The 57,671-nt window shown below is 47.0% G+C and carries 47 protein-coding genes and 1 other annotated feature; of the genes, 25 read left to right on the top strand and 22 right to left on the bottom strand.

Features of this window, described 5'->3' with window-relative positions; all coding sequences use genetic code 11:
• The first annotated feature begins 36 nt into the window (after positions 1–36).
• Together EKG38_RS16330 and EKG38_RS16320 are read left to right on the top strand one after the other, a co-directional pair.
• Positions 37–468 carry a hypothetical protein gene (locus EKG38_RS16330; protein WP_126521294.1) on the top strand — a complete coding sequence of 144 codons (432 nt, stop codon included), beginning with the start codon at positions 37–39 and terminating at the stop codon, positions 466–468.
• A gap of 578 nt (positions 469–1,046) precedes the next feature.
• Positions 1,047–1,271 carry a hypothetical protein gene (locus EKG38_RS16320; RefSeq protein ID WP_126521293.1) on the top strand — a complete coding sequence of 75 codons (225 nt, stop codon included), beginning with the start codon at positions 1,047–1,049 and terminating at the stop codon, positions 1,269–1,271.
• A 108-nt stretch (positions 1,272–1,379) separates the two neighbouring features.
• On the opposite strand, the gene EKG38_RS16315 is transcribed toward EKG38_RS16320, so the two are convergent.
• Positions 1,380–2,288, bottom strand: a complete 909-nt coding sequence (locus EKG38_RS16315) for a class I SAM-dependent methyltransferase (RefSeq protein ID WP_126521292.1) — start codon at positions 2,286–2,288, stop codon at positions 1,380–1,382.
• Between the two features lie 44 nt (positions 2,289–2,332).
• Complete coding sequence (locus EKG38_RS16310) at positions 2,333–3,415, bottom strand: AI-2E family transporter (RefSeq protein WP_126521291.1); 1,083 nt, start codon at positions 3,413–3,415, stop codon at positions 2,333–2,335.
• 244 nt (positions 3,416–3,659) lie between these two features.
• Here EKG38_RS16310 and EKG38_RS16305 point away from each other — a divergent pair, with 244 nt between their 5' ends.
• Positions 3,660–4,583, top strand: coding sequence for a TIGR01777 family oxidoreductase (locus EKG38_RS16305; protein WP_126521290.1), 924 nt, complete (start codon positions 3,660–3,662; stop codon positions 4,581–4,583).
• 53 nt (positions 4,584–4,636) lie between these two features.
• On the opposite strand, the gene EKG38_RS16300 is transcribed toward EKG38_RS16305, so the two are convergent.
• Both EKG38_RS16300 and EKG38_RS16295 read right to left on the bottom strand, forming a co-directional pair.
• Positions 4,637–7,108 carry an ABC transporter permease gene (locus tag EKG38_RS16300; RefSeq protein ID WP_126521289.1) on the bottom strand — a complete coding sequence of 824 codons (2,472 nt, stop codon included), beginning with the start codon at positions 7,106–7,108 and terminating at the stop codon, positions 4,637–4,639.
• A complete protein-coding gene (locus EKG38_RS16295; protein WP_126521288.1) occupies positions 7,108–7,860 on the bottom strand; it encodes an ABC transporter ATP-binding protein in 753 nt (250 codons plus the stop codon). The genes EKG38_RS16300 and EKG38_RS16295 overlap by 1 nt, the downstream gene beginning before the upstream one ends.
• 16 nt (positions 7,861–7,876) lie before the next feature.
• On the opposite strand from EKG38_RS16295, the gene EKG38_RS16290 reads away from it, so the two are divergent.
• The 5 genes from EKG38_RS16290 to EKG38_RS16270 all read left to right on the top strand — a co-directional run bounded on the left by EKG38_RS16290 (position 7,877) and on the right by EKG38_RS16270 (position 14,275).
• Positions 7,877–8,473 (top strand): arylesterase, encoded by a 597-nt coding sequence (locus tag EKG38_RS16290; RefSeq protein WP_126521360.1) that lies wholly within the window; start codon positions 7,877–7,879, stop codon positions 8,471–8,473.
• Between the two features lie 104 nt (positions 8,474–8,577).
• The gene (locus EKG38_RS16285; RefSeq protein ID WP_246033192.1) at positions 8,578–8,850 is read left to right on the top strand and encodes a hypothetical protein; all 273 of its coding nucleotides are present in this window, start codon (positions 8,578–8,580) and stop codon (positions 8,848–8,850) included.
• Between the two features lie 273 nt (positions 8,851–9,123).
• The gene (locus EKG38_RS16280; protein ID WP_246033191.1) at positions 9,124–9,960 is read left to right on the top strand and encodes a DUF481 domain-containing protein; all 837 of its coding nucleotides are present in this window, start codon (positions 9,124–9,126) and stop codon (positions 9,958–9,960) included.
• 356 nt (positions 9,961–10,316) lie between these two features.
• A complete protein-coding gene (locus EKG38_RS16275) occupies positions 10,317–12,968 on the top strand; it encodes a parallel beta-helix domain-containing protein (protein ID WP_126521286.1) in 2,652 nt (883 codons plus the stop codon).
• A 113-nt stretch (positions 12,969–13,081) separates the two neighbouring features.
• Positions 13,082–14,275, top strand: a complete 1,194-nt coding sequence (locus EKG38_RS16270) for an SO2930 family diheme c-type cytochrome (RefSeq protein WP_126521285.1) — start codon at positions 13,082–13,084, stop codon at positions 14,273–14,275.
• Between the two features lie 119 nt (positions 14,276–14,394).
• Here EKG38_RS16270 and EKG38_RS16265 read toward each other — a convergent pair whose 3' ends face one another.
• The 3 genes from EKG38_RS16265 to EKG38_RS16255 all read right to left on the bottom strand — a co-directional run bounded on the left by EKG38_RS16265 (position 14,395) and on the right by EKG38_RS16255 (position 19,401).
• A complete protein-coding gene (locus EKG38_RS16265) occupies positions 14,395–15,423 on the bottom strand; it encodes an AraC family transcriptional regulator (protein WP_126521284.1) in 1,029 nt (342 codons plus the stop codon).
• A gap of 140 nt (positions 15,424–15,563) precedes the next feature.
• On the bottom strand, positions 15,564–16,595 hold the full coding sequence (gene sohB / locus EKG38_RS16260; protein ID WP_126521283.1) for a protease SohB: 1,032 nt from the start codon (positions 16,593–16,595) through the stop codon (positions 15,564–15,566).
• Between the two features lie 319 nt (positions 16,596–16,914).
• Positions 16,915–19,401 carry a VolA/Pla-1 family phospholipase gene (locus EKG38_RS16255; RefSeq protein WP_126521282.1) on the bottom strand — a complete coding sequence of 829 codons (2,487 nt, stop codon included), beginning with the start codon at positions 19,399–19,401 and terminating at the stop codon, positions 16,915–16,917.
• A 261-nt stretch (positions 19,402–19,662) separates the two neighbouring features.
• Between EKG38_RS16255 and EKG38_RS16250 the strand changes: the two genes are divergently transcribed.
• Entirely contained in the window at positions 19,663–20,400 is a 738-nt protein-coding gene (locus EKG38_RS16250) for a YciK family oxidoreductase (RefSeq protein WP_126521281.1), read from the top strand.
• A 233-nt stretch (positions 20,401–20,633) separates the two neighbouring features.
• Here the strand turns inward: EKG38_RS16250 and rluB are convergent, their stop codons facing one another.
• The 5 genes from rluB to rnm all read right to left on the bottom strand — a co-directional run bounded on the left by rluB (position 20,634) and on the right by rnm (position 24,717).
• On the bottom strand, positions 20,634–21,500 hold the full coding sequence (gene rluB / locus EKG38_RS16245; protein WP_012142038.1) for a 23S rRNA pseudouridine(2605) synthase RluB: 867 nt from the start codon (positions 21,498–21,500) through the stop codon (positions 20,634–20,636).
• The gene (gene scpB, locus EKG38_RS16240) at positions 21,493–22,119 is read right to left on the bottom strand and encodes an SMC-Scp complex subunit ScpB (protein ID WP_126521359.1); all 627 of its coding nucleotides are present in this window, start codon (positions 22,117–22,119) and stop codon (positions 21,493–21,495) included. The genes rluB and scpB overlap by 8 nt, the downstream gene beginning before the upstream one ends.
• Positions 22,120–22,137: 18 nt before the next feature.
• Entirely contained in the window at positions 22,138–22,926 is a 789-nt protein-coding gene (locus tag EKG38_RS16235) for a segregation and condensation protein A (protein ID WP_126521280.1), read from the bottom strand.
• A 111-nt stretch (positions 22,927–23,037) separates the two neighbouring features.
• Complete coding sequence (locus EKG38_RS16230) at positions 23,038–23,658, bottom strand: L-threonylcarbamoyladenylate synthase (RefSeq protein WP_012142035.1); 621 nt, start codon at positions 23,656–23,658, stop codon at positions 23,038–23,040.
• 201 nt (positions 23,659–23,859) lie between these two features.
• Positions 23,860–24,717: an RNase RNM gene (gene rnm / locus EKG38_RS16225; RefSeq protein ID WP_126521279.1), complete on the bottom strand. Its 858-nt coding sequence runs from the start codon at positions 24,715–24,717 to the stop codon at positions 23,860–23,862.
• A gap of 368 nt (positions 24,718–25,085) precedes the next feature.
• Positions 25,086–25,194 (top strand) — a sequence feature (Trp leader region).
• Positions 25,195–25,267: 73 nt separating this feature from the next.
• Between rnm and EKG38_RS16220 the strand changes: the two genes are divergently transcribed.
• The 6 genes from EKG38_RS16220 to trpA all read left to right on the top strand — a co-directional run bounded on the left by EKG38_RS16220 (position 25,268) and on the right by trpA (position 32,082).
• Complete coding sequence (locus EKG38_RS16220) at positions 25,268–26,827, top strand: anthranilate synthase component 1 (RefSeq protein WP_126521278.1); 1,560 nt, start codon at positions 25,268–25,270, stop codon at positions 26,825–26,827.
• Positions 26,824–27,429, top strand: coding sequence for an aminodeoxychorismate/anthranilate synthase component II (locus EKG38_RS16215; RefSeq protein WP_126521277.1), 606 nt, complete (start codon positions 26,824–26,826; stop codon positions 27,427–27,429). Before EKG38_RS16220 ends, EKG38_RS16215 begins: the two co-directional genes overlap by 4 nt.
• Positions 27,426–28,484: an anthranilate phosphoribosyltransferase gene (trpD, locus tag EKG38_RS16210; RefSeq protein WP_126521276.1), complete on the top strand. Its 1,059-nt coding sequence runs from the start codon at positions 27,426–27,428 to the stop codon at positions 28,482–28,484. The genes EKG38_RS16215 and trpD overlap by 4 nt, the downstream gene beginning before the upstream one ends.
• Positions 28,485–28,486: 2 nt before the next feature.
• The gene (trpCF, locus tag EKG38_RS16205) at positions 28,487–29,920 is read left to right on the top strand and encodes a bifunctional indole-3-glycerol-phosphate synthase TrpC/phosphoribosylanthranilate isomerase TrpF (RefSeq protein WP_126521275.1); all 1,434 of its coding nucleotides are present in this window, start codon (positions 28,487–28,489) and stop codon (positions 29,918–29,920) included.
• Between the two features lie 133 nt (positions 29,921–30,053).
• Entirely contained in the window at positions 30,054–31,277 is a 1,224-nt protein-coding gene (gene trpB, locus EKG38_RS16200) for a tryptophan synthase subunit beta (RefSeq protein WP_126521274.1), read from the top strand.
• Complete coding sequence (trpA, locus tag EKG38_RS16195) at positions 31,264–32,082, top strand: tryptophan synthase subunit alpha (RefSeq protein WP_126521273.1); 819 nt, start codon at positions 31,264–31,266, stop codon at positions 32,080–32,082. Before trpB ends, trpA begins: the two co-directional genes overlap by 14 nt.
• Before the next feature lie 76 nt (positions 32,083–32,158).
• Here the strand turns inward: trpA and EKG38_RS16190 are convergent, their stop codons facing one another.
• The 6 genes from EKG38_RS16190 to EKG38_RS16165 form a co-directional block, all read right to left on the bottom strand.
• Entirely contained in the window at positions 32,159–33,364 is a 1,206-nt protein-coding gene (locus tag EKG38_RS16190; RefSeq protein WP_126521272.1) for an HD-GYP domain-containing protein, read from the bottom strand.
• Between the two features lie 289 nt (positions 33,365–33,653).
• Positions 33,654–34,244, bottom strand: a complete 591-nt coding sequence (locus EKG38_RS16185; protein ID WP_126521271.1) for an ATP-binding cassette domain-containing protein — start codon at positions 34,242–34,244, stop codon at positions 33,654–33,656.
• Complete coding sequence (locus EKG38_RS16180; protein ID WP_246033190.1) at positions 34,228–34,935, bottom strand: ATP-binding cassette domain-containing protein; 708 nt, start codon at positions 34,933–34,935, stop codon at positions 34,228–34,230. The genes EKG38_RS16185 and EKG38_RS16180 overlap by 17 nt, the downstream gene beginning before the upstream one ends.
• The gene (locus EKG38_RS16175; protein WP_126521269.1) at positions 34,922–35,752 is read right to left on the bottom strand and encodes an ABC transporter permease; all 831 of its coding nucleotides are present in this window, start codon (positions 35,750–35,752) and stop codon (positions 34,922–34,924) included. Before EKG38_RS16175 ends, EKG38_RS16180 begins: the two co-directional genes overlap by 14 nt.
• The gene (locus tag EKG38_RS16170) at positions 35,749–36,741 is read right to left on the bottom strand and encodes an ABC transporter permease (protein ID WP_126521268.1); all 993 of its coding nucleotides are present in this window, start codon (positions 36,739–36,741) and stop codon (positions 35,749–35,751) included. Before EKG38_RS16170 ends, EKG38_RS16175 begins: the two co-directional genes overlap by 4 nt.
• Positions 36,732–38,270, bottom strand: coding sequence for an ABC transporter substrate-binding protein (locus tag EKG38_RS16165; protein WP_126521267.1), 1,539 nt, complete (start codon positions 38,268–38,270; stop codon positions 36,732–36,734). Before EKG38_RS16165 ends, EKG38_RS16170 begins: the two co-directional genes overlap by 10 nt.
• 195 nt (positions 38,271–38,465) lie before the next feature.
• Between EKG38_RS16165 and nikR the strand changes: the two genes are divergently transcribed.
• The 8 genes from nikR (at position 38,466) to EKG38_RS16125 (ending at position 49,213) form a co-directional block, all read left to right on the top strand.
• The gene (gene nikR, locus EKG38_RS16160) at positions 38,466–38,876 is read left to right on the top strand and encodes a nickel-responsive transcriptional regulator NikR (RefSeq protein ID WP_126503240.1); all 411 of its coding nucleotides are present in this window, start codon (positions 38,466–38,468) and stop codon (positions 38,874–38,876) included.
• Positions 38,877–39,130: 254 nt separating this feature from the next.
• Positions 39,131–41,050 carry a TonB-dependent receptor plug domain-containing protein gene (locus EKG38_RS16155; RefSeq protein WP_126521266.1) on the top strand — a complete coding sequence of 640 codons (1,920 nt, stop codon included), beginning with the start codon at positions 39,131–39,133 and terminating at the stop codon, positions 41,048–41,050.
• 238 nt (positions 41,051–41,288) lie between these two features.
• Complete coding sequence (locus tag EKG38_RS16150; protein ID WP_126521265.1) at positions 41,289–43,364, top strand: alpha/beta hydrolase family protein; 2,076 nt, start codon at positions 41,289–41,291, stop codon at positions 43,362–43,364.
• Positions 43,365–43,687: 323 nt separating this feature from the next.
• On the top strand, positions 43,688–45,205 hold the full coding sequence (locus EKG38_RS16145; RefSeq protein ID WP_126521264.1) for an ExeA family protein: 1,518 nt from the start codon (positions 43,688–43,690) through the stop codon (positions 45,203–45,205).
• Between the two features lie 145 nt (positions 45,206–45,350).
• A complete protein-coding gene (locus EKG38_RS16140) occupies positions 45,351–45,902 on the top strand; it encodes a septation protein A (protein ID WP_126521263.1) in 552 nt (183 codons plus the stop codon).
• Positions 45,903–45,963: 61 nt separating this feature from the next.
• Positions 45,964–46,263, top strand: a complete 300-nt coding sequence (locus EKG38_RS16135; protein WP_126521262.1) for a YciI family protein — start codon at positions 45,964–45,966, stop codon at positions 46,261–46,263.
• 36 nt (positions 46,264–46,299) lie between these two features.
• Complete coding sequence (gene xthA / locus EKG38_RS16130) at positions 46,300–47,106, top strand: exodeoxyribonuclease III (protein ID WP_126521261.1); 807 nt, start codon at positions 46,300–46,302, stop codon at positions 47,104–47,106.
• Positions 47,107–47,491: 385 nt separating this feature from the next.
• Entirely contained in the window at positions 47,492–49,213 is a 1,722-nt protein-coding gene (locus EKG38_RS16125; protein WP_126521260.1) for an AMP-binding protein, read from the top strand.
• Positions 49,214–49,261: 48 nt separating this feature from the next.
• Here EKG38_RS16125 and EKG38_RS16120 read toward each other — a convergent pair whose 3' ends face one another.
• Positions 49,262–50,344: an AraC family transcriptional regulator gene (locus EKG38_RS16120; protein WP_126521259.1), complete on the bottom strand. Its 1,083-nt coding sequence runs from the start codon at positions 50,342–50,344 to the stop codon at positions 49,262–49,264.
• A 108-nt stretch (positions 50,345–50,452) separates the two neighbouring features.
• Between EKG38_RS16120 and EKG38_RS16115 the strand changes: the two genes are divergently transcribed.
• The gene (locus EKG38_RS16115; RefSeq protein ID WP_126521258.1) at positions 50,453–52,471 is read left to right on the top strand and encodes an NADPH-dependent 2,4-dienoyl-CoA reductase; all 2,019 of its coding nucleotides are present in this window, start codon (positions 50,453–50,455) and stop codon (positions 52,469–52,471) included.
• Between the two features lie 111 nt (positions 52,472–52,582).
• Here EKG38_RS16115 and EKG38_RS16110 read toward each other — a convergent pair whose 3' ends face one another.
• From EKG38_RS16110 to EKG38_RS16100, 3 genes are all read right to left on the bottom strand, one after another.
• Positions 52,583–54,031, bottom strand: coding sequence for a methyl-accepting chemotaxis protein (locus EKG38_RS16110; RefSeq protein WP_126521257.1), 1,449 nt, complete (start codon positions 54,029–54,031; stop codon positions 52,583–52,585).
• A 314-nt stretch (positions 54,032–54,345) separates the two neighbouring features.
• Positions 54,346–54,858: a DUF1097 domain-containing protein gene (locus EKG38_RS16105; protein WP_126521256.1), complete on the bottom strand. Its 513-nt coding sequence runs from the start codon at positions 54,856–54,858 to the stop codon at positions 54,346–54,348.
• A 337-nt stretch (positions 54,859–55,195) separates the two neighbouring features.
• Positions 55,196–55,840, bottom strand: coding sequence for an MBL fold metallo-hydrolase (locus EKG38_RS16100; protein ID WP_041421602.1), 645 nt, complete (start codon positions 55,838–55,840; stop codon positions 55,196–55,198).
• 267 nt (positions 55,841–56,107) lie between these two features.
• On the opposite strand from EKG38_RS16100, the gene EKG38_RS16095 reads away from it, so the two are divergent.
• Complete coding sequence (locus EKG38_RS16095; RefSeq protein ID WP_126521255.1) at positions 56,108–57,397, top strand: alpha/beta fold hydrolase; 1,290 nt, start codon at positions 56,108–56,110, stop codon at positions 57,395–57,397.
• Positions 57,398–57,671 lie beyond the last annotated feature (274 nt).

The following is a 57,671-nucleotide window of genomic DNA, read 5'->3' as shown; positions in this document are numbered from 1 at the left end:
AGCGATACTGGCTCAAACACATCCCTTGATAGACATATGAGAATAATCGCCCTACTCTGCTTAACCATTCTTTTCGGCTGTAGCCCTGACTCTTCAAATAGCGAGTCTAAGCGAACACCGGAAGATGTCTCTCTCGGTTTTTTTAATGCTATCTACGTCGATCGTGATGTCAACAAAGCACTTCAGTTTGTCGATGACCCAATGAAGAAAGTGTTAGCACATTATCATATTGCTGCATCTGTTCAACGCCATGTCCTTAACCTGTCCATGACTCAAGTTCAGATGGAGATCGAAGAGATTGACATCGATTTTTTCAGAAAGTTTACCGATGACGTCACCGTTATCGTCAAAATGCAAGGTTTGAAGGGAGGAGAACCCTGGATAGACGATAGAACTATCAGACTCCACAAGAAAGGCACTAAGTGGGAGATTATCGAGATTTTGCCTGAAAAAGGTAACCTGCATTAAGCCCATCATCTCAATAGATGAGTCATAACCGATAGTTCAAAAAAATAGCAACCTGAGGTTGCTATTTTTATCTCAGCCGAGGCTGGGTTAACTCTTGAATTGATGGATTAATCCTTAATCCAAAAACGCATCTTCATCCATTTCCAGAGGTAAAGATTCGATCACTTCATCTTGTACTTGATAGTATGCGCCTTCGTACTCTTGAATTTCCATAACAACTCCGAATTACTTTTGTAGGGTCTGAGGCATGTCATTTCTTTGATGACACTTTCCTGAGTAGGAAGAGATAGACATTCCACCAACTTCTTGAAACAAATTATATCAGGCATTTCGCCGGAGTTACACAAAACTTTCAGTTTGGTTCACCCGAAACGCCATAAAACATCATTAAAACTGTCAACGCAACAACAAACACGCCAGCAAAACTGAAAGGCTTTCAGTTTTTTATGCGATTACGAGCTAAAAACGATTTTTTTAACTTCAAAAAATTCTAGAGGCTCCAATTAAAACAGCTAAGACTTAAAGATACCTATCAAAAAGACGTTTTATTGCTAGGCATGAAATTGGAGGTAATGACAATGAATGCACTTGTAGAATTTGAGGCCCAGAGGCTGACTGATCTATTCAATCAAGGAGATACACTGAACATCTACATGTTTATGGATATGATGAATATGCCCATAGATGTGCAAGATAGACTCTTCACCGAAATATCCTCTCTGAGAAATATCGATAAAGGTAAAATTGAGAACATCATAGAGTCACATGGGCAATCACTTATGGATGAGCGACTCAACTACTAACGCCTTCGTATCACAGTGTGTGAGACAGAAACATCGCCTACATACTGATGTGTAGGCGATATTGCAATTTAGCTTGTAGGATGGGAAGTAATACCAATCGGTATAAGGTTAGGCTAACTTATACCTAAGCACTTTGAGCGCCTTATTCTTATCGATATCTGCAAAGATGGCAGGGTTTTCCAGCTGCTCAACGAAAGCTAATCTGGGGCTGAACTCTTCCACTTGCTGTTTTAAATACTCAATGCTTAACTCGGGAGCATTAAGGCATAACAGTATCTCTCCGTCAGAGGTCAATAACTCAGGGGCTCGCTTCAGGAGTCGAGAGTAATCTTTAGTTGCAACAAAGCTGCCCTTTTGATTACTCGGTGGATCGGCAATAATCATCTCGTAGGGCCCTAGTTTAGTCAGCTTGCCCCATGACTTAAAAATATCATGACCCAAAAAGCGAGCACCTGCCGGAAAATCGTTTAACAGATGGTTCTGTTTTCCTATCGACAGAGCCCCTTTGCTCATATCGATATTAACGACACTGTCGGCGCCGCCTTGCAACGCTGCAACAGAGAATCCACAAGTATAAGCAAAGAGGTTAAGCACCTTCTTATTCTGCGAATGCTCCCTCACCCACTGTCGACCATTTTTCATATCGAGAAACAATCCGTGATTTTGGCCTCTCAACAGGTGGATATAAAATTCAGCCCCATTTTCTTTTACTTGATGCTTCTCGGGTACGCTACCTGCCACCAGCTCGGTAAGCGTCTGCCCACCACTTCGGTATTGAAAGACAAGGTTAAGCTCCTCTTCACCTTTGAGTGCCTGCCAACGTTGCTTAATGGTATCTACCGACAATGCCAACTCATCGGCTTCCAGAGGCTTGAAACTGGTCAGCAGTAATACGGGGGGAAACCAGTCGAGGCACAAGTGTTCGGCTCCGGGATAGAGCCCACCACGGCCATGGAATAGACGATTGGCCTCTTCACCAAACGCTACCTTATTCACTTCATCAAAAAATAACTGCATTACACTCACTTTTTACTCATAAAATCTGGATAGATGAAAGGCTGCTAAGCAGCCTCGGAACTGTCTTTTTTATCTTCGGGGGCAGGTGCCCTTACATCATCCACATCATCGGCTAACAGTATCGCCAACCAGCTTCCTCCCTTGCTGGATTCCAATGCTATTTTCACGATCATAGTCAGAGGAACCGACAACAACATGCCGACAGAGCCGAGTAACCAGCCCCAAAAAATCAATGATAGAAATACGACCAGTGTCGAGAGACCTAAGCCCTTCCCCATATATTTTGGCTCAATCACGTTACCCATAACCGTATTGGTACCTAGATAGAGCAGTGCGGTTCCGCCAGCTGCTGCCGGGCCTAATTGAATAAATGCCAACATTACCGAGGGAATCGCAGCAATAATGGAACCGATATTTGGAATATAGTTAAACAGGAAGGCGACCACACCCCATAAAAGCGCATAATCTACACCAATCATGGCTAACCCCGTGCCGATAATAACGCCGGTCGCTAAACTGACTAAGGTTTTAATCACCATATATTGATTCACTGAATGCAGAAATCGGTCAATTTGTTGCATTCTCATGTCTGGATCATCCAGCGCAAAATGCAATTTCTTGGGCAAGGTTTCAGACTCAAACAACATAAATACAACGGTAAGAATAATTAAAAACAGATTTGCCATTACACTGCCAACCCCAGATAACATGTTGGTTGTCATGGATAGCGCAATGCCTGGATCGAAATAAGCTAAAATCTGCTCTTTGGTGATGATGATATTAAAGGTACGTAGCTTACCGGTGATCCAACCAAACTGCTCAACGAGCTGATCCCGATAGTGGGGAAGTTGAGTTGAAAACTCATTGATAGAACTACCGACAATCTGAGCCAGCCAAAGTCCCATCATCACAATAAACACCATCATTAACATAACCGCTAATGCTCTTGGCACCTTCAATCTGGTAAGACCACCAATCATCGGGTTACAGATCACGGCGATGAAGGCAGACAAAACAAATGGCACCACTATAGGGCTGGCCGCCTTTATCCCGGCCAATATCACGACAACGAAAGCCATGATCGCAAATCCCTTATAAGCGACAGACTGGGTATCAATTCTCGGCATTTTATAAAATCCTTCTTGATGAACTAATATATTGATAGGTTCTGTAGCAACGAATAACCTGAGATTCTAAATTATCGCATGATAACGTAAATAAACATCGAATTAGTTGAAATTGCGTCATATTGAATCAAAAATTAAGCTATTTTGATCTACTCACGCCTACAATGTTTGAACAACTTCAGTTTTCATCAGTTTTTTGAGTCATAATTATGCTAGTTCCACCTTTTAACTATCTGGGCATACTATGAATATTTTAATTACCGGAGCAAGTGGTTTTATCGGCCATCAACTCGTCAGAGCATTAGAAAGTAAGCACCAGCTAAGCTTACTTTCAAGACACCCAGCCCGGGCCAGAGAGAAGTTAGGTAGCCAACATCAATATCTGGCATCCCTCGACAGTTTATCTTCTCTGGATGAATTTGATGCTGTGATCAATTTAGCCGGTGAACCCATAGCCGGTAAACGATGGAGCATTGAACAAAAACAGCTGATCTGTGATAGTCGATGGAATATCACGGCCCGTTTATCTGAGCTTATAGCCCTGAGTCAGACCCCACCTTGGGTCTTAATCAGCGCCTCGGCGATCGGACGTTACGGTCAACAGGGCCCAATTCCCATCGATGAAAGCTATTTTGACGACCCGCAGTCAACCCCAAGCGGTGATATTGAATTTACTCAAACCGTTTGCCACAAATGGGAGAGTTCAGCCTTAAACGCAAAATCAGATAACACACGGGTCTGCATTATCGCAATAGGATTGGTGCTTGGTTTAAGTGGAGGAGCGCTGCCTAAGATGTTGCCGGCGTTTAAGTTAGGCTTAGGCGGCCCCATCGCCTCGGGCGAACAAGGGATGAGTTGGATCCACCAACAAGATCTTATCTCGCTGTTTGTCTATCTGCTGGAGCATGGTGAATGCAGTGGCGTCTATAATGCCACCTCTCCTAATCCGGTAAGCAACAAGGAGTTCTCGACCAGTCTGGGTTCAGCCCTGTCCCGACCGGCGATAATCCCCATGCCATCCTTTGTGCTCAATCTCGCCCTGGGTGAGATGGCAGAGTTACTGACCCAGGGCCAATATGTTAAACCAAAACGGGCACTGGACGCAGGCTTCACCTTTCAATACCCGAGATTAAATGATGCATTTACAGAGATCTTCACCGCTAAATAACAAAAAGGGCTACCTCACCGAGATAGCCCTTTTTAATCACAGCGACAATGACTTTACCCGGCTTTAAGCAAGTCTGCACAGGATTTGCTTAGTAGTTGCCTGCAGCGCCAAACGCCCAATAAGGCAACGGTCAATGCGCCACACACAGGCGCGATTCCCCACCATGGCCAATGCATGTACACATTCAACTCGAACACCTGAGTCTTAAGCAGATAAAGGGTAAACTCAGCAACAATCACCGCAAGAAAACCCGCTACAGTACCCAGTAACGCAAACTCGAGACCTGTCGCCATTCTCAATAACCAACCCGATGCGCCAAAAGTTCTCAGCACGGCAAGCTCCCTCTGTCTCGTCGCCATGCCCGCCTCGGTTTGGGCTATCATGACCAAACTACTCGCCAACACCACAAGCACCAGCACTAAGGTCAATGACAATGACACTTGGTCTATGATCTGCCTGAGCTGTTTAATCATAGTGCCGACATCTATGATAGATACCGTTGGGAACTGCTTAATAATATCCAGTATCACCCCCTGTTTGTTATCTTCCAGATGAAAACTCGCCATCGAGGTATGAGAAAATGGTGCCAAGGAGGCATGAGTGAAAATCATGAAGAAATTTGGCTGCAGTGTCTCCCAATGAACCGCTCGCAGACTAGCAACATTCACGACTAACCTTTGGTTATCGATAACGTAAGTCAAGCTATCGCCAATCTTGATACCTAAACGTTCGGCGACGCCAGACTCTACCGAAACATCGTCCTCATTGGCATTAAACTCACCTTCCAGAATTTCATTATTCGGTGGCAAGGCGTCTCGCCAGGTGAGATTCAACTCACGAGAGATACCTAACCGCCCCTTAGCGCCGGCTTTTTCCTGTTCAGCCGAGATCAGTCTCTCACCGTTGATCTCGGTTAAACGTCCCCTGACGACGGGATAGATATCCGTAGTCTTAACCGTATTGGCTTTCAGGTAATCTCCCAGTGCAGCCTCTTCATCGGGGGAGATGTTAACTAAGAAGTAATTGGGTGCATTCTCGGGTAACTGATTTTGCCATTCACTGAGTAGATCCTGTCTGAGAGCCAGAATAGTCAAAAGCAAGACGAGTGCACTACTGAAGCCAACGAGTTGAACCGCATTTTGTTTAGCACGACGCCTAAGCCCGGCTAATGCCAATTGCAACGGATTAGTCGTTTTCATCCCTATACTGTGACCCATACGGATCATCAGGAAACCCAAAATACTGAGTAACACGCCCAGCAAGAGCACTCCTGCAACCACAGTCAGGGTCAATGGAAGGCTCTTAGAGTAGAGATAGCCTAACAGCGCCATGGCACTCAAGCTGAGCAGCAGGTGCAACCACATCCCTAACTGTAATCCCTCCAGTTGACGTTGCAGTACCCGCAGTGGTGGGATAGAGAGCAAGCGCATCAGAGGGTAAGCCGAAAACATAAACGCACTGATGAAGCCCGTCGCTAACCCTAATAAAATCGGCCTGATAAAGGGCGGTGAGTATGCCGCTATCTCTTCGGGTAGGAAGGAGGTGATAATGGCATCCAGAGCAAAACCACCGAGTAGGCCAAGAGTGACCCCGAATAAGGTCACTAACAACAAGTGCATGCCAAATAAAGTGCGGATCTGTCTGCCCGATGCACCAAAGGTTTTTAACATGGCCACGACATCATAGTGACGATGACAATAGCGCTGGGCCGCGATACCAATGGCAGCACAAGCCAGTGCTATTCCTAACAGGCTTGCCAGTAACAGAAATCGCTCGGCGCGTTTCACCGCATCTGCGATGGGAGATTCACCGGATTGCACATCGACCCAACGTTGGCTGGAGGTCAGCTTAGGCTTTGCATAGGACTCAAATCGTTTCAGTTGCTCCTCGGCTCCGGAAAATTGCGCCAGATATGTCACGCGACTCCCTGGCTGTATAACCCCGGTACTTGCAACATCATCGAGCCTGATCAGCACAACCGGAGACGAGGCAAACGGGTTAAAACCGGCATCGGGCAGACGGGATATCTCTTCACTGAGCGTAAACTGTCTGTTGCCCAGCTCCAGGGATTCGGGATAGGCCAGTAAGCCGCCCAGTCGCGTCTCAAACCACAACTGACCGGAACCGGGTAAGCCCGTCCCTTCTGCTGAGTGAGTACCAGAATCTGAATTGAGCTCAATTTTTCCTTTGAGGGGATATCCCTCTCCAACGGCACGTACGGTCACCAGCTGAAACTTATCCTCGGCGAATACCATGGAGTTAAACTGCATGCTCGACACATGCGCTAAACCCAACTCCTCGGCTTTTGCGATAAATGACTCATCAATCTTAACCGGAGAGTTAATGATCCTGTCCGCGGCGATAAACTTAGAGGCCTGTCCATTAATCGCTATCTGTAATCTTTCACTGACTCTGGCTAACCCGGTTACGGATAACACGGCTAACGTGATGGCTAAAACGATTAATACTAGCTGCCCTTGCAGTAGCTCTCGCTTAAATAGCCTCCAGGCTAAGCTTATCTCCATCAGAGAGCCTCCACACTAGCCAGATGACTCGGCGCTGGCTTGCTCGATAGAGCGCTGCCATCACTCGGCTCTCCAGGAGATTCCGTTATCACCCCGGTGTCCATTAACAACTGACGCTCGCATCGCTTGGCTAATACCAGATCATGGGTGACTAACACTAAGGTTGTCTCACACTCCCTGTTTAACTCGAACAACATATTGGCGACCTTTTCACTATTTACCGCATCTAAATTTCCGGTAGGCTCATCGGCAAATAAAACTTTCGGCTCGCAGATAAAGGCTCTGGCGATGGCGACTCTTTGCTGTTCACCACCTGATAGTTGATTAGGAAAATGAGTGAGTCGATGGCTTAATCCGACTCTTTCTAACATGGCCTCGGCCTTCTCTTTTGCCCGGTTGATCCCGGCAAGTTCAGCAGGAAGCATCACGTTTTCCAGTGCATTGAGGGTATCGACCAGCATGAAAGACTGAAAAATAAAGCTGACTTTCTGCTTTCTCAGAGCGGCTTTCTTCTCCTCATCCAAAGACTGTAGAGCGACACCATCGAGTATGATCTCTCCACTGGTCGGTGTATCGAGCGCAGCGAGTAATCCAAGCAAGGTTGACTTACCCGAGCCGGATGGGCCGAGTATCGCAATACTTTGCCCCTGCTTGACATCCATATTAATGCCGTTGAGGATAGTAAGTTCTCCCTCCTGGGTAGCCACTGACTTAACGAGATTTTTTACTGTGATAGCACTGACTTCTGACATAAAACCCTTCTTTTCCATGCTTAAATCTGCTTTGGGCCTGTTTACCCTGGTGTCTGTTTTCTTTTGTACTCAAATATCCGCTGCCCCTATATTAATCCTAGGTGATAGCCTTAGCGCAAGTTATGGCGTCGATGAAGATAAGGGCTGGGTGAACCTTTTAAGGGCTAAACTCCCCGAACATGAGATAATAAATGGCTCGGTCAGCGGTGAAACAACGGCGGGTGGATTGCGTAGACTGCCCGCCCTGCTTGAATCTGCCAAGCCCGAGTTAATCTTAATAGAGCTGGGTGGTAATGACGGGTTGCGTGGTTTTACACCTCAGCAATTGAAAGAAAATCTTACAAAAATAATTACCCTCTCTCAGGCTAAAGATGTCGAAGTGCTCTTATCTGAGATAATGGTTCCACCAAACTATGGCCCCAGATACGCCTCAATGTTCTCACAGGTGTATAAAGATCTGGCGAGTGAACATCAAATCACCCTGCTGCCATTTTTCATGACCCAGATAGCAACAAAACCGGAACTGATGCAACGAGATGGCATACACCCGAATGCAGAGGCTCAGGGGGATATCGCAGAATTTATCCTTCCATGGGTTAAAAATGCGCTTTAGGTAAACACCCTAAATACACTAGTCATTTGCTTTATAAAGAGTTCTCGACAAAATATCGGCATTAATAGTACATTTCGAATGATGATCCTGCTGGAATAGCACTTATGAATAACAAGGTAAAAAAGACCATATTATCTCATATGACCTTAGGGCTGGGTTTGGCCTTAATGTTCACCGCTCAGGCGCAGACTCCTATACCCGAAGGTGCTGTTTCTGACAGGCTTGATCCGGCCCAACTTTCTCCCCCTACCGATTCATCATACGACTGGATTCAATTAACCTCATTCGAACTGCTTAAAGGTGAGATTAAGAACCTCTATGATAATACCAATTGCATTAAATACCTGACCATTCAGCGAGAGTTCAAAGCTCTGTAGGCAAGTAGGATGATTGAAGCTAATAGTTGTTCTATATCGAAAGCATCCAGTGCAGCATAAAGGGCTTTGAAACTCGCACTACGTGAGTCCCTCAGGCTTCCCACTTCTGCTTTGCATTGACTTAAAAGGGAATAACCATTTCCTCATCAATGCGCCTTGAATTGAAAATCCTGAGGGGCTCTGAATTGATTAATTACTTAATGCAATTGGTATAATTTAGAATTTTAAAGTGAAGAGCTCGATACCATAGTTATCGACTGGGAAGAGGTTCAAGTGATCCAGAGTCATAGCCTTGTCAGCGTAGGCTTTACAAACCTAACGACGAAGACGGGTATGCTGCGACTTAAAAGTGGCAAGGTCTATATCGATGGGGAAGAGTTTGATCGCAGCAAAGTCATGACGCTAATAGCAGGCGAGCAAACGGAGTTAAACTACTGGTCGAGTAAAATTTCACTGGGAGCTAATCTGCGTTCGGGAAATACCGATCAAGTCGACTTTAGCGCGATAGCCAATGCACATCGCCGTACAACCGAATCACGCTTTAACTTCGATTACTTAGGCAACTACTCGAAGTCTAAGGGCGAGAATAATATCAACAATCATCGTCTGAACGCCTATTTCGACTGGTACCTCTCCAAGCAGTTCTACCTGCGTCCGGTATTTGCCGAAATATATCTGGATCCGATAAAAAATATTCAATACAAGAATACGCTCGGCTTCGGTATGGGTTACGACATTATGGACACGCCAAAATCAAACTGGAGCATCACAGGGGGTCCTGCATATACCTTTACCAAGTTCGATAATGTCGCTATCGATGAAAGTGAAGACGATGGCAGTACAGCGTTAGTAGTAGACACGGCATTTGATACAGAAATTACCGAAGACATTGATTTCAATACCCTGTACAGAGTCCAATACGGTAATGAGAAGTCAGGTGGATATACACACCACGCTCTGGCGGGCTTTTCCATTGAACTCACCGACATGTTTGATCTCGACCTCTCTCTGGTCTGGGATCATACCAACAAGCCTCAAGCAGACTCTAATGGCACTCTACCCGACAAAAACGATTATCAATTCATCGTAGGCTTCGGTATCGATATCTGATCGACGCTAAAGCCCGAGCTGAATACCTGGAAAGCCCGAAACTTTACGGGCTAGAAAGCTCAAGGCCAAAAAAACTCTGAGTCGATCACTTTCTGATACCTATGGGTATAACAGCCATCATTCCTCAAGCCCCATATTCCCTATCAAAAAACTTTCTATTTATCAAATTTTAACCCACGTTTAGTTTTACACCTTTATCATTGTTTTTTAAATGAAAATTACAACCGATGCGTTTTAATATTCACAAACATAAAATGATGCAGACATGTTGCAGGCTTGTTGGCCGGATTTCACATTGCATATATAGTACGCCAGTGCAATCTAAGGGGGAATAATAAAAATAAGCAGGAGACGCTATGTTTAACAAGAAACCATCATGGTTATTGCCCTCTCTCGTGGCCAGTGCCGTTGCCTTAAGTATCACTGGCTGTTCATCGGATGACGACGAGCCGATCGTCGAAGACGAAACCGAGACCGTTGCGCCAACACCCGAACCTGGACCCAGTTTCCCCGAGGGTGCAATCATGATCCCCGATGGAGAAGATCTCACGATACGGATCCAGGAAGCACTGATCAACGCTCAGAGTAATGATGTCATTGTCTTGCCTAAAGGCAATTTCAAGATAGCTTCTACACTGCTCTTCGACGGTGATGTGGATGGCGATGGCACACTCGCAAAAAATATCACCATCATGGGATACGGGTTGAATGAGACCGTATTAGACTTTTCCGAATCTGTCACAGGTGATGGTATTTTCGTTCAGAACGCCGTCAACGTCATCATTCAAGACCTCTCGGTCAATGAAGCCAAGAATAACGGTATTAAACTCAAAAATACTAACGGGATCATTCTTCGTCGTCTAGCTACGGTTTGGGAAGGTGAACTCGATGAAGGAAATGGTGCCTATGGCCTCTACCCCGTCGAGTGTGAAAATATCTTAATTGAAGATACTTATGTCCGGGGTAGTGCCGATGCCGGTATCTACGTGGGTCAATCTCAATATATCGTCGTACGCCGTAATATCGCTAAAGAGAATGTGGCCGGAATTGAAATTGAAAACTCAAAATATGCCGACGTATACGACAACGAAGCCATGGGAAATACCGGTGGTATTTTAGTTTTTGATTTGCCGATCAACAACCATAGATATGGCTCGAGCGTCCGAATTTTTAACAACAAAGTGTACGATAACAATACCAAAAACTTCGCCAATGCCTCGGCTAACCCAGCCGGTGTACATATCGTTCCGCCGGGTACCGGCATGATCATATTAGCTACCGATGATGTTGAAATCTTCAATAACGAGATCACCAATCACGACACCATGGGCGTAGCAATAACGAGTTTCTTCATTGCCGAACCGGATATGGGTTCCTTCGTTGCTAATTACGGTCAACCCGGTCAGCCCATTGAAGATGGTTGGAGACCTACGCCGCGTAACATCTATCTTCACGATAACGTCATTACCGACTATGGTAAGAAACCCAATGGTTATCTTATCGACGACATCATTAAAGCCTATCTCTTCACCCACGGAAAATTCCCGGGCGTGCTCTATGATGGCTTAGGAGAAATGCTATCCAATAACGGCACCGCCGCTTACCTTGGCTTACAGGAAACTCCATTCGCCGAGGATGGCAGTGATAATGTCTGTTCGAGCGATAATGGGGATGTCTCATTTGGCCGACTTTACGCTAACAATAATACGGATATGAGTATCGCAGATGTCTTGTATGAGCCGACTCAAGCCGACATCATGAAATGTGCTCAATTGAGCTTACCGGTTCACACGGTCACGTTTGGCGATGAGATCTTTGGTTGTGGCGTCGATGATGAAGTCGAAGGTTGTGATGGCGGTAACCTTATCGGCGGTGGTGGCACCATAGGTGAAGGCGAAGGAGGTTTGGTCGGCGATGGTGACTTAGCCCTGTGTGAAACCAGTGGTGATAACGTCAATTGGCCCGCACTGTTAGGCGCAAACTGTCCAAGCCTTTCCGACTATAATCTGTTTGCCGATGCATCAAATCCAACGGTTGGGGCAAATTCAGGTGGCCTGCCATACGATATGAACACCCAGCTATTTACCGATTATGCCAGTAAATATCGTTTCGTGTTCGTGCCCGAAGGCAAGAAGGCTGACTATTCGGCAGAAGAGAGTATGGATTTCCCCGTCGGAACTGTGATCACTAAAACTTTCGCTTTACCCGCAGACACGGATCAGCGCGGCATAGAAAACGAAGATATGGTCGAAACTCGATTATTGATCCGCCGTTCAACGGGCTGGACTGCACTGCCTTACATCTTTAATTCTGATAAAACCGATGCTGTGTTGGCCAAAGCGGGTGCGATTCAGGCTAAACAGGTGACTCATAACGGTGAAACCTTAGACTTTGATTATGTCGTTCCAAGCATGAACCAATGTAAGCAGTGTCATCAGTTCAAAGCCGATGCCGATAGTCCTGCGGTATTTGTACCTATCGGTCCTAAAGCGCGTCATCTGAATAAAGATTATGTCTACCATGATGGTGCGATGAACCAGCTACTGAAATGGCAGGCCGCAGGTATTCTTCAGGGAGTACCGGACATCAGTACCATAGATACCATTCCGGCGTTTTCTGACGGAGATGAAGTCAATCTAACTGCAATGACAGATGATACCTTGATGAAGACAGCCAAGGGGTATCTTGATATCAACTGTGCCCATTGCCACCGTCCCGAAGGTAATGCCTCTAACACGGGACTCAAACTCGAGTACTTCAGGGACTACAGCGAAGATGAGGGCTTCTCTCATGGCACCTGTAAGTCGCCTGTCGCTTATGGCGGTGGTTCACTGAGCTATGATGTCGTCCCTACGGCACCTGATCGTTCAATCCTTCACTTCAGGATGGAAACTGTGATCCCGGGTGACCGTATGCCTGAAATTGGCCGAAGCCTGGCTCACGCAGAGGGTGTAGACCTCATTCATGAATGGATAAAGCGCCTGCCTATGGCAAGCTGTTCACAATAAGCGTCTCACAATAGGCTTATAGCAACAAAAAGGCCGGATACTCCCGGCCTTTTTTATTCCTGATCATCAATGAGTCATCTCCGCCAGATGACGAGAACCTTCACAGGTGATGTATGCAAAACCTAATCATTCTACTCTTAACCCTCTTTCTCGTATCGGCGTGCGGTGGCTCGGAAGCTGAGGCTGATTCTGATGTTGAAAGTATTGAGTCCCCCTCAGTCGATACGCCTTCACAGCCCGATACTCCGGTAACACCTGCATCGCTGTGCGAACAGACAACAAGCAGTATCAACTGGGAAGCACTGATGAAAGAGGATTGTGACGACTTAGCCCAGTACGGACTATTTGTCGATCCCCAGACGCCTACTTCTGACCCTGTCCCCCCCGGCATGCCCTACCACCTTTCGACTCAACTTTTCACCAATTATGCAAGCAAGCACAGATTCATCTTTATTCCCGAGGGGAAGCAGGCCATTTTTCATCCCACCGACACCTTTGAATTTCCAATAGGAACAATATTAACAAAAACCTTTTCGATGCCTTTCGATACTCAAATCACCAATCCGGAAAATGAACTGCTCATCGAAACTCGTCTTTTGATCCGCCGTGAGTCTGGTTGGACAACACTCCCCTATCTTTGGCAAAACGGTGAAGCCAGGCTTGCTCAGGCGGGAGCCGACATTCCTCATACATTAAACCATCAAGGAGAGGTCGAACGCTTCGATTATCACGTTCCGAGCCGAGCCGAGTGTAAAATTTGTCACCAAATCAACAAAGGTGGCAGCAGTAGCATCAGCCCTATTGGCCTTAAGGCCCACCTGTTGAACCACGACATCATATTTAATGGCGAGACAGTCAATCAACTGCAGATGTGGCAGAGTCAATCACGTTTAACCGGCTTACCGGAACTGAGTGAAGTAGCCCACGCACCATCACTCTCTGATAGCGGTGAAAGTCTCACTCAAAGGGCGAAAGGCTATATCGATATAAACTGTGCCCATTGTCACCGGGCCGAAGGGTTTGCGAGCATTTCTGGGCTAAGACTCGGTTTTCATATCGATCATACCAGCTATCAATATGGGATCTGCAAGCAACCACCGGGCTGGAATGGAGGAGCTAAAGGCTTATCGTATGACATCGTCCCCGGAGATGGTGAACATTCGATTCTACTCTATAGACAAGAATTGAACTACGCAAAAGACCGGATGCCTCCCATAGGTCGAAGTTTGGTCCACACGGAGGCCATTGAACTGATAAGACAGTGGATAGATTCACTGTCTCCCACCATAGGTAATTGTGTGGGATAACTCATATAACTCAATAGGGGCGAAGAAACGGGGCTTAGTCATAAATAGGATCACAAGCGTGATGCAACGGGAAGCGGATTCTCTTCAAAATTGTTCTCGGAAAAAACGCTTGCAGCTGCCTATAGAGTAACCTTCTCATTTAAACGCAAAAAATGTCCGGGAGGATGGCCGAGCCAATGTTTAAAACTCTGCCTGAAATGACTCACATCGCCGAAGCCCATGATCTCGGCGATATCTTCAATACTCTTCTCTTCGGATAAGATCAAACCGATAGCGGCTTGACAGCGAACCTGATCGACTAACTTTTGATAACTCGTCCCGGCCTGTGAAATTTTTCGCCTCAGTGTCCTGTCGCTGATTTTTTGATGTATCGCCATCTGTTCCATGTTCGGACAATCAGGAAAGGACTCTCTTAAAAATTCGAGCAGAGATTCAATATAGGATGCTTGTTTTACCGATTCCTTATTAATCATGCGCTCGTTAAATTCATAGGTAACGGGAAGGGACAGGTAACGGTGATCGATTGTCCATTCATTAAATTCGGCGCCAAATTGAATGTCGGCCCCCGTGACTGAGGAGAGATAATCCGCATTGCGCTCTTTTTCAGCCAGGGTAATTCGGTCGAATAAAATAGCTTGTCCCGCAAGCCCACTTCCAACGGTCACTAGGCCACAGACACTATGCTGGAACTGACATGAATAACGCTTGGGGTCAATTTTACCGGTATTTAACCAACGGATCCTGAGCTTCCCTCCCTCATTGCTGACCAAAGTATCGGTAAAACTCCCTACTCGTTCTGGATGAGAGACCACAAACTGCAGACACTCACCAATGGTTTTACACACGGTAAAGAAGCTGAGTAAGAAATCCAAATCATCTACTGAGTATTGACAACCCACTTTGGCTCCAATTTCGGGATCCTGAGTATATTGCTGCAGGAACTCCATGGCGAAGTCGGCTTGCCAGACGTAGATAAGTTGCAGATGTTCCAGCTCTTTTATGCCGACACCTATCTGTGAACACAGTGTCTGAGCCACCTCCTCACCTTGATGCTCTTGCAGGTACCTGAGCAAGTTCCTTAATTGATATGCCGGATATGATTGATCACCAACCATCATATTGGGCTTATAACTTTGAGCGAACTTCATTAAGAGTCTTCTTTATTATTGTTATCTATTTTGTATAAGAAATAGCTCAATAATAAAAGTGTTTTTTCACTATTCACCCAATCAGGTACAAAAAAGCCTGCAAAATGCAGGCTTTGAAATTATACCAATCAGTATAAGAATCAATTCAATGACTGGTTCTTCTCTGCCATTTTGTTGAAGATGGCATTGAATGATAACGATGCACCATGGGCAATCTTATCGGCCAAATTTTTCTTCAATTGGTAACGGACTTTAATCACGGTTCGCTCTAATGCCAGCTTCATCACCACATCATCACTCGTTGCAATTTCATCAATAAGGCCTAACTCTATCGCTTGTTGACCATACCAATGCTCACCAGTGGCGACCTTGACCAGATCAAGATCTGGACGGTATTGAGCAATAAATGATTTAAATAGCTTGTGAGTCTCCTCAAGCTCCTCTTGGAACTTGGCACGCCCCTCATCAGTATTCTCACCAAAAAGGGTTAATGTACGTTTAAAGTCACCGGCAGTATGCTGCTCATAATCGATATCATGTTTTTTCATCAGACGATTAAAGTTAGGTACCTGAGCAACGACCCCGATAGAACCCACTATGGCAAATGGTGCCGCATAGATTTTATTCGCCACACACGCCATCATATAACCGCCACTGGCTGCGACCTTATCGACGCAGATACTCAGTGGCAGTTTGGCTTGGCGCAGACGATCGAGCTGACTCGACGCTAGACCATAACCATGAACCATGCCACCGCCACTCTCTACATTGACGATAACTTCATCACCGGGTTCTGCAATCGCGATGATGGCGCTGATCTCTTCTCGCAGCGATGCAACTTCACCGGCATCGATACTGCCTTTAAAATCGACAACGAACACGCGAGGCTCGATCACCTCCTCTTTTTGATTCTTTTGTGCCTTCTCTTTCGCTTTCTCTTCAGCCTTGAGTTGCTTCTCATAGGCTTTAAATTGCTTTTTACTCAGCAACTCCTCTTTAAGATCGTGCTTGAGTGTCTTGAGCTCCTCAGAGACATTCGTCATTCTAAGCTCGCCCTTTTCGCTCTTCTGCTTAACGGTCGATGCCAATACAACAATCACAACGGCAATAATCGACAAGACAACAGTGATCACCTTGGCGAAAAACAATCCATATTCGTACAAAAATTCCAAAATAGGCTCCGGCTTAATACATTTTTGTTTCAATCAAAAAATTATGGCTATTCTAATACCAATTCTATTAATTATCTATTCATTCAGCGGGAGTTCGAAGGGCTAAAAACAAGCCAGATGACTGAAGCTCATAATTTTTCTCGACAACAAGCTCCTCGGTAACTGATCCATGCGTTACTCTACCTCCTGAATCCATTCAGTCGTGCATTACCCGAACCTCTGCTTGCGTGAAGGGTTTTGCCCTTCACTTAATGACAAATTAAACAAAAAAAACCGGCAAATGCCGGTTTTTTTAATATCGACCAATTAGTTAATCAAATTAACCTGCCGGAACGGCGCAGGGCTGGAGCACGCTCTTATCTTGAACCAAGATAGTGGCATCTCCCTTACCTGCAGTTGAGGCAAACGCCGCGACCTGCTGCTGCATCTCAACCGTTGCGGCCGCAGAACCTTCTGGTCCCTCGGGGCTGATAATCGAGCTATGATGGCCTTTAGTGAAGCGAACGGCACCCGAGCCCGCGGTCGTCGTATCGATACACTCCAGACCAAGGTTGGCTATCAAGGGCTCGGTACCCGCTGTCGGGAAGCCTTCGACACTGTTTGGCAATACCTGGTCCGGCAGATGCTGATCGCCATCCCCCACCACTTCGATTAAGTGTATTGGTAACTCGGTAGCCTTCAACACGGCTGCATGGTTAATCGGATCGGCGCTGTCGACGGCCGTTTGAACGGCGAATGCAAATGTCGGTAAAAACTCGGCGTAAACTGCCTGTACTAGCGCGGCGTACTCAGGTGTACCTGGCTCATATCCTTCTGTATTTGCCTCTTCGACTAATGCCTGGAACGTATCACTGGCCGTCACACTTTCAAACAGCATTGGACCAAAGGTTGCAGAGCCAATAAAGGTGCCGGCAAAGCCGCCAGTCGGTGCCACAAGCGATACTGCATTAAGCTTATAGACATAGCTTAGGTCTGCGCCGGATTCTGGGTGAGTCAGACCGGAACTGGCGTAAGTCGCAAAATTAGTACCAACAATACCGGCAAGACTCAAGCCCTGTGCGCTCATTTTAGTGATATCAAATATCTGAGGCATCTGAGCCTGGGCAAGACCACCGGCAAGACCGGTTAATGACGCTCTCAAGGCCAGATGATCAAGCGTTGCCTGACGGAAATTATCACGCACACTCAAGGTGCTTTCGATATTGATAAAGACTAATGGATTTCCGTTCTTAAACGCATCTGGGTTACCAATCACGGCACCATAGGATGGATCCGAAGATGAAACTTCATATATTCCGTCACCGTTAGCATCGAATGAACGCGCACCATGCAGAGGCATATCGATTGCGATTGTCGCGACCCCCATTGCAGCATAGGTTCCCGCGTAGGCTAAAGCCGTCTCTTTACCACTACCCAGTCCATGCATAGCAAGGTTTGTTGGCCAACCCGCCGTAGGAGGGGTGAATGGCAGCCCTTGAGCGGCATAGAAATCTGCAAGGCGCTCGGCATTTGGCATAGAGATCAAAACAGGAACAGTTTCGCTGCCGGTAGGCTGTGGGATAGGGTTAAACTTAGTCAGGTGCTTAGCCTTATCAGCCGCAGTGCCGTCATCGAGTAACCAGGCCTTACCGGCCAGGAGCGCCGGATTAGCGATTCCTTCCGCTGGGTCAATGCCATAAGCCATCGCTTGTGCGCCATAGGTTTGCTGGCTCATGGTACCCGATTCAAGTGCGAGCAATACCGAAACAGGACTATCGCCAAGGGCCTTCCATGAACCGCTTATGCCGGCGCACATAACCGAATTACAAGTACCATAGGTAGGTAGAGTCGCCTGGGCGGTATAGACATCGGCTAAGCTCGATACCACATAGGCGGCGCCATCGGCAGGAGTCAAACCAGCGGCCTGGGCCACAGTGATCCCGAGAGGGTGCGGAACCGGGACCGATATAGAGGGTGCAAACGGATTACCCGGCGTCGGGTCGACCATGAGCAGCTTAGATGTCTCATAGACATCAGCAACTGACTGAGTGGTAAACAGGCCTGAGTAACTGATAGTCGCAGAATCGACACCATGGGCGGCCGCCATGCCCTTCTCGTAGCTGTTCACTAATGTTTGTAACATTAGCTGAATGGGCGTTTCGAGGGGTTTGGTCTCGATATCTAACTTAAGTGGTAAATATGTGTCTGATGGCGCGATACCGCGACCTTCGGAGTCTTGTATCAGATCGGTCGTTGCATAAATATATGACTGATTAGATTTGAGTGGCTTAAGTGGCACGATGGCTATCGTGTTTCCAGAACCCTTAGAGACAAAATCGACGCCAAATTGAAGTTCGGCGCCCACCTTACAAGCAGATAGTGAGGGAGCGGCGTTACACTCAGGATCCATAGATAGCGGACCGCCGACTGTCGCCTCAAATACTCTTACCGCACCGGGTTGGAATACCGAGGTGACATCTAAAGATAAAACGGTGCCATCATGATTGGTTGCCGGGCCGACGTTAATGGAGATAGGCGCCGTGGTAGACCAGCCATCGAGTGCGCCAAGCGCCATAGAGGGATCAGTGTAATCACTGGTTCCATCGGCTAGTTCACCTGGGATGTTAATAGTGCCATCTAGGGTGCCATTAAAAAGAAGATCGTTTGGCAAAGGAATGTCACCAACAGAAGGATCAGGATTAAATAAAATATGAGACTCAGGGATCAGAGGCTCAACCTTATCCGTGAGTTCGTCGACACTATCTTCACTACATCCTGTAAGCCCAAGCGTAGATGCAATAGCAACACCCAAAAGGAGTCTTTTCATCTTTTTTCCCCAAATCTTGTTGTAATAATTTTATTTTCAGCAAAAAATTGGTCACAATAGTCGAAATGTATGACCAAAGAGGACTTTTCTAAGTCCTTACCTAAGCTAAAGTTAACGTAAAAATATTGAGTTAGCTACAATTTTGTCACATTCGACCAACGAATAGACGAACAATAATTAATCATTTGTTTTAAACAAGTGTTCATCACATCAGTGACTCTAGAGGTGGCGGGCTTTTCCGTCGATAGGAAATATTGACTCATGTTGGAATATCAAGCTGCAAAAGATCTACTTATTAACAAAACGATACTCGTTACAGGCGCGGGTGATGGCATAGGGCGCGCCGCCGCGTTAAGTTTTGCTGAGCATGGAGCCACGGTCATTCTTCTGGGTAAGACAGTTAAGAAGCTCGAAGCGGTATACGATGAAATTGAGCAGGCAGGTTACCCGAAACCGGCGATAGTGCCCTTGGATCTAAAAGGCGCTACCGAGCAAAATTATCTGGATATGGCCGAAACTATCGAAGAGCAATTTGGTCATCTGGACGGCTTGCTGCATAACGCAAGCATGTTAGGTGTATTGGGCCCATTCGAGCATATCTCTATGGACTCAGTAAACGAAGTCATGCAAGTCAATGTCATCGCCGAGATCATGATGACTAAAGCACTGCTGCCAGTGATGAAAAAGGCGCCGCAAGCATCACTGGTATTTACCTCCAGTGGTGTGGGCAGACAGGGCCGAGCGTTCTGGGGCGAGTACGCCATCTCTAAATTTGCTACCGAAGGCATGATGCAATCCATTGCCCATGAATATGATGGTTCTAATCTGCGGGTTAACAGTATTAATCCCGGTGCGACCCGTACAGCGATGCGCGCCAATGCTTATCCCGCCGAAAACCCACAAACGCTGAAAACTGCGGCAGAGATAATGGCCACCTACCTATATCTGATGGGCAATGACTCTGTTGGCGTCAACGGACAGCAGCTTAACGCACAATAAAGCGCTTAGGGTAAAACCTCTGATATCAATTTGCCCTGACCGCTTTCCCAAGTAGTTAGCCCTGTACATATTTTCTGTTCAGGGCATTATACATCGTTATCTAGCCTGGTTATCCATTACCAGTCATCAATAAGGTGGCATGGCGAAACCAAGCAGCGGTTCTGATAAACAGGTACAAAAAAAGCCGCATTCGCGGCCTTTCTTCGGTAGAGCAAAAACGCGTCGTACTTAGCTTAAGTGCGTTGACGAGTGTTCTTGCCCCCAGTTGCTTTATGCTTATGTACTGCACGTTTAATCTTAGCACTCTTCACTTTAGAGCGAGCAACACTGTGCTTATCGGTGCCTAACATAGTGCGGTTTTCGATATCTAGTCCAGCCGTTTTTCTTAGGTAGTTGACCTGTTCAAGCTCCAACTCAATCCAACCACCACGAGGCAGTGATTTTGGCAACTCGATACTGCCATAACGGATACGGATAAGACGACTGACTTGTACTTCCTGAGATTCCCATAGACGACGAACTTCGCGATTACGTCCTTCAGAAAGCGTCACGTGCCACCACTTGTTCATCCCCTCACCACCGGCAGCTTTGACTTTATCAAAGTTTGCAGGGCCATCTTCAAGGGTAACGCCGGTACGCAAATGCTGAATACAGGCATCGCTCACGTCACCGAACGTACGCACAGCATATTCACGCTCAACTTCATTCGATGGGTGCATCAAACGGTTAGCCAACTCACCGTCTGAGGTAAACAGCAATAATCCTGAAGTATTGATATCCAATCGACCCACTGCAACCCAACGTGAATCTCGGGTTTTAGGCAGGCGATCGAAAACCGTTGGACGACCTTCAGGGTCTTTACGACTACAGATCTCACCTTCCGGTTTATGATAAGCAATCACGCGGCAAACGATATCCTCTTCGGACTTAATTGAGATAGCACGGCCATCGATACGAATTTTCGCATCGGCTTCAATTCTGTCACCAAGGCTGGCTATTTCACCATCTATACTAATTCGGCCTGCAGCAATCCATGCCTCCATCTCACGACGGGAGCCATGGCCTGCACGGGCCAAGACTTTCTGCAATTTTTCACTCATTAGTAGACTCTTCTATGTTTTGTGTATTTTCAGGCCCAATCTCTTCTTGTGGTTTCTCAAGAGAATTCACATCAGAAAATAGGGCCGCTAATGACTCAGTATCCGTCAGCGGGGGTAAGTCCGCTATGGTATCTAAGCCAAAGTAGGCTAAAAATTCTGTCGTAGTCGCATAAAGAGCGGGCCTTCCCGGCACCTCTTTATGTCCCACCATTCTTATCCATTGCCTATCGGCTAAACTTTTGATGGTATGACTACTCACCGCCACACCACGAACAAACTCTATATCGCCACGTGTCACCGGTTGACGATAGGCTATCACTGCCAAGGTTTCCAATGTGGCACGCGAGTATTTAGGCGCTTTTTCCTGCCATAATGGTTGAAGAAAAGGACTCAGGGACTCAATCGACTGAAATCGATATCCCCCCGCGACGCTCACCAACTCAATTCCTCTACCTTGGTAGTCTTGCTGCAACTCTTCAATGGCCAATTTAATCTTAGCTCTTGATACATTAAAGTTGACTAAAACCGTCTCTTTCAAACTTTTAATCGAGACCGATTTACCCATAACAAATAGGCTCGCCTCAATAAGTTGTTTAAGCTGATCAGGATTTATCTGCAGCTGTTTCTTCTGACTCAATCAATACGCCTTAACATATATGGTTGAAAATGGCTCATTCTGCCTTAAATCGACTAAAAGCTCTTTAATCAGCTCCATCAAAGCCAAAAAACTCACAACGACACCACTTCGCCCTTCACTGACATCAAACAATGCTTCAAACGGGAGGTACTCCTCACCATCGAGCATGGCTAATATCTGGCTCATTCGCTCTCGCGTAGACAACACCTCACGCTTCACATGGTGATGCTCTGTCGCTTCAATCCGTTTCAGTACCGAGCCAAAAGCTCGGGCAATATCGGTCAAAGAGACTTGAGGTGGCAGTAATATCGGTTTGATATTATCTGCAGGTGTCGCTTTAGCCTGGAACACATCTCTCTCGAGACGAGGGAGCTCATCCAATTGTTCCTGTGCTTCCTTGATGACTTCATAGGCCTTAAGCTGACGTATCAACTGAGCCCGGGGATCTTCTTCATCCTCATCTTCTAAAACTGGTCTTGGTAACAATAATCGAGATTTAATCTCGGCTAAGGTTGCTGCCATCACCAAGTAATCGGCAGCCAGTTCGACCCTGCTGCCCTGAAGAAGATTAATATATTCTAAATATTGTTCGGTCACAGGCCAGATAGGTAATTCAACCACATCGAGCTTCTGTTTGCGGATCAGATATAAGAGAAGATCTAAGGGGCCTTCGAAAGACTCAAGAAAAACTTCAAGCGCCTCAGGCGGTATAAATAGATCCGCCGGAAATTGCTTTACCGGCTCACCTCTGACAATAGCCAAGGGTAAACTTTTTTGAGTCCCCTGCATCCACTGTCCTCAGCGTATCAATAATTCATATGAGCTAACCCGGATTCGGCGTTATGGCCCAAGTCCGAGAAAGCGCGCGATTATACCTTGTTAGGCAAGTAATGCACAGCCTTATATAAAGGGAGTCACATCGCCAGCGCCTTCACGCAGCACCTCAATATCCCCCTCGGACATATCGATAACTGTGGTGGGCTTCTCACCTAAATAACCACCATGAATGATCACATCCACTTGATGCTCTAAAATATCGCGTATATGTTCAGGATCTGATTCGGTAAACTCTTCCCCTGGCAAGATAAGACTGGTCGACATCAAAGGGGCGTCTAACGCTTCCAGTAGCGCGAGTGCTATAACATTGTCCGGAACCCGGATCCCAATGGTTTTCTTCTTGGGGTTTTGCAAGCGCTTAGGCACTTCCTTACTCGCCTTAAAAATAAACGTATATGGACCAGGGGTATTATGTTTCAACACTCGATAGGCTTGATTATCGACTCTGGCATAGGTCGCCAGTTCAGATTGGTCACGGCACATCAAAGAAAAATTATGATCATTATCAATCTGACGGATACGCGCAATTCTGGCCATCGCATCCTTCTCACCCAGTAAACAACCCAGCGCATAGCCAGAGTCCGTAGGATAAACAATGACGCCACCATTCTTAATGGCATTCACCGCTTGATTGATTAAACGTGCCTGCGGGTTCTCTTCATGTACGTAAAAAAACTGACTCATCTCACTTCCATCCAATTATCCATTTGGCAAGCTCTACACGACAGAGCTGCATTTAGCCGGAAAACCTCTCTTGTTCACAGAGTTCAGGCTCCCCTTCAGCTATATATTTTCACATTACTAACACTTAAACACACTGAGTTGTCAGATAAAATTGTCAGAAAAAATGAGCTAACTTTATTACTGCAATGACATTCAATGATGTTAAGCTTTAACCCAATTATCCATTTGCCAAACCCAATTGACACCTTTAGGTTGAAACATACTTTTTCCCAACTCAGTCCAGCTGCCGGGAAAATGGAAATCGCTCCCAAGAGAGGCAAACAATTCATTTTTAAGACTCAGTGCAATCAGGTTATTTCTATCTTCCACCGTCTGCTGACTTACCACGACCTCCATGGCATCACCATTCGCCTCTTTAAACTCCCTAACCAAACGTTTAACCCACTTAGCCGAGAGTTTATAGCCACTGGGGTGTGCCAGAACAGCAACACCACCGGCTCGGTGAATGACCTCAATAGCCGTGGCCATATCCGACCAATTATTGGGCACATACCCGGTTTTCCCTCGGGCTAAATATTTCTTAAACACATTAGCCATACTGGTTGCATAACCATGCTCGGCTAGCCAACGAGCATAATGTCCCCGACTCAATGCCGCCCCGCCCGCTAAGGCCTTGGCCCCTTCGTAAGCACCGTCAATGCCCGCTTTGCCAAGCCGCTCGCCAATCTCTTTCGCTCTTAGCTCACGTAGAACACGTTGATTGGTCAAAAAATCATCGAGTTGAATATCTTCAAGGTCAACATTAAGGCCCACAACATGGATATCATGGTTATGCCAACGGGTGGAAATCTCAACACCATTGATTAACTTCAGGGGTGTTTCATGGCGCTGGTTATAAGTATGTGCTTCGGCTAAACCTGCAGTGGTGTCGTGATCGGTTATTGCAAACATCTCGACACCATTACCAATGGCTCTTTCAATTAACTCAGAAGGAGTCAGTTGTCCATCGGACGCTGTCGTGTGGCTGTGAAGATCCGCCAATATATTTTCATCTGTCATCGGCTTATTCTACTTGAGTTTGTTGATATATGATATCAACAAGGGAATAACCATTCTCTCAATCACTGCCTTGCTCAGTTATCCTAAGGGAGCTCTGAAACGAACATTTTGAAGTGGTTTAGGTATATATAGGAGAATAAACATAGGTGAGGGTTAAATTCTATTTCCTTTCCTTGTTACATACGCTAGAAATCGAAGGAATAAAGCTAATTTTTATCAAAATTGCCAAAATTAGCAATATTCAATTGACAGGCTTCACCCGCAAATGCTTTTATATAACCACTTAGAGACAATTGGTGTCTTTAAGTACTACTTTTACATGATTTTATTGAAGGGTTCGAATGAACACATTTTCACAAGCACAAAACATTAATTGGTGGTGGCACTTCCCAACTTAGCGGGTGGTGTGAAACTCTGTGCTCATGTAAAAGAGACAAGATTCAACAAGAAGCCCGCATAGAATGCGGGCTTTTTTGTACATGCAATTCAGTACCAAGATTAGCTAAGCAGCCTCTAATGCGATAAAAAACGATTAAAAGCGAGAGACCAGATGAAGATAGCTCAAGTAAAGACAACTAAAGAGAGGATCACCTATCATGCCGATCCTCTCCGCTTGTATCAGCATCTTACCCAAGACGCACCACACACTATGCTGCTCGAATCGGCAGAGATAGAGAGCAAGGACCATCTTAAAAGCATTGTGATGACACATGCAGCCATGATGATCCGTTGCGATAGTTATCGACTGACCTTCACCGCCTTGAGCGAAAATGGTCACGATCTTCTCTGCGGCATTCAACACTTTTTCCATGAGGCAGAGTCGAGCTTAGAGGCAGGCATATTGACGCTCACCCTGAAAAAAGAGGTCGCTCAACTCGATGAAGATGCCAGACTAAAATCCACCTCCCCTCTCGATGGTCTCAGGGCATTAATCAAGGAGATAGATTGCGGCGACTCTCCAGCCTTTGAGGACCTATTCTTAGGTGGTGTGCTGGCGTATGATCTCATCGATACCGTAGAGCCGCTTCCCCAGGTTCCTCAAGGTGAAAATACTTGTCCCGATTACCTGTTCTATCTCGCTGAAACGCTAATTTTAATCGATCACCAACAGCAACAAGCCGACATCGTCACCCATCAATTTAACAGCCTTGATAACCTCCTCTCTTCACAATACTCCTCAGTGCTGGAGCAGAGAGTTCAATCAATGCAAACGATGTCAGTTCACGAGACTAAGGTTGATAAGTTAGTTCCTCTGAATGCACAGACTCAGGTCAACATCAGCGATGACGATTTTAAAGCGACGGTTAATGAACTGAAATCACATATTGTGGCCGGGGACATCTTTCAGGTGGTTCCATCGCGCAGCTTTAGCCTGCCCTGCCCAAGCACATTAGGCGCCTATCGCGCGCTTAGGCAGACCAATCCAAGTCCCTATATGTTCTATTTCAGGGGCGAAGATTTCACTCTATTTGGGGCTTCTCCTGAGAGCGCACTCAAATATGAGGCTCACACCAATCAAGTCGAGATCTACCCTATTGCCGGGACCCGCAAACGTGGAAAAACGGCCGATGGTGAAATAGATTTCGATCTGGATAGCCGAATAGAGTTAGAGCTTCGCCTGGACAAAAAAGAGTTATCGGAGCACCTAATGTTGGTCGACCTGGCGCGTAATGATGTGGCTCGGATCAGTCAAAGTGGCAGTCGTAAAGTGGCTGAGCTATTAAAGGTCGACCGTTACTCACATGTCATGCATTTAGTGAGTCGCGTCACCGGTCAACTTCGAGGCGATCTCGATGCGCTGCATGCATATCAGGCCTGCATGAACATGGGCACACTGACCGGAGCCCCAAAGGTTAGTGCAGCCCAGTTAATCCGCGGCGCCGAAAAAGCACGCCGTGGCAGCTATGGCGGAGCCGTTGGCTACGTTAACGGTCTGGGAGATATGGATACCTGTATCGTCATCCGCTCTGCATTTGTCAAAGATGGTACCGCCTACATTCAGGCAGGAGCCGGCGTCGTATTTGACTCAGACCCACAAGCAGAAGCCGATGAAACCCGTCAAAAAGCGCAGGCCGTTATATCAGCAATCAAACTAGGAGGCGGACAATGAAACTGTACCTACTCGATAACTTCGACTCGTTCACCTATAACCTGGTCGACCAATTCAGAAGCCTGGGCTTTGAGGTTGTCATCTACCGTAACGATGTCGATGCCGACTTTATCGCAGGCAAAATTCTCAGCGAGGCAGATAATGCTGCACTCGTGCTTTCACCAGGGCCGGGAGCCCCACATGAAGCGGGTTGCCTGATGGAGCTGATAGCAAAAGTTGCAGGTAAAGTCCCAATGTTAGGTATCTGCCTGGGCCACCAGGCGATGATTGAACATTTCGGTGGCAAGGTCGAACGTGCGCCACAGGTTGTGCATGGTAAAGCCAGTCCGACATATCATCGAAATGAGGGGGTATTTCAAGGTCTGCCATCTCCGCTACCCGTCGCTCGCTATCACAGCCTGGTCGCGACTCACGTGCCTGACTGCCTCGATGTGATCGCGACAACGGAAGATATGCCCATGGCCATCTCCCATCGACAATACAAAGCTGTCGGCTTTCAGTTTCATCCGGAATCGATACTCACCACCCTTGGCAGCCAGCTGCTGATCCAAACGCTTAATTATCTAACCAGCACTGAAGTAAAAGAGGGAGCCGACGCATGAGCGACAGCACAGATCTACAACCACTCATCGACAAATTGTATCGAGGTGAGAGTGTCTCACGCAGTGAAGCCAAACAACTGTTCAGCTGCATTATTAACGGTGAGATGAGCGAAGCGGCAATGGCAGGCATGTTAGTCGCCATGAAGATGCGCGGCGAAACCATAGATGAGATATCCGGCGCAGCAGATGCGCTTATATCGGGGGCAAAAGCATTTCCGACTCCCAGTGATGCGACTAGAAAACAGGGGATCGTCGACATTGTCGGTACCGGCGGCGATGGCCACAACACCATCAATATCTCCACAACCGCGGCCTTCGTTGCTGCAGCATCCGGGGCCAAGGTGGCAAAACATGGCAATCGCAGTGTCTCGAGCAAATCCGGCTCATCTGATCTGCTGGCCCAATTTGGTATCGACTTGACCATGGATCCACAGGTAGCTCGCGATTGCTTAGATGAACTCGGTCTCTGCTTCCTGTTTGCCCCACACTATCATGGCGGGGTTCGCCACGCGGTTCCCGTCAGACAGGCACTCAAGACCCGCACCCTGTTCAATGTACTCGGGCCACTTATCAACCCCTCTCATCCGGACTACATCCTGCTCGGCGTTTACAGCGAAGAGTTGGTTCAACCGATTGCAGAAGTACTCAAAGCCCTGGGGATGAAGCGCGCTATGGTCGTTCATGGTAGCGGACTGGACGAAGTCGCAGTCCATGGCAATACTTCGGTCTGTGAGCTCACAGACGGCGAGCTTAAACAATACACCCTAACCCCTGAGATACTGGGCGTACCTAAGGCTCAACTGAAAGATCTGGAGGGCGGTTTGCCAGAAGATAATGCCGAGTTCACTCGCGCTATCTTACAGGGCCGAGGCCAGACGGCACATACCAACGCGGTCGCGGTGAATGCGGGTTGCGCACTGTACATTTCAGGCGTGTGTGATAGCGTCGAGTCGGGGACGGCACTGGCACAAACCACTATAGCCAGCACCAAGGCCTATACACTTCTTGAGCAGCTTGCCAGTGCAAGCGCTAACCAAGCAAAAGTCGGAGCATAAGCGTGAGCAGTTCATCCACAACAAAAGAAAGTAACGTGTTAACCAAAATAGTCGATACCAAAGCGGCGCACATGGAAGCACTGAAATTACGTTTTCCGGAAGCGATGCTCGAGCCTAAGATCTCCGACCGTAGCCTTTATGAAGCCCTCAAAGCCCCCAACGCCGGGTTTATTTTCGAGTGCAAGAAGGCCAGTCCATCTAAGGGGCTCATTCGTGAACACTTCGACGTCGAGGCGATAGCGGATGTTTACAACGAGTATGCCGCCGGGATCTCGGTCCTTACCGATGAACAGTTTTTTCAAGGTGATATGGATTATATCCCTAAGGTACGTGCTCGTGTTAAACAGCCTATCTTGTGTAAAGACTTCTTCATCGACAGTTATCAGGTTAAGCTCGCCGCTCACCAAGGCGCCGATGCTATCTTGTTGATGCTGTCCGTACTCGATGATACGCAATATCGTTTATTGGCTAATGAAGCGGAAAAATACCAGCTCGACATGCTCACAGAGGTGAGTAACGAGCAGGAACTTGAACGCGCTATCGCCCTGAATGCGGCAATAATCGGCATTAACAATAGAAATTTGCGCGACCTTTCAACTGACTTGGCCACCACCGAAGCTCTGGCGCCCCACATCCCTGCCGACAGAGTCGTTATCAGCGAGTCTGGCATATACAATCAGGCGCAGGTTCGTCGTTTGAGCCCCCTGGTCGATGGTTTCTTAGTGGGCAGCTCCTTAATGGCCGAAGATGATCTGGATCTTGCCTGTCGAACCCTCACCTTGGGCCATAATAAAGTGTGTGGTCTGACGCGTAGCGAAGATATTCAAGCCGTTGCAAACTCGGGGGCTGTCTATGGCGGTTTGATATTTTACCCAAAATCTCCCCGTGGAATTAGTCTTGCGCGCGCCACCGAGCTCCTTGAGCAGCACAGAGCCACTGGGCCCGGGCTTAATTTCGTTGGTGTCTTCGTTAATGAAGAACCACAAGTCGTCGCCAAAACGGCGAGCCAGCTCAATCTCTTTGCCGTACAACTCCATGGCAAGGAATCTGAATATGAAATTGATCAGGTTAGAGCGGCCCTGAATACCATGAACTGTAATGCACAGATCTGGAAGGCTGTCGCCGTCAATGCCGATGCAGACAACCAAGGCGAAATCACGGTGCCCGCGAACGTGGACCGGGTGTTGTTCGATAGCAAGAGCAGTAGATCCGGTGCATCGCAGTTTGGCGGTACCGGCCTGACCTTCAACTGGCAGCAGGCACTACCGAATAAACAAGCAGCCATGTTGGCCGGAGGCTTGAGTGCAGAGCTGGCGCTGGAGGCGAGTCATCAAGGTTTTTATGGACTGGACTTTAACTCTGGCCTGGAAAGCGCACCGGGGATTAAAGAACACGATAAAATCGCCGCCGCATTTAAGGCTTTGAGACAGTATTAATACATAGATTTTAAACAAATTTATAAACTTAACTTTAGAAATTTTGGTCAACATTAACTCAAGGAATAGGGCTAGACATCAAGGTCGAGTCCAATAACCAGAGGTATTTTGAACCGAAATTAGGAATTATATTATGACCAAGTTAGACCCCTACTTCGGCGAATACGGCGGCATGTATGTCCCGCAGATCCTTATGCCAGCCCTCAAGCAACTCGAGACCGCTTTCGTCGAGGCTCAAGAGGATGAAGCGTTTAAAGCCGAGTTTAATGACCTGCTAAAAAATTATGCAGGCCGCCCAACAGCACTGACGCTTACGCGTAACTTAAGCCCGAATCCTCTGGTAAAAATCTACCTGAAACGCGAAGACCTGCTTCACGGCGGCGCGCACAAGACCAATCAGGTTTTAGGTCAGGCACTGCTTGCTAAGCGTATGGGTAAGAAAGAGATCATCGCCGAAACTGGGGCCGGACAACACGGTGTAGCCACCGCCCTCGCCTGTGCACTTTTAAATCTCAAGTGTAAAGTCTATATGGGCGCAAAAGATATCGAGCGTCAATCTCCCAACGTATTTAGAATGAAGCTGATGGGCGCCGAAGTGATCCCTGTCACCTCCGGGTCTGCTACGTTAAAAGATGCCTGTAATGAAGCGATGCGTGACTGGTCAGGCAGCTACGATAAAGCCCATTATCTATTGGGAACTGCCGCGGGCCCTCACCCGTTCCCGACTATCGTACGAGAATTTCAACGTATGATAGGTGAAGAGACCAAGAAGCAGATTTTAGAGCGTGAAGGCAGGTTGCCCGATGCCGTTATCGCCTGTGTTGGTGGCGGCTCAAATGCTATCGGCATGTTTGCGGACTTTATCGAGGAGGAGTCGGTTAAACTTATCGGTGTTGAACCCGCAGGTTTAGGTATCGATACCCCTATGCATGGTGCGCCACTCAAACACGGTAAGACCGGGATATTTTTCGGTATGAAGGCCCCCTTGATGCAGGACAGCGAAGGACAGATCGAAGAGTCCTATTCAATTTCAGCCGGTCTTGATTTCCCCTCGGTTGGTCCACAGCATGCTCACCTTGCTGCCATCGGCCGCGCCACCTACGAGTCCGCTACCGATCAGGAGGCATTAGATGCCTTCCAGTTACTGGCTCGCAGCGAAGGGATCATTCCCGCACTCGAATCGGCTCACGCAATAGCCTACGCCATCAAGTTGGCTGCAGCGGCAACAGAGGAAACCTTACTTGTGGTTAACCTATCGGGCCGCGGTGATAAAGATATTTTTACCGTCGCTGACATCTTAGAGAAGCAAGATACTGATATAAAAAGTAATAAGGAGAGCGGCGATGACCGAATCTAAACAAGCAGGCCGTTATCAGGCAACATTTGCCGCACTGAAAGCTAAAAACCAAGGCGCATTTGTGCCATTTGTCACCTTAGGTGATCCGAGCCCCGAGCTGTCACTGAAAATCATCGATACCTTAGTGGAAAACGGCGCTGACGCGCTCGAACTGGGCTTCCCGTTTTCAGATCCTTTAGCCGACGGCCCCGTCATTCAAGGCGCGAACCTACGCTCACTCGATGCAGGCACGACTCCGACGCAATGCTTCGACATGCTAAAAGCTATTCGTGCAAAGTACCCGGAACTGCCTATTGGACTGCTTTTATACGCCAACTTAGTGTACGCCAACGGTGTGGATACCTTTTATGCCAAGGCCAATGCTGCCGGCGTCGATTCGGTATTGATTGCCGATGTCCCCGTTGAGGAGGCCGAGCCATTTATCGTGTCGGCCAAGAAACATGACATTGCACCAATTTTTATCGCACCGCCCAATGCCGACAGTGCAACCCTTAAGCTTGTCAGTGAAAAAGGTGAAGGCTACACCTACCTCCTGTCCCGTGCAGGCGTAACCGGCACCGAATCAAAGGCTGGCATGCCCATCGGTGACATTCTGAATCGATTAAAAGAGTTCGATGGCGCACCGCCACTACTGGGTTTCGGTATTGCCGAACCTTCCCAGGTGAAAGCTGCCATACAGGCTGGCGCCGCAGGAGCTATATCGGGTTCTGCAGTGGTGAAAATCATCGAAGCGAACAGAGACGATGAAGAGGCCCTCTTGGCCAAACTTGGCGCGTTTACCCGAGATATGAAGGCTGCGACATAAACTCACACTGATGTTTCGGCAACAAAAAATAGCGCCTTTCGGGCGCTATTTTATTTTTAAGCATTGATCGATGCACTTAACCCTCTTTGGCTAAATATTCAATAATCTGCTCCATATCGAGATCGTAATCATCGGCCGTGACACATTTTACGATGAGCTCATCTGTCGTCGAGGCCAGGTCGATATCGTGATCGACTTCAAAATGATTTGGGTGCAGGGTATAAAATGGTTTTACTCTCGGGCGAATGGGGTCTTCGAGGTTATGGCTCTCGACGATTGCCAGTCTGTTTGAGTCTAACTCCACCAATGCCCCCACCGGGTAGACTCCCATGCACTTGATAAATAGGTCGACCAACTCATCATCTAACTCATTGTTCTTTGCCAGCGCACGTAAGATATTGAACGCCTTCACCTGAGGATACCCCTGTTTGTAACAACGGTTCGAGGTCAGAGCATCAAATATATCGCAGATAGAGATCATCCTGCCATATTTTGAAATTTCATCCGCCGAGACGCCATTAGGGTAGCCTTTACCATTGAGCTTTTCATGATGAAGTCTCGCCACCTCCAGGCTCAGTTCGCTTATTTCGGGGGTCCTTTCTATAGTATCGATAGAGTGCTGAGCGTGGGACTTCATCACTTCAAACTCATCGTCGGTCAGTTTTCCCGGCTTATTTAAGATGCTATCGGGGATCATAATCTTACCGACATCATGTAAAAAGCCCCCCACCGCTAACTTCCTCACCATCTCTTTTTCAATGTTCAGGTAAAAAGCAAAGATGGTGATCAACACAGATACCGCTACAGAATGCTCGAGCAGATATTCATCTTTATGACGAATATTGATGACGCAGGCAAGTGCGTCCGGATTATCGAAGATAAGATCGATAGACTCATCGGTGATATCACTCACTGGCCCCAAATCAAGAGGGCAGCCATTTTGGGCATCATGAAACAGCCGTTTTTGAATATCCTTAGACTTATCGAAAACGCGCTTGGCCTTTACCACCTCTTGCTGAAAACGTTTATCTGACCAACTGGATTTATGTCTGAATACTTGACCCTGAAGAGGAGCGGTACGCGCTTTATCGATTTTGGCAACCACCTTGGTCTTGCTGGTATCGATAAGAACTTTTTCAATTCCTTTTCTTTTCAATCCATCAATGATGCCTTCACTCTCGACCCAATGAGCCTTGACCAGATGAAACTTTCCTTTCGGCCAGGTAATATCCAGGACATACATGCCTACACGGACTTTAGAGATATCCTGTTCAACAATCATAAATCGAAACTCCATTTCACCATCATCATTGCCAACCTCAAACAAAGCTAAAATAAAGGGAACAGTCAATATGAGTATGGTTCAAAAAACCAACAAAACTCAAGTATTCGGCTTCAGATCAATCAAAATTTGAGAGCTTGCTCGATAATAAGCAGCCCCCTCATTGCCAACTGGTACATTACATTTTCCATTGAAAGAAGAAATAAAAGGAAGTCTGGAAGGAGGCGTCGAAACAGACAGCGCCAATCATGACATTGTTTGGCACTATCACTATGATTCAGAACTCTGGTTATCCAGTCCAATGAAGCACGTCATCACAAACCAGATTAAGCAGGTCTTCATCGTGGGAAATAACCAGCAAGCCGAGTTTGCGTTGACAAGCCTCCTCACTCAGAGCCTGCCAGATCTGCTGTTGCGTGATCATATCAAGGTGCGCCGTTATCTCATCGCAGATCAAATACTCGGTCGATGGAAGCAAGGCACGAACCAGATTAACCCGCTGTAGTTGACCACCGGATACCTGTGAAGGGCGTCTGTTCAGCCAGCGGGGATCGACCCCATAACGGTCGAGCAACACCATAAAATCATCACTCCTCCAGCTCTCTCGCAGTGATTGCTTAATCGATAGGCGAGGATTAAAAGCGAACTCACTCTGCTGAATAACCCACTGCACCGGGTTAGCGCTCCCTTTGGCAAAACCAGGCAGAGTTAATTCGCCATAACTTAAAGGCTCAATACCGGCAAGCACCTTAGCAAGCGAAGATTTCCCCAGGCCACTGGGACCAAATAACCCCAATCTTTGCCCCGGCTCAAGAGTAAGGTCGGGAAAAGGAATGTGAGTGTTACCGTAATCTAAACTAGCGTTACGCAACTGCAGCATCTGTCCTCCCCCAGTTACCGGGTATGGCCTGCCAAAGCGCATAAGTATAGGGGGCACACAACCCCTTGAGTATCTTCTCCGGGGTCGTTTTCTCCACCAATAGTCCCTCTTTTAAGACTAAAATATCATCGGCTACCGTCAGCAAGTGCTTAAGGTTGTGGCTGATCACCAGCACACCTCGACGCTCTTGTGACGCAAGCTTTGCCAGATATCGATAGAGCTCAGTAGCGCTGGAAGCGTCTAACCCACAACATGGCTCATCGGCAACAATAAAGTCAGTCTGCTGCCAAGTCGCTTGGGCCAATAGCGCTTTTTTAGCCATCCCACCGGAGAGTTGATGGGGATAACAGGCGGCGATCTTCGGGCTAATCTGTAACTGAGCAGCTCTCTTCCCCGCTCCCGGGGATACACGCCGCATTAACTGTGAGATAACCGTACGCAAAGGATCCAATACACTTGCCGACTGCGCCGACAGGGCGACCCGTTTGCCTTGAGGTAAACTTACCTCGCCCGACAGCGTGAAACCGCGAGGGACACTGCCGAGCAGTGCTTGCGCCAACAGGCTTTTACCACTGCCACTGGCACCAATAACCCCTGTTAATTGACCCGCTGTCAGTTCGAAGCTCAGGGGTGACAGCAAATTCATCTCTTCTGAGTGAATCGATAACGCATTAACCTTAAGCAAACTCACCTCCGGACACATGGGTTTGGGGACCTCGGCGCAACGCAGTAATGAAGGCGTTAGCAATGTAAGACAAGATAAGCAGGCAGATGAGCAATAATCCTCCCGGACATAAGGCTAACCACCAATGACCTGTCAGCAGGTATTGACTGGCTTGAGAAAGCAATGCGCCCATGGAAGGGTTTACCGGATCCAGGCCAAATCCTAAGAATGTCAGTGCTGCCATATGGGTTAATGCATGGGGAAACAATAACATTCCCCCCACTAACCACTGTGGGATCACATGAGGCAACATGTGACGCCTTATCACTGTCAGGGGCGATTGACCGAACTGTTTCGCCAACTGAAAATAGGGGGCATTATTGATAGCCTGCATCTCGAATCGCAGCAGCCTTGTCAGTCTGGGCCAGTGACTCAAGGCTATGGCCATGATTAAACCATGTTGTGCCCCACCAAAGACTAACGCCAAGAGGATAAGCAACAAGAGGTGAGGCAGAGACATAAACACATCCACCAGCAGATCCACACACCAACGAGCGGCGCAATTGATCTGAGCGAACATGGCTAACAACAAGGCGATAGAACAACTTAACGCCACGGCGAGCCCCCCGGTATAGAAGCTGGCCAGCAACGCCTTGAGGCTACGACTGAAGAGATCACGTCCCAGCCAATCGGTACCAAACAGGTGATTGAGTGACGGCGGCAAATTTTTATCAAGCAAGGCGAGCTCTGAGCCCGACGATGGCCAAAAACCGGCCAAAAGTATCAAGGCTAACAGGCAAAGTGATAACGCAAGCACTGTCGGCTGTAGTAAGGCTTTTTTCATCTTTGCTCTCCGACCAGCAGAGACTTAGAGAGGCCATTGGCGGCCAGATTTCCGATAAAGACTAAAACCGCCGATATCAAGGTACAGCCCATCAATAAGGCGGTGTCATTTGCCAATCCGGCTTTCACCAGCGTTGAACCTAATCCGGGAAAGTTAAACACCGTCTCAGCAAGAATAGAGCCACCGAACAACTCCGCAAAACTGGCAAAATGCAGCACGACAGCAGGCAATAAACTGTTTTTGATCACGTGATAGCCTAAGACTGAGACTTTGCTGTCTCCATGTAACCGTGAATACTCGACAAAATCACTATCGAGCACATCGATCACCTTTTCCCGGGTATGCAACACAATCGGTGCCATATGCACCAGAGCCAGCGTCAGTACAGGAAGTAAGAGATGATATGCCATACTCAGCAGACTTTGTTCACTAAACTGCATCCCGAGCGGCGCGGCGCAGCACACAGGCGTCAAACTCAATGCTACAGAGAACAGACTGATCAGTAGCATGCCTAACCAAAATGAGGGGATACACGCCACTAACCAGGCACAGTTACGAATAAACCTGTCGGGCCAGCGTCCCTGATAGAGTCCGGCCAACAGACCTAAACCGTAGCCAAAAATCAGAGAACAGAGCCAGCTCAGGCCAATAAGCAGCAAAGAGATAGGAAGACGTTCCTTAAGAATATCGAACACACTCTGCTGATATAGCGGTGAAAAACCCAAGTTTCCCTGGGCTAGCTCACACAGCCAGTGCCACATGCGTTGAGCCACAGATTGATCCAGGCCTAAAGAGTGGATCAACGTCGCTTTCTGCTCGACTGAGATCCCGAAAAGATTACCGTTTAAATAACTGTTAATCGGATCAAGCGGAGACCATGCAAGTAACAGATAGGCTAACAGCACCACTAAGATCAGTTGTAGTGCCAGTCTTAAGCCTGTCGCCAACAAAGAGCGAGACCTCATCATTAATGGAGAGCTTACTGACATGTCCAACGCCACTGGCTGATATTATTGGCTAACGGCCAACCATGGCCATGGGGTTCGACTCCCGGCTCGGCGAGATCGAGACAGCGATTTGCCGCGTAGAGATGCCTGAGATTCACCAACCAGGTCCAGGGAAGATCCTGACGTATCAACGCCTGAGCGTGTCTCCAGTATGGCAGTGACTCCTGCCATGAAGCGGCGTGCTGCGCACTGTCGAGCACGGCATCTAACTCGGCATTAGCGTAATAACCCGCATTATAGTAATCCATGCCCCGATATTGGCTATGGTGCACGAATCTGACTTCGCTGCTCGAATGGCTACCGAAACCGAATAACACAGGTTGGTTATGCATATGCTTATAGATGTTCTCCCAACTTTCCCCTCTAGGATGTATCTCTATTCCTAAGGGCTTTACCATCTGCGCCACAGTTAATGCCAACTGTTCACGGATACTGTCACCGGCAAGATAGTAAAGCGTCATGCTCGCCTTTAGTCCCTGCTTTTGCCGTATTCCATCGATAAGCTGCCAACCCGATTGCTCGAGTATCTCAATAGCCCCAGACAGCTGCTTATCGGGAGACATCGGTGTTGGGAGTTCAACGGGCCCCCAGGGTAAGCCGTCGGCAATAGAATAGGCAGCAGTAGCATGGCCATCGAGTAATTGATGCACGAGCACATCACGATTTATCACCCTATCGATGGCCTGGCGAATGGCGAACTGAGATGTGACACCGTTGCCGATGTCGGTATTTTGCACATCCACCATAGGCCAGGATATCCCGCGATTATCGACCGACTCGAGGCTCCAGAGTTTAAAATCGGCAGGCAAAGCCTGTGCGTAGCGCGGCGCTATGGCCGCCAGATCCAATTGGCCGGCCACTAAGCGCGAATAGCGGCTGTCCTCATCGCTAAATACGATGATCAGTTTTTCAAAAAATGGCTTCTGCTCGTAATAATAGGGATTCACTTTAACAATTAACTGTTGCCCTTTATCCCAACGAACGAGTTCAAATGGACCGGTGCCTATCGGCATTTGCCCATAATGAGAATTATAAGAGTGAGCAGGAACAATCGCGAGATTAATAAAATTATCAATAAAGTTAATGTCAGGATGCTTTAATTCAAATAACAATGAACTCTTGGAAGTAATAATGACGTTAGACAAGTTAGTTAAGTCATGAACGGTTACGGCAGCCTTTGCAGTGTCAAACGTAAACTTAATATCTTCAGCCGTTAACCTTGAACCATCACTAAATAAAACATCCTCTCTTACTTTTATATTCCAAGACAACTTATCTTTAGACAAAGTCCAAGACAAGGCTAAATCAGGAGTAAGATTTAATTTACTGCCTCGTTTTATTAGCGATGACTGAAACAGAGGGTTATTATATTTACCCCAACCATATATAGGATCGAAACCACTATCAGGTTCGGCGCCTAAAGCAATAGTTAACGTCTTAGGTTGAGCAGATGCTAGATTCGCAAAAGCTAAGGAACAACAAAGACCGATAATAACAAATACTGTTCTCACCTATAACGCCTAATATCGAATATGATGAGTAATACTACTTTCAGATTCGTAACACTACAACTATTCAACTCTCCTTAACTGCTTATTTATCGAGAAAAAATCAACATACATGACGAAGATCACTATCCAACTAATGCATTGGTACAATATGTATAGGATACTAGCGTTACATTAGCATTTAAGTATCTATCGATCATGTCCGACGAAACTATTCGCTTTACCGTATCCCTGCCAGAATCATTGTTTAAAGAGATTGAGCTCGATCAACAAGAGCGTGGTTATCAGTCTCGCTCCGAGTATATACGTGATCTTTTCAGGGACCGTATTGTCGATAAACAGTGGAATATCAGCAAGGAGGATGTGGTAGGTGTGCTCACCTTAGTGTTCGATCACCATCAGCGCGGACTGTCAGAGAAACTCATCGAGATCCAGCATAACCATCTGGTGCATGTGCTTTGCAGCACTCATGTACATGTTGACCACCATAACTGTTTAGAGACCATAATCATCAAGGGACAGGCATCTGAGGTCAACTTACTGGTTAACCAAATTTCCGCACTTAAGGGAGTTAAAGTCGCGCGCCTAAGCCGAGCTGGAATCGTATAAGCAAATTTATGTAATCTGAAAAAAGGTGAACAGGCGATACTTATTTATTAAGTATCGCCTTTTTTATATCACCAACCTTCCCAGTAATACTTTTATGTTTTTTTCATATCAAACGTCACAATAATGATCTAGCGCAATCCCCTCACCCATTAATTATTTATAATCCGCAAAAATAAACAAAGTTCATAACGAATAAGAACTGACACGAATAAACAAAAAGGCTTGATACCAATAAATAAAAAAGGATCACTCTAATGTTCAAACTAAAACACAGCTATGCCTTGGTTATATTCCTATTATCTAACTATGCACTTGCCGATGATGATATTGAGAGAATATCGGTTCATGGAATTAAATATCAAACGGAAGGGACTTATAACAATGTCGCTCTTGGTAGTGACGTTACAATTATAAACCAGGATATGATTGTTCAAGCCGGTAGTGTCGACATTAATAAAATTTTAACTCAATTTGTACCGGGTCTTTTTGCCAATGGACGGGCTGGTCGTCACACCGATACTGATTACTCTCTGCAGGGCAGTCGTCCGAAAGATATTCTCTGGCTGATTGATGGTAACAGGCTAAACAATCGTCTCTATGGTTCAACCTATACAGACACCATAAATCCTATGATGATCGAGCGCATCGAAGTTATCAAAGGGGGACAAGGTGCCATCTACGGATCCGATGCCATCGCCGGGGTGATCAACATTATTACCAAACAATACCAAGGCCATGATCAGGGAGAGATCTCTTTATCTGCAGATTCATTGCCAAGCTATGATGCCGGCGGCTTCGTCAATGCTGAAGTAGGCGACTTTCAATACACCATCAGCGCGAGTACCAGTCAATCTGAAGGATATCAACTCTGGGCCGATGAAGAGTACTCACCGACAGCCGCGTTAGATAAAGAGCGTGGCTATCAGATGAATAACTTCAGCGGAAAACTTCGCTGGCAGCCCAACGAAAATAATAGTATCAGCATATTTACCCAACTTAACAAGGGAAAGCTTGAGCGTCCGCTCGCTTACAATGCAATCCTAAGCGAAAACGACAGAGAGCAGCAGCTCTCCTACCTCGATTGGCAATACCAAGCCAGTGAGCAACTACTGCTACAAACCAAGGTTCATTATCAAAAGTGGGACTCACATTACAGTGAGATAACGAAAGACAAACAAGGCAACACAGAAGTTGCTTACTGGAACGCCTACTGGGGGTTTACCGACATGGGTGCAACAATATCGGCAAATTATCTTACCGATACAGGCTCTCAGCTACTCACAGGTGTTGAGTTTCAGCAGTATGATGGCGCCGATGAAGTGATGGAATTTGTCGCTGAAAAAGATGACAACTACGCTGCATTTTTACAATATCAGCCCAAATTTGATGCGCTGCCCGATACGGCTATCTCACTGGGTGTCAGGTTCAACCGTATTTCAGACAGCGACAAACACTGGGTTGGATCATTAGGCATTACCCACGTACTGAACCAACAATGGGAGCTTAGGGGGTCTATCGCTAATGGATACCGTCAACCCACGGCTGAAGAGTCACAATCTCAAGTCGGCACCTTAGGTAATCCAGATCTTGAATCTGAAACGAGTAAAAACATTAACCTCGGCATCACTTTTCAGGGAGAAACCCATGTCACTTTCGATGCTTTTTGGCGAAATATCGATAACCTGATTGAAGCAACCGATCTGGGTAATGCGGTTTGGCAATACAATAATGTGGCCGGTAATGTCACCAGCTACGGCGCAGATTTTCACCTGGTCACCAGTTTAACTAATACGCTTGAATTTGAGTTCAGCGCGGGTTATGCCAATGCAGAGCGCCAGGATACTGGTCAACAGATCTCACGAGTGCCGGAGTTCACCGGATTTAGCATGCTCAATTATCAAACAAGCGATGAACTCAACTTCTGGCTCAGCGGAAAGTATGTGGGTAAATCTCTGGATTACGGGCTAACCGCAGGCGACTATGTTATCGCGAGTCTGGGGGCACAATACTGGTTCACATCAGATCTTAATCAACAGGTCTCATTCACCATCGATAATCTTTTCGATAGCGAAGTGACTCAGAGTATCTTCAAGCACGGACACCGCGCGGAATACCCCGTCGCAACGATGGGCGCGCCACGTACACTGCAGATTCAATATCGCTACCTGTTCTAATCTCATCCCAAGCCCTGCCGGATAACCGACAGGGCTATCACGCCTGAATCTTCCGGGACACGATTATGGGTTCCATACATTAGTACTTCCCTCGCTTATCCATCGCAAATAGTTTCATTAACGAAACTCGCTCTCTTTGTATGAGATTTGTTTTCGTTTTGTATTGATTAAAACTATAATGCCCGACCAGATCAAGATGACCACATTAATAATAACGATAACCGGAGTCATTATTTACATGAACAAAAAGATAAAACATGCCAAACATTCTTTAGCGATAGCAATCGGTCTGCTGAGCTTTTCGGCTTCAGCAAACGAAGCCATCACGGCGGAAGAGTTGGCAACACTGCAACAGGTGACTCAGGTACAGGTCAGCCCTGACGGTGACAGCGTAGCATTTACCCGTTCGGTGCCGAGAAAACTATATCAGGACAAAGATGGCTTGAATTGGGGCGAGCTATACATTGTCGACGATAAAGGCGTTGAGCGTCCTTACATCACGGGCGAAGTGAATATCAAGCAGATCCAGTGGTCAAACGACGGCACTTTGATCTATTTTCTTGCCAAGATGGGAGATGATGAATTCGTCACCCTATATCAGATCCCATTCGATGGTGGTCAGGCTCACAAAACCATGGCTCTCGATGGTACCGATATCGGACACTTCTCATTAAGTGAAGATAATAAGCAGATCGCGTTATTGGCCATGCCAGCCAAAGATAAATCAGAGAAGAAACTTAAGGAGCTGGGTTTTAAGGCTGAGATCTACGAAGAGAACTTAAAGAACAAGCAGCTATTTGTTATCGACCTCGCCGTTGCCGACAAGCCACTAAAGCCAATAGCGTGGGAGATAGAGGATTATGTCTCGGATATGCATTGGTCTCCTGAGGGAGAGACGCTGTTAATCAAGACTCAACCAACGGCTCTGATCGATGATAAATACATGAAGTCGAAGTGGCAGATAGTCGATATCTCCACTCAAAAAATCATGACGACCTTTATTACCGAAGGGAAGTTAGGTGCAGCCGAGTTTTCCCATGACGGTAAATATATCGCCATCCATGGCGCCGAAGATAAGCATGACCCGGCAACCGGACGTCTGTTCCTGGGGAATGTTAAAAGCGGTGAAGTGACCGATTGGTTGCCTGACTTCAAAGGCCACGTAGCCGATTTTGAGTGGGCTAACGATGAAAACACCCTATATTTGGTCGCCAATGTGGATACTCAGTCGGTAGTCGCCACCATCAAGCCCGGTAAGACTAAGTACAAAGAGGTGGTTAAGGGCGGTAAGTTTATCGCCGGCAAACTGAGTATCTCAAATTCAGATGCAACAGTAGCTTTAAAAGGCAATACAGCTGAACATCCGAACGAAGTGTTTATGCTCCGTGGCAGCAAACATAAGCAGACACGCCTGACTCACTCAAACAGCTGGCTAGACGATAAGCGCTTCGCCAAACAAGAGAGCATTGAGTTCAAGGCTCGTGATGGCGTGAACATCGGTGGTGTGTTGATCTACCCGTTAGATCACAAGGAAGGCCAACGCTATCCGCTCATCATGTCGGTACACGGCGGTCCCGAGAGCCATGACAAAGATGGCTGGGTCACCAACTACTCACGTCCGGGTCAGATGGCAGCGGCTCAAGGTTATGCCGTCTTCTACCCTAACTATCGTGGCAGTACGGGTAAAGGGGTCGACTACTCTAAACTTGGACAGAACGACTATGCGGGTAAAGAGTTCGATGACTTAGTGGACTTTAAAGATCACTTAGTCGACATGGGGTTAGTAGACAGTAAGAAAGTCGGTATTACAGGCGGCTCTTACGGCGGTTATGCTTCGGCATGGGCAGCAACAAAACTGACCAAACATTTCGCCGCAAGCGTAATGTTTGTTGGCGTGACCAACCAGCTGTCAAAGTTTGGTACTACAGATATCTCTAACGAGATGCACTTAGTACACGCCCGCTCATACCCTTGGGACAAGTGGCAATGGTATCTCGAGCGCAGCCCTATCTACTGGGCGGGTCAATCACAAACACCACTACTGATCATGCATGGTAAAGATGATCCTCGCGTTCATCCGGCTCAATCTATGGAGCTATACCGCTACATGAAAGTTCAGGGGAAAGATGTACGCCTGGTCTATTACCCGGGTGAAGGTCACGGTAACAAGAAAGTCGCCGCACAGTATGATTACAACCTGCGCCTGATGCGCTGGATGGATCACTACCTGAGAAATAATGGCAAAGAGATGCCCGCCTACAAGCTTGATCATGAGGCCAGATTGGAGCTGATAACCAAGGCTGAATCAGAGTAATTCCCGAAGAGAGTCACTGTGTTTGTATAGGCCTGATAGCTTTACCGCTATCAGGCCTTTTATTTTATACGAATTGAATAGAATTCAATTCAAGGCTTTAACCTTTCTCATCCTCTGCCGTTCACTTGCTAAAGTTCAAAATGCCACTTATGCTTTTAACGTCTCAAAAGACCTTGATAACCCTTTCAATTTATGAAAGATGTGGAAGATGATTTACAGCAGACGTTGAAGGTTCTAAATTCATAACTGACGTTGAAGACTCTTTAGATTTTCAAGAGAACGTTGAGGACTCTTTACATTTTCAAGAGACGTTGAGGACTCTTATGTTTCAAGCGTTTTACCGACTCAATGAAAACCCATTTTCGAACGAAGTTTCTTCGGATAATCTGTTTCTCAGTGAGCATCACAGAGAGGCCCTCATTTGCCTGAATTACGGTTTAAATGAAACCGGCGGATTCGTCCTGTTAACCGGTGAAGAGGGGGCGGGTAAAACAAGCGTGGTCAAAGCGTTTCTCAAACAGGTGTCGACGACCCACGACACGGCCTTGATAACAAATCCTTCGGTAACAGAACATGAGCTGTTAGCAAGGATATGCAATGAACTCAATATTCCCTATAAAGGAACCCCCAGCCTAAAGTGTTTTACCGATCTTATCTGTCAATTCTTACTCAATAACGATGCTATGGGCCATAGCACCTTAGTTATCATAGACGAAGCACAACACCTGAGCACCGCAGTACTGGAACAACTCAGACTACTGACAAACTTAGAGACTGACACAAAAAAGTTACTCCAGTTAATTTTGGTTGGCAGACCCGAGTTAATCCAGATGTTGAGGCAAGATGAGCTTAGACAAGTCTCGCAAAGAATCACGGCAAGGTACCATATCCCTTCGCTTTCCCAATCAGAAACCAGTGCGTATATACAACATCACCTAAGGGTGGCAGGCCATCACGATCCACTGTTTGCTCCCGCCGCCTTAAAGGCAGTACATAGATACAGTGGAGGGCAGCCCTCTATGATTAACCGCCTCTGTGAGCAAGCCTTGATAATTGGCCATGCTCAATCGAAAGGCGTCATCGATTCAAGCATTATCTCTACTGCCGTCAGTCAAACCCCTGAGATAAAAATAAAGCCACGCAATGACCGCTCCCTGTTCGTGACACTTACTGCAATGGCGGCCGTGACCATAGTGGTGTTAATGACGCTCATACTGACATTAACCCATAGTTATCAGAACAAACCAACTGACCGAGTCGAAAAAAAGGTCATGACAGAAACCAAAGTGATGGAGAGAGCCCCCCCCCCTGAACAATTATCATTAGCTGTTGAAGATAGCTCAGGGCTCGAACGACAAGATGTGACAGAAGCGCATAACTCCCACACACCTTCAATACAGCCCGATGAGCAACAAAGTGCTATCGAGGTCGATAATGATGCCAGATACAAGCTCACCGAACAGGATAAAACACAGGTCACCGAACCTGAAACTGAGCACGCTCTTAACCATCTATCGTCTGAAATTGAGGCTGATGCTACAGCCTTATCGAACGTCGAAGGCATTCAATCGACCAAGACTCTGGTCCGGGATAAACAGAGCTGGTACGTACTGCAGATCTACGCTGGACGAACCAGGCCAGATGACTTAACCCGGTTTCGCTGTGAAAACATTAACTTACTAATTAGACATCACAATGAAACCTATTACCTCACCTCACAACACCTGACCTTAAGCCAGGCTAAACAGGCGAAAAGGCTAATGACAGACAGATGCCAAGTCGATACCTGGATAAAACCCCTCCCCAAGAGCTGGCAAACTCTGGTGGCATCTCAGGGCTAATACCAACGGCATCAACTCAGCCACTTCAGTGTTTCATTCCCGATCCACAAGGCCGCATTGCTAACTGAGTAATGACGTTTATCAAACCAGGCTTGCGTGTTACACTCAGCCTCACTTTTTGAATACTTAATTTAATAAAACTACTATGAAACAACTGCTCGATTTTCTGCCGTTAGTGATTTTCTTTGCCGTCTATAAGTTATTCGATATCTATGCTGCCAGCGGCGCATTAATTGCCGCCACTGCCCTACAGTTGATAGTGACCTACCTGCTTTACAAAAAAATAGAGAAGATGCACCTTATCACCTTCGTTATGGTGACGGTTTTCGGTACCCTCACCCTGGTCTTTCATGACGATGCATTTATCAAATGGAAAGTCACCGTCGTCTATGCCCTATTCGCTATCGCCCTTGCCGTCAGTCAATTTATCAACAAGCCAATCCTCAAGAGTATGCTGGGCAAAGAGTTGATTGTTGAAGACAGAATTTGGGCTCATGTCACCTGGTACTGGGTTTCTTTCTTTATTACTTGTGCTCTGGTCAATATCTATGTGGCATTTAGCCTGCCGCAAGAGGTTTGGGTCAACTTCAAAGTCTTTGGCTTAACGGCCCTCACCTTAGTAAATACGGTCATTACCGTAATTTATCTCTATAAAAATATGCCTGAAGAACATAAGAAAGAGTTAAATAATAAGTAAGGGTAAGCCCCCCCTAAACATCATTAATTTCGCACAAGAACAGATAAAAGGAACGATAACCATGTGGTATATGATCTCCTCTCAAGATGTTGAGAACAGTTTAGAAAAGCGCCTAAGCGTGCGATCTGAGCATTTGGCTCGTTTGCAACTGCTTGCCGATGAAGGACGTCTTTTAGTGGCCGGGCCTCATCCTGCTGTCGACAGTGAAAACCCAGGTGAAGCAGGCTTTACCGGCTCTTTAGTCGTTGCCGATTTTGCATCACTCGAAGATGCTCAAGCCTGGGCCGATGTGGACCCCTATATTGCGGCTGGCGTGTATGAGAAAGTTATCGTTAAACCATTTAAGCGTGTTCTGCCATAAGGCTAGCTTAGGCACACATATCAGGAACTTTGATAGATGAAAATCATCTCTTTTAATATCAATGGTATTCGCGCCAGATTACATCAACTGCAGGCGTTGATTGATATCCACCAGCCAGATGTGATTGGCTTACAGGAAACGAAGGCCCATGACGATGTATTCCCTGTGGCAGACGTCGAGGCCATGGGGTACAAGGTGCACTATCATGGTGGCAAGGCCCATTACGGTGTCGCCATGTTATCTAAGCTTGAGCCTGTAAAAGTACAAAAAGGGTTTCCGACCGATGATGACGAGGCGCAACGCCGCATGATCATGGGCACATTCACCCAAGAAAATGGTCGACCGCTGACGATATTAAATGGCTACTTCCCTCAAGGTGATAATATCAGCCATGAGACCAAGTACCCGGCTAAGCGCAAGTTCTATAAAGACCTGATGGTGTATCTTAACGATCACCACACCCCGGATGAAGATATCGCTATCATAGGTGACATCAACATCTCACCGGTGGATCTCGATATTGGCATCGGCGCCCCCAATGCCAAACGCTGGCTTAAAACCGGCAAATGCAGTTTCCAACCCGAAGAGCGGGAATGGCTGAAGACATTGATGGACTGGGGCCTGGTAGATACCTTCCGTGAGCTTCACCCCGAGCGCAGCGACCGCTACTCCTGGTTCGATTACCGCAGCAAAGGCTTCGTTGATAATCGTGGACTACGCATCGACGTCGTGTTGGCGTCAAAATCATTAGCCGAACGTCTGGTCGAATCCGATGTAGATTACGAGCTAAGAGGCATAGATAAGCCTTCCGATCATGCACCTATCTGGAGCACGTTTAAGTAACAGTTTTCTTCTCAGATAAGACTGTGACGGGGTCTATAGTAACTTTTATCGGTTGCTATAGGCCTTGACGTTCAAGCCCTCAATACCTCCTACCCAATACAAGTCAGCAAAACTAACACCTTGAAAGAAAAGCCTTAAAAAGAATAATCTATTCTAAAAATTTGACCATCCATTCTGTTATCTGACAAACAAGAATCAACGAATTCAGACAATCGATTCAAACGAGCGTTTGTTTGGGGTATTCATTTGTCATCTTAGGTCACTTCTCATTACTTCACATTTAAGTGATAGTCGTCATATAAAAATAGATTTCGAGACGGGCATCACAAGCAAGCGTGTTCGTTGAGTCAAGAATAAAATGCTGATGACGAGCTGAGAGGGAAATATGGAAGCATCTTTTTGGGATGGTAAACGCGCTTCAGGAATTGAAGATGAAATTAATTTCAATGAATACAGCTCGGCAGTTCAGGCCATCGAGGAAGCATTTGTTAAATATGCTGACAGGCCGGCATTTACCAGCTTAGGTCATACATTAAGCTTTCAAGATATTGACGCATACAGCGCCGCGTTTGCTCATTACCTGCAAAACCATACCTCACTGATCCCGGGGGATGCCATCGCCATTCAGATGCTTAACACCTTGCAATACCCTATTGCCGTATACGGTGCGCTCAGAGCTGGCCTCAGAATCGTCAATACTAATCCCCTATATACCGAGCGAGAGATGATCCACCAGTTTAACGACTCGGAGGCAAAAGCCCTGCTCTGTATGGATATTTTTGCTAAATCGGTGGAAAATATTCAGGCGCAGACGAGTCTGGAGCTGGTCATGGTCGCCAGCCTCGCCGATATGCTCCCTGGCGTGAAACGCGTGTTAATCAACTCGACCGTCAAACATATCAAGAAGATGGTACCTAAATATCATCTGCCTGAAGCCATCTCATTTAGAAAAGCACTCAAACAGTGTAAGGGTAAAGGCTTTACTCCGGCTCACCTTCCAAATCCAGATGACACCATCGTCTTGCAATATACCGGCGGTACCACTGGGGTGGCAAAAAGCGCCGAGCTCACCAATGCCAACATCATTGCCAACATGCTTCAGGCAGGCTCCGTAGTGGCGCAGACCGATGAGCAAGGTAATCCTCTTATAGAAGATAATAAACAGTCGATCATGGTCGCCCCCTTGCCGCTCTACCATATCTACTCATTTACCGTACACATGATGGCGTTTTTCAGGTTAGGTGAACACAGCGTACTGATAGCCAACCCCAGAGACACAGAAACCTTTATTAAGGCGATGAAGCCATTTAAGATCACCGGCCTCATGGGGCTCAATACGCTGTTTGTCTCCTTAATGGAGAGCCCTAACTTTAAAGAGCTGGATTTCAGTGAGTTGATTTTTACCCTATCGGGCGGAACGGCACTGATCGACGATACAGCCAACAGATGGAAAGAGATAACCGGGGTAGGCATCTCAGAGGCCTATGGCTTGACCGAGTGTTCTCCTGCGGTATGTATGAACCCTATCAATGGTCTGGAGCGACAAGGAACCGTTGGTCAGGCCCTGCAAGGAACGGCACTTAAATGCATCAATGCCATCGGTGAAGAAGTCCCTATCGGTCAACGCGGTGAGCTATGTATCAAGGGGCCTCAGGTGATGAAGGGCTACTGGAATCGCCCCAAGGCAACGAGAGAGTCATTCACGGAAGATGGTGAATGGTTACTCACCGGAGATATTGCCATCATAGATGATGACGGTTATGTCAGTATTGTCGACCGCGTGAAAGATATGATTATTGTCTCCGGCTTTAATGTCTTTCCAAATGAGATTGAGGCCGTTGTGGCCACCCACCCTGATGTTATCAATTGTGCGGCGATAGGGGTTCCGGATCCTAAACGTGGCGAAATCGTCAAACTCTATGTTGTGACCAACAATAACGCCAGCCTCAACGGCGATGAGATCAAAGCCTTCTGCAAAGACAAGCTTACGGCCTATAAGATCCCACGCATCTATGAGTTCAGAGCCGAACTGCCTATGTCTCCGGTAGGCAAGATATTACGCAGAAAACTAAAAGATGAGACCGAGCCCGTCAAAATGTCAGCTTAATCGATAGACTTGGGTATATTGGCCATATATCGACGGAATAACGACAGCTTAATCCTTCGATGTATGGCCTATTCTGAATCTTCCAGGCGCTTCTCCGGTCCAACGTTTAAATGCACGCTGAAATGCGGTGGGTGAGCCAAAGCCCAACAGGTAAGCGATCTCACCTAGCGTGAGTGCGGTATCACGCACATAAGAGATTGAGAGCTCACGGCGAGTCTCATTGAGAGTCTTTTGAAAGCTCCCCCCTTCATCGACCAGTTTACGCCTGACCGTCCATGGGGCCATATTCAGCTGCTCGGAAACCTGCTCCAAAGTTGGTGTTGTTCCGTCAAGCAAGGGGCCGATGGCACGACTGACCTTTTCATGAAAACTTAAGCCTAACCGAGCCTTCTCAAGATCTTCATCTGCGCCTCGTCTTAGTAACTCAAATGTCGGTCCACTGCGATTCAAGCAGGGCCAATTCAGGGCCTCAGCGTTTAATACCAGGTAATTATCAGCTTGTTCGAACAGGACTTCGCAATTGAAATACTCGGCATATTTATCCGCATAAGCCGGGGCCGGGAATTCAAAACAGACCTTGGCAACGGCATCGTCTCGACCACATAGCGCTTTTAGCACACCATACCAACCGGACAGTACCGAGTCGACGACGAAATGATTGTATTCATTATAGGGACTGATGGAGTAAAACATTAACATACCCTGACCGTCTTCGATGCCGTAATCGCGATACAGTTCCCGGCTCTTCCCCTGCTCCATACCGAAAGAGTGACTCACATAGAACTGAGATTGCCCTCTGGAGTTATACTTGTTCAACAACTCATAGGTACTAATTTGTTCACAAGCTTGCTTCAGGTTTTGCGCCGACAGTGCCAGCAGACCTGCAATACCTAAGTTCGTCGGCGTCGTCACCTCCCCCATCACCAATCCAAGCCAGGGGGCACCACTTTTTGTAATGCAGTCATGACCGATACGCATAAATTTGGGAATGGTCACTCTGGCATCGGGTGAAGAGAGAGCAGTTTGATTGATGGAGTATTTAGCTAAGATGTCATCGACATCAATATCCAGATGTTCCATCGCCTTAATCACAATCTCGATATATGAAACAGAAATATCACCTAACTTCATCGGACAGCCTCATGCAAATTACAATCATCAATTTGTAACACTTGGTCATTGGCCAATCCTATCATTCGCTCTATCTTTAACCAAACAATAATTATCAGGTATCAAACGATGAGCAAATCCTACCCCCATTTAATGGCGCCATTAGACTTAGGCTTTCGAACAATTAAAAACCGTGGCTTGATGGGCTCGATGCACACCAATTTAGAGGAGGCGCCGGGCGGTTTCGAACGCATGGCCGCCTACTATGCCAGACGGGCAGCTGGCGGAATTGGCATGATAGTCACGGGAGGGTTTGCGCCTAACGTAGAAGGCGGTGGCATGCCGAATGCGGCCATGATCGCCACCGATGAAGATATCAACAAACACAGATTAATCACCGATGCCGTACACAATGAGGATGGGGTGATCTGTCTGCAGATATTGCATACCGGCCGCTACGCCTACCAGCCTCAATTAGTCAGCTGCTCACCGATACAGGCACCGATAAATCCATTTGTACCAAAGGAGCTCGATGAAGCAGGAATAGAGAAACAGATCCAGGATTTTGTCACCTGCGCGCTGAACTCTCAGATTGCCGGTTATGATGGCGTCGAGATCATGGGCTCTGAAGGTTACTTCATTAACCAGTTTATCTGTAAGCGCACCAATCACAGAACCGATCGTTGGGGCGGCAGTTATCAGAATCGTATTCGTTTAGCATTGGAGATTGTCCGCCGAACCCGAGAAGCCGTCGGTAAGGAATTTATCATCATCTATCGTCTCTCGATGCTGGATCTGGTCGAAGATGGCAGCACATGGCAGGAGGTCGTCGAGCTGGCGAAAGGGATAGAAGCGGTCGGTGCCACCATCATTAACACAGGCATAGGTTGGCATGAAGCCAGGGTTCCAACGATTGCAACCAGCGTCCCCCGCGGTGCCTTCGCCGAGATAACCAAGCGAATGAAGAAGGAGGTGACGATCCCTTTGTGTACCACCAACAGGATCAACACCCCGGAAGTCGCCGAAGATATCCTGGCGCAAGGCAATGCCGATATTATCTCTATGGCTCGCCCTATGTTGGCCGATCCTGACTTTATGGTTAAAGCCGAAGCGGATAAGGCCGACGAGATCAACACCTGTATCGGTTGTAATCAGGCCTGTTTAGATCATATATTTCAGATGAAATTGGTCTCCTGCTTGGTCAATCCACAAGCCTGTCATGAAACGAAATTGATAATCAAACCCGCCAAAGAACTCAAAAATATCGCCGTGGTTGGGGCAGGTCCAGCCGGACTCGCAGCGGCAACCACAGCCGCAAAACGTGGTCATAGCGTCACACTCTTCGAAGCCGATGATAAAATTGGCGGACAATTCAATATCGCCAAGCAAGTCCCAGGCAAAGAGGAGTTCAGTGAAACACTGAGGTATTTTCAAAGGCAGATAGAACTTACCGGTGTCGAGCTTAGGCTCAATACTAAGGCCGAACCTGAAAACCTAACCGGTTTCGATGAAGTTATTCTGGCAACGGGGATCGTCCCCCGTCAACTGGATATACCCGGCATAGATGACCCCAGAGTGATGACCTACCTGGACGTATTGAAGTATAAAAAATCGGTGGGAAAACGAGTCGCAATTATCGGTGCGGGCGGCATTGGTTTCGATGTAGGTGAGTACCTCTCCCATCAGGGCCAATCGTCGAGTCTGAATAAAGATCGATACATGAAAGAGTGGGGGGTCGATCTTACGGTTTCTACACCGGGCGGTCTGATACCACCTCAAGGTGAGCCTTCCCCGCGTGAGATATTCCTGATCCAACGCAAGAAGACAAAAGTTGGCGATGGTTTAGGTAAAAGTACAGGCTGGATCCACCGTACCGTATTGAAAAATAAAGGGGTCAAGATGATCAAGGGCGCCCAGTACGACAGAATTGATGAGCAAGGACTGCACATCACGGTCGATGGTGAAAGCCAAATTTTAGCGGTAGACAATATCATCATCTGCGCCGGGCAGGACTCACACAGGGAGCTTCATTCCAGCTTAATCGCCGAAAATATCAAGGTGACGTTAATCGGAGGCGCCGATATCGCATCGGAGCTGGATGCCAAGCGTGCCATTAAACAGGGAACCGAGGTTGCCGCAGCGCTTTAATCCCGATGCGCTTTGGAATACCTGTCAACCAAAATAAAAACGCCCCTTGTTCGAATGAAACAAGGGGCGTTTGTACACGCTAAACTGAAACTAACTTAATCAACAGGCCTATTAAGCTAACCTGTACTGTCCCAAGATAGTCTCCAGCTCCACTGAAGATTGGCTAAGCTCCGAGGCTAACGCGACTGAACGTTGAGCCGTCTGTTTAATCGTCTCAGATTGTTCTCGAATATCATTGAGCTGCGCAGCAATATCTCTCGCCGAAACACTCTGCTCTTCCGCCGACGCCGCTATCTGAGAGCTCATATCGAAAACGTCATTGGTGGACTTGGCCATAGAGTCTACATCTTCACCCACTGAGACAATCGCATTACGGCCCTGATCGGCCTGCTCTACAATTTCATGGGTCACGGTCGATAACGTCGACGAACCCGTTTGTAACCCTTCAATCATAGATTGAATTTCTACGGTGGCTTGCTGAGTACGTCCCGCTAAGGTTCTTACCTCATCGGCAACAACGGCAAAGCCTCTGCCCTGTTCACCAGCCCTGGCAGCCTCAATCGCCGCATTGAGTGCAAGCAAGTTAGTCTGTTCAGAGATCCCATTGATGGTTGTCACCACTGCGCCAATCTCAGACGCATTTTTAGACAGTTGTGAAACCGATTCTGATGCCGAATCAATCTTATTCACTAAGGTTGAAATACGGGCTACGGCCTCAGAGATCTGCTTCTTGCTCATTTCCGCCTGAGTGGAGTTATCTTTTGTTTGATCTGAAGTATTGGCCGCATTATGCGACACCTCTTCAATGGCGGCTGTCATTTGATCCATAGCAACAGCGACCGTATCGAGGAACTGATGCTGGAAACCAATCAATTCATCACTCTGTTTCGCTTGCTGATTAAACTCATCGGCCGCCTGAGCGAGTGTACCCGCGTTTTTTCCGATCGCCGTTACCATCTCACTCATATTATCGGCGCTGCGGTCTATCTCTTTGGCGATCATGCTAAAATCATCAACACCAAAAAAATTGAGACGCTGGGATAGATCGCCATCGGCCAGACGTTTTATGGCGATATACATATCCCATAAACCGCCACCGAGTGAGGTCGATGTCCAGTAACTTAGCTGGAAAAGCGGTAATAATCCTATCAGAGCAACCCACAACATCATGCTCGCATCAGATAGAGCCTGTTTTTCCCACTTCTTCACATTTACATTTAATTGAAGGTAATCACGACCCACGGGCGCAGCTACGCTCACCTGCTCACCCTGACGAGAAGTCTTCATCTGACCGGCGAGGCGCAAGCCCTGCTGATCCGCAAATGTTCTCAAATCATTCCCGCTCAGGTTTTGACTCGAGGCGACTTTCGCAAAACTATCGACCATTGCCTGTGCTCTTTCGAGCGAACTGTCGGCCGCATTTTGCTTAGCATAATTTAAATTCACCAATGCTATGCCTGTGGTAATTACGGCAACTAACGCACAAAGCACAAAAAACTTTCCGTTCAGGCTGAGCTTGATCATCAGCGCATCAATTTTTCTAAATTCAATCTGTTTCATATTCATTACCAACGCGATTATCTTAAGAGAAGATAAGAGCAAAGAGCCTCTGCAGTTACCCAGATAGACATTAACAGTCTATTTAGATATTTCAGTTGTTATAATCGTCGACATAAAAGAGGTGTTCGCTCAGCGAGAAGTTAATGCTAAGGCTCGCTTTGCAGGAGTTTTCTGGCAGCCGTCTTCGGCGTTGAATAAGCTTGAAAGGGATCACCATCCCTTCCCTCATTCACCTTGAATTAAACTGCCAGATAACGCTCTAAGTAGATCACTTTCTTATGCCGATTGGTATTAAGTATAATACCAATACAAAATTATTCAGTGCTTGTGCCTGAACTTGTTGCGGCAGCTGAGCTTGTGTCTCTAAACTCAAGCCATTTCAGTTTGATAGTGATGAGTTGCGAGGTTAGCAATGTCATGCTGTAACCTAATAATGCACCAAGAATTAACGCGGGCAGGATATTCGCCAGATCGGCCCCCATGGCAAACGTTGTACAACAACCGATAAACGCGCCGGGAATAAAAGAGAGTTTTTGATAACTAGCCTGTAAGCACATCGCAGATGTTGCAATGCCGGTAAACAGATACCCCACTAATGGTGTATCAAAATAGCCGCTGCCAGTGATAATCAACCAAGCCCAGAAGACACCAGATAGATTGGTGCACCAAGTGACTACCACCCCCTGAAAATTAGCCTTAGGTTGTGCAAAATAAGTACTACAACCTAAAAAACCAATCCAGGTAACCAGATGAAATGTGTCTGCTACACCGCACCAGACCGCTGCAAGTAATCCTGCAGATATGGCAATTTGCCAACGATTTTCCATGTATGACCCCTCATTACATTGGAATATTATTTATAGTTAAATTACTCCATTTTCGTTAACAAAAATAGGATCTAGGCCATATTTTTGGAATTTACGGCTAAAAAACGTGCTATTTTTAAAAGAAAAATATTTAATGTAGTAAAAATACCAACAAACAAACAACTAAACGAGTCATTGATAAGCCACTTTAAACAGTCAACAACGCAGAGTTATCTCAAGGCGGGTCCAGCAACAAAAAAAGCCACAACACACAAGTCATGGCTTATCTCTGGTATATCAATTAAATACGCACTCTTCTAATACCCATCGATATAAGCATTGGCGTCAGCTGAGTCGGTTAATAAAAAAGCTGATCCGCAACGAAGGGGTTTTGATCCCTTTCATTGCCAAAGGTAGAGATTGGACCATGACCCGGCACAAACTCAACCTCACGACCTAAAGGCCACAGCTTTTTAGTGATCGAATCGATAAGATCCTGATGACTGGAACGCGGAAAGTCGGTTCGGCCAACCGAGCCATGAAACAGTACATCTCCAACCCATGCCCTCTTATCGGCTTCTGAATAGAAAACTACGTGACCGGGTGTGTGGCCCGGGCAATGAATGACCTGTAATGTCTGCTCACCTACAGTCACGCTTGCACCATCTTCAAGGTACTCACCGGGTATAAGAACTTCACAGGCCGGAAAACCAAAATCACTGCTTTGATCCGGCAGAGTTTCGAGTAGGAAGGTGTCGTCCCGGTGCGGACCTAAGACCGTAATACCAAGGTGGTCTGCTAAGCGCTTCGCCGCACCAACATGATCGATATGACCATGGGTAAGTAGTACTTTTTCTACTGTTACGCCAAGCTTATTAACTTCGGCCAGGATTCGCTCCAGATCGCCACCGGGATCGATCACGGCTGCTTTCATCGTCTTATTACACCAGATCAGGCTGCAATTTTGCTGGTAAGGAGTTACGGGAATAATCTGATACTTCATTGATTCATGCCTGTACTTATTCATCATTTAGGTTGCGCTTCTGCCAAAGGGTTCGTTTAGCTAACTGAGTCAATTTCGCTTCGCTAAAGTATTAAGCTTGCATCGGCCAAAAGTAAAGATTACGTCAACTCCATCAATTTCTCTAATAACTCTTCACAAAAGTTTGAACTGAGATAAGCCCAGCCATAAAAACTCACATTTGTTCTTCGCCCATTTTTGTATACAATCCCATCTATTAAACCAATAACGATAACGACCAAGGCCTAAATGAAACCTGATCTCACCCTAGCAGGCTTAACCGCCATAAAGCACACATTTACGCTACCTCTTGACTACACCAAGCCTGATGGTAAGCAGATCCAGGTATTCGCCAGAGAACTTTCAAGCCCGGAAAACTCACACAAAGCCCTCCCTTTCATCGTCTTCTTTCAGGGGGGACCCGGCTTCGGTGCGATTCGTCCTGCAGCCAATGGCGGCTGGATAAAGCGCGCCCTGAAAGAGTATAGAGTGCTGCTTTTAGATCAGCGAGGTACCGGGCTTTCAACCCCGTTAAACCATATCAGCCTGTCCCATATGAATTCAGAAAATCAGGCCGAATATTTAACGCATTTCAGGGCCGACAATATTATTCGTGACGCCGAAGCAATCCGTGAAAAACTCTGTCCGGGCAAAAAGTGGAGTATCTTAGGTCAGAGTTTCGGCGGCTTCTGTGTACTTAAATACCTAAATGATGCCCCATCGGGTCTGAGTGAGGCCTACGTTACTGGCGGACTCCCCTCACTAACACGCCATTCTGACGAAGTCTATCAGGCGACGTACAAACGGGTATTAGCCAAGAACGAAGATTTTTTCACACGCTTTAGCGATGCCCAAACCTTGGTGAGCCAACTGGCGAAGCATATCAGTAACAATGAGGTAAGAATTGCCACCGGCGAACGACTCACGGTCGAGATGTTACAGTTACTGGGAATTAATATCGGCATGGAACAGGGGCCTGAATCGGTCTACTACCTGCTGGAGCAAGCCCTGATTGAGACCGAGACGGGTACTCGGGTCAATCCACTGTTTTTGGCTCAATTCTGTCAGCTACTGGACTTTAACACCAACCCCATTTTCGCCTTGCTTCACGAGAGTATCTACTGCCAACAATCGGCATCGAATTGGTCGGCTCAGCGCATTAGAGCTCAATATGATGAGTTCAATTACAGTGATGACAAACCTTTCCTGTTTACCGGAGAGATGGTTTACCCCTGGTTTTTCGAACAGTTCACTAACCTCAAGCCACTCAAGCATGCCGCCAATCTTTTAGCGACCAAGGAGGATTGGTCCGGGCTCTATGATCTCGATACTTTAGCCAACAACTCTGTGCCCGTTGCCGCCGCTATCTATAGCGAAGATATGTTCGTCGAGATGAACTACTCTCTGGAAACGGCCCAGCAGGTGGGTAAGTTAAAATACTGGCTCACATCAGAGTACGAGCATAACGGCATACGTATGGATGGCGAGCATATTCTCGACCGGCTTATCGCCCTCAACCGTGGAGAGCAGTTGCGATAACTCGCCGGATAATAAGGTCTTAAGCATTAGATAGGCTTCAAAAGCCGAGTATTTCCCATATCTATATGAGTTAGATGTGGGGAATGCTATCAACGTCATCAGCCTCATCTACACCTGATTAACCGTCTCTTCGAGTTGGCTTGATTCTGTGATTACCGAGGGAGCCTGACGGAATAAAAGCCAAGCGACTTTGTCGTTCACTATATAGTCTAGCCTATCATGCTAGATTTCCTTATTTAGGGATGCAGCTCGTTTAACTCGCAGTGCTCTGGTA

It is taken from the genome of Shewanella canadensis, assembly GCF_003966225.1.
In the GTDB taxonomy this organism is placed as follows: Bacteria; Pseudomonadota; Gammaproteobacteria; order Enterobacterales; family Shewanellaceae; genus Shewanella; species Shewanella canadensis.
Note: the sequence above shows the minus strand (reverse complement) of the source record. Positions and strands in the feature narration are given on the sequence as shown.

Coding starts and splice junctions, on each gene's coding strand:
- EKG38_RS16105 (WP_126521256.1), bottom strand. CDS start 54,858: ATGGAAAATCGTTGGCAAATTGCCATATCTGCAGGATTACTTGCAGCG.
- EKG38_RS16320 (WP_126521293.1), top strand. CDS start 1,047: ATGAATGCACTTGTAGAATTTGAGGCCCAGAGGCTGACTGATCTATTC.
- EKG38_RS16300 (WP_126521289.1), bottom strand. CDS start 7,108: ATGGAGATAAGCTTAGCCTGGAGGCTATTTAAGCGAGAGCTACTGCAA.
- EKG38_RS16140 (WP_126521263.1), top strand. CDS start 45,351: ATGAAACAACTGCTCGATTTTCTGCCGTTAGTGATTTTCTTTGCCGTC.
- EKG38_RS16305 (WP_126521290.1), top strand. CDS start 3,660: ATGAATATTTTAATTACCGGAGCAAGTGGTTTTATCGGCCATCAACTC.
- EKG38_RS16315 (WP_126521292.1), bottom strand. CDS start 2,288: ATGCAGTTATTTTTTGATGAAGTGAATAAGGTAGCGTTTGGTGAAGAG.
- rnm (WP_126521279.1), bottom strand. CDS start 24,717: ATGACAGATGAAAATATATTGGCGGATCTTCACAGCCACACGACAGCG.
- EKG38_RS16215 (WP_126521277.1), top strand. CDS start 26,824: ATGAAACTGTACCTACTCGATAACTTCGACTCGTTCACCTATAACCTG.
- EKG38_RS16330 (WP_126521294.1), top strand. CDS start 37: ATGAGAATAATCGCCCTACTCTGCTTAACCATTCTTTTCGGCTGTAGC.
- EKG38_RS16120 (WP_126521259.1), bottom strand. CDS start 50,344: ATGAAGTTAGGTGATATTTCTGTTTCATATATCGAGATTGTGATTAAG.
- EKG38_RS16265 (WP_126521284.1), bottom strand. CDS start 15,423: ATGAAGTTCGCTCAAAGTTATAAGCCCAATATGATGGTTGGTGATCAA.
- EKG38_RS16275 (WP_126521286.1), top strand. CDS start 10,317: ATGTTTAACAAGAAACCATCATGGTTATTGCCCTCTCTCGTGGCCAGT.
- EKG38_RS16125 (WP_126521260.1), top strand. CDS start 47,492: ATGGAAGCATCTTTTTGGGATGGTAAACGCGCTTCAGGAATTGAAGAT.
- EKG38_RS16220 (WP_126521278.1), top strand. CDS start 25,268: ATGAAGATAGCTCAAGTAAAGACAACTAAAGAGAGGATCACCTATCAT.
- EKG38_RS16185 (WP_126521271.1), bottom strand. CDS start 34,244: ATGCTGCAGTTGCGTAACGCTAGTTTAGATTACGGTAACACTCACATT.
- EKG38_RS16150 (WP_126521265.1), top strand. CDS start 41,289: ATGAACAAAAAGATAAAACATGCCAAACATTCTTTAGCGATAGCAATC.
- EKG38_RS16155 (WP_126521266.1), top strand. CDS start 39,131: ATGTTCAAACTAAAACACAGCTATGCCTTGGTTATATTCCTATTATCT.
- EKG38_RS16295 (WP_126521288.1), bottom strand. CDS start 7,860: ATGTCAGAAGTCAGTGCTATCACAGTAAAAAATCTCGTTAAGTCAGTG.
- EKG38_RS16145 (WP_126521264.1), top strand. CDS start 43,688: ATGTTTCAAGCGTTTTACCGACTCAATGAAAACCCATTTTCGAACGAA.
- EKG38_RS16190 (WP_126521272.1), bottom strand. CDS start 33,364: ATGATTGTTGAACAGGATATCTCTAAAGTCCGTGTAGGCATGTATGTC.
- EKG38_RS16135 (WP_126521262.1), top strand. CDS start 45,964: ATGTGGTATATGATCTCCTCTCAAGATGTTGAGAACAGTTTAGAAAAG.
- trpD (WP_126521276.1), top strand. CDS start 27,426: ATGAGCGACAGCACAGATCTACAACCACTCATCGACAAATTGTATCGA.
- trpB (WP_126521274.1), top strand. CDS start 30,054: ATGACCAAGTTAGACCCCTACTTCGGCGAATACGGCGGCATGTATGTC.
- EKG38_RS16270 (WP_126521285.1), top strand. CDS start 13,082: ATGCAAAACCTAATCATTCTACTCTTAACCCTCTTTCTCGTATCGGCG.
- EKG38_RS16255 (WP_126521282.1), bottom strand. CDS start 19,401: ATGAAAAGACTCCTTTTGGGTGTTGCTATTGCATCTACGCTTGGGCTT.
- EKG38_RS16095 (WP_126521255.1), top strand. CDS start 56,108: ATGAAACCTGATCTCACCCTAGCAGGCTTAACCGCCATAAAGCACACA.
- EKG38_RS16230 (WP_012142035.1), bottom strand. CDS start 23,658: ATGAGTCAGTTTTTTTACGTACATGAAGAGAACCCGCAGGCACGTTTA.
- EKG38_RS16175 (WP_126521269.1), bottom strand. CDS start 35,752: ATGAAAAAAGCCTTACTACAGCCGACAGTGCTTGCGTTATCACTTTGC.
- EKG38_RS16285 (WP_246033192.1), top strand. CDS start 8,578: ATGAATAACAAGGTAAAAAAGACCATATTATCTCATATGACCTTAGGG.
- EKG38_RS16115 (WP_126521258.1), top strand. CDS start 50,453: ATGAGCAAATCCTACCCCCATTTAATGGCGCCATTAGACTTAGGCTTT.
- EKG38_RS16235 (WP_126521280.1), bottom strand. CDS start 22,926: ATGCAGGGGACTCAAAAAAGTTTACCCTTGGCTATTGTCAGAGGTGAG.
- xthA (WP_126521261.1), top strand. CDS start 46,300: ATGAAAATCATCTCTTTTAATATCAATGGTATTCGCGCCAGATTACAT.
- EKG38_RS16100 (WP_041421602.1), bottom strand. CDS start 55,840: ATGAAGTATCAGATTATTCCCGTAACTCCTTACCAGCAAAATTGCAGC.
- EKG38_RS16310 (WP_126521291.1), bottom strand. CDS start 3,415: ATGCCGAGAATTGATACCCAGTCTGTCGCTTATAAGGGATTTGCGATC.
- EKG38_RS16110 (WP_126521257.1), bottom strand. CDS start 54,031: ATGAAACAGATTGAATTTAGAAAAATTGATGCGCTGATGATCAAGCTC.
- EKG38_RS16250 (WP_126521281.1), top strand. CDS start 19,663: ATGTTGGAATATCAAGCTGCAAAAGATCTACTTATTAACAAAACGATA.
- EKG38_RS16170 (WP_126521268.1), bottom strand. CDS start 36,741: ATGTCAGTAAGCTCTCCATTAATGATGAGGTCTCGCTCTTTGTTGGCG.
- rluB (WP_012142038.1), bottom strand. CDS start 21,500: ATGAGTGAAAAATTGCAGAAAGTCTTGGCCCGTGCAGGCCATGGCTCC.
- trpA (WP_126521273.1), top strand. CDS start 31,264: ATGACCGAATCTAAACAAGCAGGCCGTTATCAGGCAACATTTGCCGCA.
- EKG38_RS16290 (WP_126521360.1), top strand. CDS start 7,877: ATGCTTAAATCTGCTTTGGGCCTGTTTACCCTGGTGTCTGTTTTCTTT.
- nikR (WP_126503240.1), top strand. CDS start 38,466: ATGTCCGACGAAACTATTCGCTTTACCGTATCCCTGCCAGAATCATTG.